Origin of the sequence: Cytobacillus sp. IB215665, from assembly GCF_033963835.1 — a bacterium.
Lineage (GTDB): Bacteria > Bacillota > Bacilli > Bacillales > SM2101 > Nanhaiella.
In genome coordinates, this window is sequence record NZ_JAXBME010000004.1 from 346,030 (window position 1) to 403,700 (window position 57,671).

The following is a 57,671-nucleotide window of genomic DNA, read 5'->3' on the forward strand; positions in this document are numbered from 1 at the left end:
GATTGGGGCGGGGACACTATTTTTGTTCAATTGTCTGCGATTACAGGTGAAGGGATAGACAATTTGTTAGAAATGATTCAGTTAGTTTCTGAAGTCGAAGAACTAAAAGCCAACCCTTCGAGAAAAGCAGTTGGAACAGTGATAGAGGCCCAATTAGATAAAGGTAGAGGATCCGTTGCTACTTTGCTCGTTCAGAATGGAACGCTAAATGTAGGAGACCCTATTGTTGTTGGTAATACGTTCGGACGTGTGAGAGCAATGGTCAATGATCTCGGTCGCCGAGTAAAACTAGCAGAGCCTTCAACCCCAATTGAACTTACAGGTTTAAATGAAGTTCCACAGGCTGGAGATCAATTCATGGTATTTAAAGATGAAAAAACTGCACGACAAGTAGGAGAAGCGCGTTTACAGAAACAAATGCTTGAGCAGAGAAGTGAAAAAACTAAAGTTACGTTGGACGACTTGTTCGAACAAATTAAACAAGGCGAAATGAAAGACCTTAATATAATTGTCAAAGCAGACGTTCAAGGCTCTGTAGAAGCATTAGCTGCAGCATTGCAAAAAATAGATGTTGAAGGCGTGAAAATTAAAATTATTCATACAGGTGTTGGGGCTATATCTGAGTCGGACATTATTCTTGCATCGGCTTCAAGTGCAATTGTTATTGGTTTTAACGTTAGACCTGATGTTAATGCGAAAAGAACTGCTGAAGCTGAAGATGTAGATATCCGTTTACACAGAATTATTTATAAAGTAATTGAAGAAATTGAAGCTGCGATGAAAGGATTACTTGACCCTGAATTTGAAGAAAAAGTGGTTGGTCAGGTCGAAGTTCGTCAAACATTTAAAGTTTCAAGAGTAGGAACAATTGCAGGTTGTTATGTAACAGACGGTAAGGTGACAAGAGATAGTGGGATTCGCCTTATTAGAGATGGCATTGTCATTTTTGAAGGTGAAATTGACACACTCAAACGATTTAAAGATGATGTGAAAGAAGTATCACAAGGTTACGAATGTGGTATTACGATTGAAAAGTTCAACGATATTAAGGATGGCGACATCATCGAAGCATATGTGATGGAAGAAGTAAGTAAATAATGATTGGTTATGTTGAATGTGAATGCATCATTTATGATGCATCTTCACTCAAAGAAAAACGATCGGTATTACAACGTATCTTAACTCGACAAAAGCAACAATTTAATGTGTCCGTATCTGAAATCGATTTTCATGACGTTTGGCAACGGACAAAGATCGCCATTGTAACTGTATCGAACAACAAAAAAACGAGTGAAATTGAACTTCAACATGCTTTAAAATTGCTTGATTCATTTCCTGAAATCGAAAGAACGATTACAACGTATGAGTGGTTTTGAAAAAGAGGTGATTATCATGAGTCATAGATCAACTAGAATAGCTGAACAAATGAAAAAAGAGCTAGGCCAGATTATCGGTCAAAAAATGAAGGACCCGCGTATTGGATTCGTAACTGTCACAGATGTACGTGTAACAGGCGATTTACAACAAGCAAAAGTTTATATATCTGTTCTTGGTAATGACGAAGAGAAACAGAATACGTTGTTGGGGTTAGAGAAAGCGAAGGGCTTCATTCGTTCAGAAATAGGTTCGCGTATTAGACTACGCAAAACACCAGAACTTTTATTCGAGTTTGACGAGTCAATTGACTATGGGTATCGAATAGAATCTATATTGCATGATATTAACAAAGACGAAAAAAATGAAAAGCAAGATAATGAATGAGGATAGGCGAACAGTCTATCCTTTTTTTAAAGTGACTATGATTTAGGCTAGTTTCGCATTAATTGTAAGAGCTAAACACGAAAATAATTATTGTTCGTGACATTTTTTCTGCTCTAATCAATAGCAAAAATATATTAAATCAAGCTACCAAGTAGACGAAAGTAGTAATAAAGAGATCGTTACCGTGTAATTTTCTTTTTGGTTGCAAGTAGGAAAGTTCTTGGACACTTTCTTCAACGCGCATCTCCTCGAGGTCACTTCACCATTATCATTTATGGCTAGCAGCGTCATCAAATCAAATGCTTCCATTGTTTGTTGTGGAAAATACCCCTGCGGTAGTAAAGCGTATGATCCCAGTCATATTTTTTCACATGAAAGTATAAGTGTAACAGCACTTACAAAAGGTGATCATTATGTTAACGCATGTCTAAGTTAAGAGGTGATAAGTTTGAATGGTATACTATTACTAAATAAACCAAAGGGATTAACATCCCATGATTGTGTATTTAAATTAAGAAAGATGTTAAAAACAAAAAAAATAGGCCATACAGGCACTTTGGACCCGGATGTAACCGGTGTTTTGCCACTATGTGTTGGTCAAGCAACTAAAGTTGTTGAGTTTCTCACAGCCGAAAATAAAGTGTATGAAGGCGAGGTTACTCTCGGCTTTTCTACAACTACTGAAGACGCTTCTGGGGAGATTGTAGCAGAAAAAAATGTAGATCGAGAGATAAGTCGTCAAGAAGTTTTGCAAGTGTTTGACCAGTTAACTGGGCAAATCGAACAGACTCCACCTATGTACTCAGCAGTAAAAGTAAATGGCAAAAGGTTATATGAGTATGCTCGTCAAGGAATTGAGGTAGAGCGGCCTACAAGGACGATAACAATCCACGAGCTGTCTTTATTAGATGACCGAGAGCTATTTACTAATGATACAGTTTCTTTTCGATTTAGAATTTCATGTAGCAAAGGTACATACGTCCGTACAGTAGCAGTCATGATTGGTGAACTGTTAGGCTTTCCGGCTCATATGTCCAACCTTATTCGAACAGAGTCGGGCAACTTTTCACTACAACAATGCTTATCTTTTGATGAAATCGAGCAGTTGGTCAATGATGGTGAAATGAAGAAGAAATTATTATCGCTAGAAAGCGCACTTACTCATTTGCCGAAATTACAAATAAATGATAAAGTAGCAGAGAAAGTGAAGAATGGTGCAGTTTTGCCTATGGCAGAAGAACTATCATATATAGATGTTAATGTGCCTTTTTGTATGATGGATCGTTTTAATCATTGTTTAGCATTATATATAAAACATCCAGAAAAAATGCATTTGATGAAGCCAAAAAAAGTTTTAGTTACGGTATAGCTTTAATGTGCGATCATATTTCCTATTTCTACAAGGCTGCCTTCGTATAGCTAGTTGTTAAGAGTACCTAGAAATAAACCACGATATAGTTAAATTTCGTGGGATCTTTTCTTCATTAAAGCGATGACTGTTGCGTAAAACGACATCTTTATCAATTTAGGAATGATAGCAACAAAGCTTTTGAAAAGAGCTTTCTACAAAAAGGTAACAAACGAGTAAGAATAAGAAAAGGTGAGCAATAAATGAAAGTTATAAATATATCTCATCCTCATCAAATGAAAAAGGAATCAATCCCAGAAACAGTTTTGGCATTAGGCTTTTTTGACGGAGTGCACTTAGGTCATCAAAAAGTGATAACAACTGCGAAAGAAATTGCTAATCGACTCGGTATGAAAAGCGCAGTTATGACTTTTTTTCCTCATCCTTCGGTTGTCTTGGCAAGTAAAGAAAAACATGTTGAATATATTACTACACAAGCAGCTAAAGAACAATATATTGCCAAATTGGGTGTAGACATGCTGTATGTTGTGAAATTTACAAGCGAGTTTGCAAATTTATTACCTCAGCAATTCGTTGACGATTATATTATTAATTTGCATGCTAAGCACGTAGTTGCTGGCTTTGATTTCACTTATGGTAAATTAGGTAAGGGTACGATGGAAACGTTGCCGTTTCATTCAAGAAATCAATTCGATCAAACGACCGTTGATAAATTGACTGAAGGGAATGAGAAGATCAGTTCTACATCTATACGTAGGATGATAAAGAACGGTAATATGAAATCACTTCCTAGCTTTTTAGGCCGCAATTATCATGTATCTGGTATCGTGATTGATGGGGATAAAAGAGGAAGAACGATTGGCTTTCCAACTGCTAATGTCAAACTAGAAGAGAATCATATATATCCAGCTGTAGGAGTTTATGCTGTTCGAATCAAAGTGAAATCAACGTGGTATCAGGGTGTATGTAATGTAGGTTTTAAACCAACATTTAATAAGAAAGAAGACCTGAACCCTTCTGTAGAAGTTCATATTTTTCATTTCGATGAAATGATATACGGTGAACAAGTCGTAATAGAATGGCATGACAGAATTCGTAACGAGCAAAAATTTTCAAGCATTGAAGACTTAGTACAGCAAATTGAAGTAGATAAACAAGAAGCAATCAAGTACTTTGAAAAAAATAAGGAACAGACTTGCTTTTTGTCATAAAAAGGTGTAACCTATTATACGTATTATGAAAAGAACCGTTGCTTGGCAATACGATTCACCAACGTTTGCTCGGTAACTGGGGATTATTTTGAGGAGGTGAAATGGATGGCTATCACACAAGAACGTAAAAATGAACTAATTGGTCAATACAAGACTCATGAAAGTGATACTGGTTCTCCAGAAGTTCAAATTGCTGTCCTAACTGAGGAAATTAATAATTTGAACGATCATTTACGTGTTCACAAAAAAGATCATCATTCACGTAGAGGTCTATTAAAAATGGTAGGTAAACGCCGTAACCTATTAAATTACTTACGTAATAAAGATGTTACACGTTACCGCGAACTAATTAATAAACTTGGCTTACGTCGATAATCAACAGAAAGCGGGAGAGGATTCCCGCTTTTTTGTTAGCAAAAAATATACATAAAACTTGTAAAATAAAGTTCATACTAAAGTAACGATATAAACAATAGAGAGGGGCATGATTATGGGACAAGATAAGCAAATCTTTTCTACGGAATGGGCCGGTAGGAAGCTAACCGTAGAAGTAGGTCAATTAGCGAAACAAGCCAATGGTGCAGTGTTGGTACGTTATGGAGATACAGTTGTTCTTAGTACTGCTACTGCTTCGAAAGAACCTAAAAAAGTTGACTTCTTTCCTCTAACAGTCAATTATGAAGAGCGATTATATGCTGTTGGGAAAATTCCAGGAGGCTTTATTAAAAGAGAAGGGAGACCAAGTGAAAAGGCGATATTAGCTAGTCGACTAATCGATAGACCAATTCGCCCATTATTCCCTGATGGATTTAGAAATGAAGTCCAAGTGGTAAGTATGGTCATGAGTGTGGATCAAGATTGTTCATCTGAGCAAGCAGCTATGTTCGGGTCTTCGTTGGCGTTATCAGTATCTGATATTCCGTTTGGCGGTCCTATCGCTGGTGTTGTTGTTGGTAGAATTGATGGTGAGTTTATCATTAATCCATCGGTTTCACAAATGGAGGAAAGCGATATTCATTTAGTAGTCGCTGGTACACAAGATGCTGTAAACATGGTTGAAGCTGGTGCAGAAGAAGTTCCAGAAGAAACGATGCTTGAAGCAATTATGTTTGGACATGAAGAGATTAAAAGGCTTATTTCATTCCAACAACAAATTGTTCAGGAAATTGGAAAAGACAAAATGGAAGTAACACTTTATGAAGTTGATGAAGTTCTTGAGAATGAAATTAGAGCATTTGCAGAGGAAGATATTAATAAGGCAGTGCAAGTCTTTGAAAAAAAAGCTAGAGAGCAAGCAATCAATCAAGTTAAAGCATCTGTAATAGAAAAATATGAAGAGCAAGATGCAAGTGAAGACACTTTAAAGCAAGTAAATGAAATTTTAGCTAAATTAGTAAAAAAAGAAGTTCGTCGCCTCATTACAGTAGAGAAGGTTAGACCTGATGGACGTAAAGGTGATGAAATACGACCTCTTTCATCAACTATTGGAATTTTACCAAGAACTCATGGATCAGGTTTATTTACACGTGGGCAAACCCAAGCATTGAGTATTTGTACATTAGGAGCTTTAGGGGATGTACAAATTTTAGATGGACTTGGCATTGAAGAGTCGAAAAGATTTATGCATCATTATAACTTTCCTTCTTTTAGTGTTGGGGAAACGGGCCCAATGCGTGGACCAGGGCGTCGTGAAATTGGTCATGGTGCCTTAGGTGAACGTGCACTTGAACAAGTCATCCCATCTGAGAAAGAGTTTCCTTATACAATTAGACTCGTATCTGAAGTGTTAGAGTCTAACGGTTCAACGTCACAAGCTAGTATATGTGCAAGTACATTAGCTATGATGGATGCTGGTGTACCAATTAAGGCACCTGTAGCGGGTATCGCAATGGGACTAGTAAAAACGGATGAGCATTATACAGTATTAACAGATATTCAAGGTATGGAAGATCATCTAGGTGACATGGACTTCAAAGTAGCTGGTACTGAAAAAGGCGTAACAGCTTTACAAATGGATATTAAGATTGAAGGTCTGTCACGTGAAATTTTAGAAGAAGCATTGCTACAGGCTAAAAAAGGTCGGATAGAAATATTAAATAGTATGCTTGCAACAATTAGCGAGCCACGCCAAATTCTGTCTGAGTATGCACCAAAAATATTAACTATGTCGATTAATCCAGATAAAATACGAGATGTGATTGGCCCAAGTGGTAAGCAAATTAATAAAATTATTGAAGAGACCGGGGTAAAAATCGATATCGAGCAAGATGGAACCGTCTTTATTTCTCATATGGATGAAGAAATGAACCAAAAGGCGAAGAAAATTATTGAAGATATCGTTCGTGAAGTTGAAGTCGGCCAACTTTATCTAGGTAAAGTGAAAAGAATTGAAAAATTTGGTGCTTTTGTTGAGTTATTTAGTGGAAAAGATGGACTTGTTCATATATCAGCACTTGCTGAAGAACGTGTTGGCAAAGTAGAGGATGTTGTCAAAATTGGCGATGAAATTTTAGTGAAAGTAATAGAAATTGATAAGCAAGGAAGAGTCAACTTATCAAGAAAAGCAGTTTTACGAGAGCAAAAGGAACAAGAACAAAAATCTTAAACTCTTTTCGAAAACTTTGCTGTACTTTTTTAAAAATGGACAGCAAGGTGAGAGTTTATTCGAGCCATCAAATTATAAAAAGTAGCAAAGGTGTCACAAACGTTAGAGTTTAGGTGTATATCTCTAGTACGAAAAGCAACATGCTGTGGGTACGCAGCAAAATTTTAGAATTTTTTCCATTATGTATAGCTTAGACAGCTCGGCAATGAAGCCGAGTTTTTCTTAAGGCTTTCTTTTAGCAACTTTTTTTACATACATGCAAAGCAAAACGAAGTTATATGTAAATCTTAATGTTTTTAAAAGAGAAAATGGCATGAAAATCTAATTGTAGTCGTATTTATTTGTTAGAATGTATGTTTAAAGAATCCTATAGAAGGAAGAAGAGTTAAGCTTGTTAACAACACATCATCTGCATTTTGAATAGCATCTTCACTGTTAGTTGTTCTACCTTGTCCTCATTATACATATTTTTTAGTATAAAGGGGGAAAACTAATGAGAAAGTTATCAGTGCAGATTCTTGCTTTTATAACAATATTAATTATTACTATTGGTGCAGTCCAAAATCCATTCACATCAAGCTACGTGAAAGGGTTAAAAAATAGTACGATGACTGTAGCAAAGCAAATGGATTCACTTTACATAGAAATAAAGGAGAAAGCTCCTCAATATAAGATTCCTGCACAAAATGCTGAGGTTCATAAAGTGTGGAAAGCAACACCTGGGTATAATGGTTTACAAGTTGATATAGAGGCTTCTTATGAGAATATGAAAAAAGAGGGTAATTTTGATGAGAAGAAGCTTGTACTTCAACAAGTTCAGCCTAACATCCACTTATCGGATTTACCTCCTTCGCCAATATATAGAGGACATCCAGATAAACCGATGGTTGCTTTCCTAATCAATGTTGCTTGGGGAACAGAGTACATCCCATCAATGTTAGAAATATTAAATAAACATAAAGTAAAAGCTACTTTTTTTCTAGAAGGTCGTTGGGTAAAAGAGAACCCTGACCTTGCAAAAATGATAGTGGACGCTGGTTTTGAGGTTGGAAATCATTCGTACTCACATCCAAATTTAAGATTGATGGGTTCGGATGAAATCCGCGATCAATTAGTTAAGACAAACGACATCATTCAGGCAACGACAAATAAATCCTCAACTTTGTTTGCCCCACCTAGTGGAAGCATTCGAGATGAAGTTGTAGAAATTGCATCAGAGCTAAATATGGGGACGATTATGTGGAGTGTTGACACAATAGATTGGCAACGCCCAGAGCCTCATGTAATAGTAGACCGCGTAATAACTAAAGTACATAAAGGTGCAATGATCTTAATGCATCCAACTTCTTCAACAACCCAAGCACTTGAAACATTAATACTTTCAATTAAGCAAAAAGAACTACAAATAGTTGATGTTACTACATTACTAAGTGAAGAACGAATCTTACGCTGAAGGTACGTTCGCTTAATGACACCTTATTGTACATTAATAGGTGAGAATTTAGTTAATAATGCAGTAACTAAGGAGGAACGAAGTTGATTAAGAAATATACATGCCAAAATGGTGCAAGAATTGTGTTAGAAAATATACCTTCTGTTCGTTCAGTTGCAATTGGTATTTGGATTAAAACTGGATCACGTAATGAAAATGAACAGAATAATGGAATTTCACATTTTTTAGAGCATATGTTCTTTAAAGGAACAACTAATCGTTCCGCTAAAGAGATTGCAGAATCATTTGATAGTATCGGTGGACAAGTAAATGCGTTCACGTCTAAAGAATATACTTGTTACTATGCAAAAGTACTTGATGAGCATGCAACATACGCTTTGGATATACTGTCGGACATGTTTTTTAATTCTGTTTTTGATGAGGAAGAGCTACAGAAGGAAAAGAATGTTGTGCTTGAAGAAATTAAAATGTACGAAGACACTCCTGACGACATTGTACACGATTTATTAAGTAAAGCTACCTTTGGTCAGCATTCATTAGGCTATCCAATTTTGGGTACAGAAGAGACGCTTGAAACATTCACTGGAGAAGCTTTACGAGATTATATGAAGAATACATATACACCTGAAAATGTCGTGATTTCAGTTGCTGGTAACATTAATGAGAGCTTTATTAAAGATGTTGAGCAACAATTTGGATCATATGAATCGGAAGTATCGGTTGATGAATTAACGACGCCATCTTTCCATACTGACAAATTAGTACGCAAAAAAGAAACAGAACAGGCTCATCTATGTATGGGATTTAATGGGTTACCTGTAGGGCATAAGGATATTTATAGCCTTATCGTGTTAAATAATATCTTAGGTGGAAGTATGAGTAGCCGCTTATTCCAAGAGGTTAGAGAGAAAAGAGGATTAGCATATTCTATATTTTCTTATCATTCCTCTTATCAAGATAATGGTATGGTAACGATTTATGGCGGAACTGGAAAACATCAACTTGAAACATTATTTGAAACAGTCCAAGAAACGTTATTAGACTTAAAAAATGACGGCATTAGTACAAAAGAGTTAAAAAATAATAAGGAACAAATGAAAGGAAATTTAACATTAAGTCTTGAAAGTACAAATAGTCGAATGAGTAGAAATGGTAAAAACGAACTGTTGTTAAAACGTCATCGGTCATTAGATGAAGTACTATTAGATATTGATTCAGTTAGTGAAGAGAGTGTCAATCGTTTAGCAAGAGAACTTTTTACAGAACAGTTCTCAACAGCTCTCATTAGTCCTGACGGTATATTGCCGGTAGGCAAATAAGCCATCTTCAACATGATCGTCCAAACGATTTTATGCCTATAGAAACTTGTAGGCATTTTTTTTATGGTTATCCCCTACAATGTAGTAGAGAGGAGGATAAAAAATGAGATTAAGTGAATTAAGTGGCAAGGAAATTGTTGATGTCAAAAGAGCAGAAAGATTAGGAGTGCTAGGCCAAACTGACTTGGAGATCAATGAGCAAACTGGACAGATAAATGCATTAATTATTCCAACATTAAAATGGTTTGGATTTCGGAAACAAGGTACTGAAGTACGTGTTCCTTGGAAGCATATTAAAAAAATTGGATCTGATATGGTGATTATAGACATACCAGAAACTGAAACAAACGAGTGAACTGTTAAAAATTAGATCTTAGAGGTTTGGATCAGGTGGAAATGATACTCCACCTGATTGAGTATCTCTATTTGTGAGAATGTGTGTCTAACAATCTTTTACCCAAGCGATCAATCGGTTGTCTTTAATGCATTATGCTATTTTACATAGATGGTTGATTTAGTACTGAAACAATAATTTGCTGCAACTTCTCTCAAGATCATCAGCTACATTTTAGGAAGGCTGTGTTCGAATTTTTTGGTGTTTTTTGTTCAAAAAAATAGGTACGTATACAATTAAAGTTTCATAGCAATTTTTTCTAAAACCAATACGGTCACTTATATTCTCGATTTACGTCTTCAATCGTAATAAAGGTTCCAAAAAGAGCCTTGTGATAATAACGTAATATCACAATAGAGGCAATAACAAAAGATTAACTGGATTTGGTTAGTCTTTTTTGTTGTAATCATTCACCTAATGAAATCCCATAACATAAAATGTGAAAGGAACGGGAATATATAGGCATTTATCCTACACATTTTGCGCGTAATTTATCATCAAAAGAAGGTGAATTTAATGCTAACAGGCATGAACATCGTTGTTATAGGTGGAGATGCACGTCAACTTGAGGTCATACGGAAGCTAACTGAGTTAGATGCAAAGTTATCATTAATAGGGTTTGATCAATTAGACCATGGTTTTACTGGGGCAACTAAAGAGCAAATTGACGAACTTAAATATGCAGATATAAGTGCCATCGTATTACCTATAGCTGGAACGAACAATGAAGGAAAAATAGAAACAATATTTTCAAATGAAAAAGTAGTACTAACAAAAGAAATGTTATTACAAACACCAGAGCATTGTGCGATTTATACGGGTATAAGTAACGAGTATTTGGATCAACTTACGACAACATCTAATAGAAAACTCGTGCAAATAATGGAAAGAGATGATGTGGCGATATATAACTCAATACCTACAGTTGAAGGTACGATCATGATGGTCATTCAAAATACCGATTTTACCATTCATAATTCTAAAGTAGCAGTATTAGGGTTTGGTAGGATTGGCATGAGTGTTGCTCGTTCTTTTCATTCATTAGGAGCTATGGTGAAGGTTGGTGCAAGGCGATCAGAACATTTAGCTAGAATTTATGAAATGGGAATAGAGCCTTTTCATTTATCGTTATTAAATAAAGAAGTTAGTGATATTGATGTGTGTATTAATACAATTCCTCACCCTATTGTGACAGCAGGCGTGATTTCTAGAATGCCAGCCCATACATTAATTGTTGATCTGGCGACAAAACCAGGTGGAACTGATTTTCGTTACGCAGAAAAACGCGGTATTAAAGCGTTTTTAGCTCCTGGCTTACCAGGTATCGTTGCACCAAAAACAGCAGGTCAAATTGTTGCCAATGTACTGTCTCAATTGTTAATTGAAGACTTACAACAAAGAAAGGTGGACGAATGATGTCTTTAGTTGGGAAAAGAATAGGTTTCGGATTAACAGGTTCACATTGTACCTATGATGCGGTAGTACCACAAATTAAGCAACTAATTAAGACAGGTGCCGAGGTATTGCCTGTTGTTTCTCACACTGTTCAAACAACCGATACACGGTTTGGAGAAGGTGAGGATTGGGTACGAAAAATTGAAGAGCTAACAGGTCAAGAAGTAATCAATACAATTGTAAAAGCAGAACCTCTTGGACCAAAAATTCCTTTAGATTGTATGGTAATTGCTCCATTAACAGGAAATTCACTGAGCAAATTTGCTAACGCAATGACTGATTCCCCAGTATTAATGGCTGCAAAGGCAACATTAAGAAACCAAAGACCGGTGGTTGTTGGTATTTCAACAAATGATGCGCTTGGCTTGAATGGTGTCAATTTAATGAGGTTAATGGCTACGAAAAATATATACTTTATTCCTTTTGGTCAAGACGCACCAGTAAAGAAACCAAACTCTATGGTTGCTAATATGGATAAGCTACAGGATACCGTATTATCAGCACTGGAAGGTCAACAATTACAACCAGTAATAATTGAGCGCTTTCAAGATAGCCAACTTTGAATAAACTTGATAAAATATAATAGAAGTGCAAAATTATGAGGGATTTTATTTAAAAACTGCTCTTCTTTAATACGTGAATATGATAAAATATTGTTTATTATAAAATAGGGGAACAGATGAACTATTCCTCATTAATGATGAATGATACCTTAGTTGGTTACTTTCGAAAGGGGCAGTAAAATGGAGCACGTTAAAGGATATCATGTAGCAGTTTTAGGAGCAACAGGAGCAGTTGGACAACAAATGATCAAAACTTTAGAAGAGCGAAAATTCCCAGTTGCAAAGCTAACCTTGCTTTCTTCAGAGCGTTCAGCAGGAAAAAAAGTGTTGTTTAATGGGAATGAAGTAGAAGTGCAAGTTGCAACACCAGAGAGTTTTCAAGGTGTAGATATAGCTCTTTTTAGTGCAGGTGGTAGTATTTCAAAACGATTTGCACCAGAAGCGGTGAAGCATGGTGCGATTGTTGTTGATAATACAAGCGCGTTCAGAATGGATGAAAATGTACCTCTCATTGTTCCTGAAGTAAATGAAGAAGATCTTAAAAACCATCAAGGCATTATTGCTAATCCGAATTGTTCGACCATTCAAATGGTCGTTGCATTAGAACCTATTCAAAAAGCATTTGGACTAACAAAAGTATTAGTTTCAACATACCAAGCAGTATCTGGTGCAGGTGCAGCTGCAATTAAAGAATTAAAAGATCAAACAAAAGCAATTATTGACAATGAAGAATTTACTCCCGCTGTACTACCGGTAAGTGGGGACGATAAGCACTATCAAATAGCATTTAATGCGGTACCGCAAATTGATAAATTCCAAGATAATGGTTTTACGTTTGAAGAGATGAAAATGATCAATGAAACAAAAAAGATTATGCATAGACCAGATTTAGAAGTTGCAGCGACATGCGTGCGTCTTCCTATAGAAACAGGGCATTCTGAATCAGTATATTTTGAGATTAAGGATCAGAATGTTGCAGCGCAAGATGTAATTAATGTACTATCGGATGCACCTGGTATAGTCGTTCAAGACAATACAGCAGAACAGGTTTATCCAATGCCTGCTCATTGTGTAGGTAAAAACGATGTTTTTGTAGGTAGAATACGTAAAGATTTAGACCGTGATCATGGGTTTCACATGTGGGTAGTATCTGATAATTTACTAAAAGGTGCAGCTTGGAATTCTGTGCAAATTGCAGAAAGTCTAATTAAATTAAATTTAGTGTAAATTCATATAAGCTGAGTTAAATCTTGTATGAAGTTGGAAAACTACAAGAGGTGTAATAATGAAAATCATCGTTCAAAAATTTGGAGGAACTTCTGTAAAAGACGAAAAGGGTCGTAACCTAGCTAGGGAGCATATTGAACATGCATTATCAGAGGGCTATAAAGTTGTTGTGGTTGTTTCTGCTATGGGTAGAAAAGGCGCCCCTTATGCAACAGATACTTTAATTGATTTGTTAGGTTCAGATAAAAGTAAGGTAAGTAAACGCGAACATGATATGTTGCTATCTTGTGGTGAAATAATTTCCAGTGTGGTTTTTTCAAATATGTTAAATTCTTTTGGAATTCAAGCAACTGCAATGTCTGGTGCACAAGCAGGTTTTCGCACGAATGATGACTTCACGAATGCGAAGATTACAGATATGAAATGTGATCGTGTCATTTCGTTACTAGCTGATTATGATGTTATCGTAGTAGCTGGATTTCAAGGAGCTACGAAGTATGGAGATGTAACTACGATTGGTCGTGGTGGCAGTGATACATCTGCAGCAGCTCTCGGTGCTGCACTTCATGCAGAATGGATAGATATTTTCACAGATGTAGAGGGTGTCATGACGGCTGACCCACGCGTCGTTTCTTCTGCAAAACCATTAGACATAGTAACATACAATGAGATATGTAATATGGCATACCAAGGAGCAAAGGTTATACACCCTCGTGCTGTTGAAATTGCTATGCAAGCTAAAGTTCCGATTAGAATCCGTTCAACATATTCCAATTCACCAGGGACACTTGTTACCACATTAGATAAAAATAATAAAGGTTGCGATGTGAAAGAACGACTTATTACAGGCATTGCTTATGTTTCTAATGTTACACAAATCAAAGTGTTTGCTAAAGAAAATGAGTTTAACCTTCAAACAGAAGTGTTTCAAGCAATGGCTAATGAAAAAATCAGTGTTGATTTTTTTAACATTACACCAAATGGAGTAGTGTACACAATTCCTGACGAATTAACAGATCATGCGATTGAAATCTTAAAACGCAAAGGTTATGATCCAATCATTACAAGACATTGTGCAAAGGTGTCTACTGTCGGTGCTGCAATAAATGGTGTTCCTGGAGTAACAGCGAAAATCGTAACAGCGTTATCAGAACTAGGAATTCAAATTTTACAATCAGCTGATAGTCATACGACCATTTGGGTGTTAGTTAAACAGGATGATATGGTGAAAGCTGTCAATGCATTGCACGATGCCTTTCAACTTTCAGGAGAAAATCACGAAGTCGGAAGTAATAATCATAAAACATCATGATAGTGTTCATTATTGAGGATAATCATAAGGGGAAGAACAGACTGCTTTGATCTAATGCATGAGTTTGTTCCGGACTTTTTGAAGTATCTTTTTACAAATATTAGTAAGGAGTGGGAAGATTGATTGATTTCGGGAATGTGGCTACTGCGATGGTTACACCATTCGATAATCGTGGCAATATTGATTTTTCGAAAACTAGCCAACTCGTAAATTACTTAATTGACAATGGTACAGACTCCCTTGTCATTTCAGGTACTACAGGTGAATCAGCAACCTTATCTACTGAAGAAAAAATCGCTTTGTTCCAACATGTGGTTTCAGAAGTAGCTGGAAGGGTTCCAGTCATTGCTGGTACTGGAAGTAATAATACGTATGCATCTATTGAATTAACAAAAAAAGCTGAAGAAACAGGAGTAGATGGGATTCTTCTTGTAGCACCTTATTACAATAAACCAAATCAAGAAGGTTTATATCAACATTTTAAAGCAATTGCCAACAGCACTAAGCTTTCTGTTATGCTTTATAATGTTCCAAGCAGAACAATCACTAATATCTCACCAGAGACGATTATTAAACTTTCAAAAATTGACAATGTCGTTGCGGTAAAAGACGCCAGTGGTGATCTAAATGCTATGACAGAAATCATCGCAAATACTGACGAAGATTTTCTTTTATATAGTGGAGATGATGGTTTAACTCTTCCTATACTTGCAATAGGGGGCAGTGGAGTCGTCTCTGTTGCATCACATGTTATTGGCAATGAGATGCAGGAAATGATCCATGCATATCGCAATAATATGTTAAGTGAATCAGCATTACTTCACCAAAAACTATTACCTGTTATGACGGGTCTTTTCATGGCACCGAGTCCGGCACCAGTAAAAACAGCTTTACAAATACGCGGGCTAGATGTTGGTTCAGTTCGATTACCGTTAGTGCCTTTAGCGGAGCATGAACGGGTGAAATTATCCAAACTACTACAACAAATTTAAAGAAGGAAAGAGCCATCACAATTGTGATGGCTCTTTTTTTTCGTAATATTTGTCGTTAAGTTACTATCAATGGACTGGTAATATGAGGTTTATGAGAGCACAATATTATAAGAGTATAAATGAAGCAACGAACGCTAGTTTACTTGCTAATAATTATGAGGAAGCAGCAATAATCAATGTGAAAAATAGTCTTTACTTATGTGCAAATCGCCCCGTTAATTAACTTGTATTCAAATTCATGCATCAGTTATAATGGACGTAAGTTATTTAGCGACGGGTAAATTGTACATAGGAGGATGTCATATTGAGTGAAAAGATAGATATAAGACTTATTGCGCTTGGAGGGCTAGGTGAAAGCGGCAAAAATATGCATGTATTGGAAATAGACAGAGATATTTTTGTTGTTGACGCTGGGCTTAAATATCCAGAGGGAGAAATGTTCGGTGTTGACGCTGTTATTCCTGATATTAGTTATTTAATTAAAAATAAGGAGAGAGTGAAAGGCATATTCTTAACCCACGGTCATGAAGACCATATAGGCGCAATACCGTATGTATTGAAAGAGCTAAAAGTGCCGATCTATGGTACGAAATTAACATTGGCCTTAGTAGGGCAATTATTAAAACAGCATGGACTAGCGGCGGATGACTTGTTGAATGAAGTAACAACAACGTCAATATTGACAGTTAACCAAGTGAAAGTATCTTTTTTCCGAACAACTCATAGTATTCCAGATTGTGTTGGCATATGTTTTCATACAGGTGAAGGTGCAATTGTTCATACAGGGGATTTCAAATTTGATCAAACACCTGTTGGAATGGAAACAGCTGATATTGATAAAATGGCATCTATAGGCAAAGAAGGGGTGCTTTTTCTTTTATCTGATAGCTCCAATGCTGACAAACCAGGATATTCTGTTTCCGAATCGGTCATTGGCCAAGAAATTTCTGAAGTAATTTATAGTGCTCCAAACCGTGTTGTAGTAGCAACCTTTGCATCTAATATTAATCGAATTCAACAAGTGTTAGATGCGGCCAAAGAGAATAATCGCAAAGTAGCCATTGTGGGAAGGCACATCTATGATATAGTTATGCTTTCAATTGACTTAGGCTATTTAAAAGTAAGTGATGATATAATTACGCCTCTAAATCAAATTGAAAAATTACCAGATCATCAAGTATTAATTTTAACATGTGGAACGAAGGGCGAGCCTATGGCTGCTTTATCAAGAATGGCAAATCAATCAAATAAACGAGTACATATTCAACCGAAAGATACGGTTTTAATTGCTTCACCAGTTATCCCTGGAAGTGAACTTATTGTATCCAAAACGATTGATCATCTTCTTCGTATTGGAGCCAATGTCGTTTATAACAAAAACCTAACTGACATTTCTAGTCACGGAAGCCAAGAAGAGCTTAAATTGATGTTAAATATGATGAAGCCTACCTATTTTATTCCAACCCACGGCGAATATCGAATGCAAAGTGCTCATGCTAAATTGGCACTTTCAGTTGGCGTAAAATCTGAAAATGTTTTAATTGTAGATAATGGTGATGTAGTTGAATTTAATAATGGTAAAGTCTCGACAGGCGAAAAAGTCCCTGCTGCCAATATCTTAATTGATGGCTTAGGCGTGGGCGATGTAGGGCACATCGTGTTACGAGATCGTAAACTACTATCGAAAGATGGTATTTTGATCGTTGTCGTAACACTTGATAAAGTAAAAAAACAAATTGCATCAGGACCCGAAATCATTACAAGAGGATTTGTTTTTGTGAGGGAATCAGAATCACTTATAGAACAGGCTTGCGAAATTGTAAATAAAATTATAGCTCAGAGTATTAAAGGGTATGTCATTGAATGGAATTCAATCAAAATAAGTATTCGGGATGCTTTAAATGAATTTTTGTTCCAACAAACAAAACGACGCCCAATGATTTTGCCAATTATAATGGAAGTGTAGGTGTATTGTTCATCGACTGTGTAATAGAGCTAAATATTATGTACATATTTAGTAAAGAATGAAATTATTTATCTCGTTCATACTAAACGTATCAAGCGTTGAAGGGAGATAAAAATGGCATTCGACCGATATGAAAGTGAACAAAACTCAGAAGAAGTTGATAAGGGTAATCAGGGTGAAAAAAAAGATGAAAGTCTAGTTAGCAAAATTCAACAGCTTGGCCAAACGAATATTCCTCAATTATCTCAGGATTCAAAAATACATTGTTTAACCATCATTGGACAAATTGAAGGACATGTTCAACTGCCGCCTCAAAACAAGACAACAAAATATGAACATGTTATCCCACAAATTGTTGCTATTGAACAGAACCCAAACATAGAAGGGCTCCTGGTCATATTGAACACTGTTGGTGGAGATGTAGAAGCGGGATTAGCTATTTCAGAAATGCTATCCTCATTATCCAAACCTACTGTATCAATTGTTTTAGGTGGTGGGCATTCTATCGGAGTACCTATTGCGGTTTCTTGTGATTATTCTTTTATAGCTGAAACGGCTACGATGACCATACATCCAGTTAGGTTAACTGGGCTAGTCATTGGAGTTCCTCAAACTTTTGAATATATGGATAAAATGCAAGAGCGTGTACTTAATTTCATTACTAAGCATTCAGCAATCTCCGAGGAGCACCTTAAAGAACTGATGTTTTCAAAAGGAAATTTAACACGTGACATTGGTACAAATGTTATTGGTTCTCACGCAGTTGAGTACGGTATTATTAACGAAGTTGGAGGAGTGGGGAATGCAATAAAAAAATTGTCTGAATTGATTGAAGGCCAACCGAAACAGAATGAAAGTGAGCAGATGCTACAATGATTCTTTACACAATGATGCCAGCAGAAATCATTTTCCAACAGGAGAGTGAAGTATATAATCAACAAAAAATGGTCGTTATTGATGGCGTAAACTTATTGGTCAATGAAACAACAACTAATAATTACCAAATCTCTAGAGTCATAAGTACAAATCCTCAAGACTTTTTACGTTCAGAAGTTGCGCCTGGTAATATACTTTCAAAAGACAGAACGAATGTACTATTTTAATTATGCTATTTATTCCATCAATATGTTATAATTTATATGCATATAATTTAGGCAGCCTAAAATGGGCTGCTTTTTATTCGATTATCATACATACATATGTTTATTTAAGGCTGTTTTCGGATGATTTGTTTACAAGAGGGTCTTATTTAACGAAGATTGGGGTGAGAATATATTGGCAAAAAGGAAAAGAAGGAGATCAAAAAAGAAAAACAAATGGCAAGCAGCCCTTACCTTTGAATTGATAGGACTTTTGCTAATTGCCATCACTAGTATTGCCATTGCTAAATTAGGTGTTGTAGGGTCTAGTCTTGTGTTGTTATTCCGTTTTTTTAGCGGTGAATGGTATATGCTCATTCTTATTGGCTTTCTTTGGCTTGCCATATATTTATTATGGAAACGAGAATGGCCATCTTTTTTTAGCAGAAGATTAATCGGCATATATTTAATCATGCTGTCACTCATGTTATTAAGCCATGTTACATTATTCCAGGCCCTAACCGAACAAGGACCATTTCAAAGCCCAAGCGTTATAAAAAATACGTGGGAGTTATATAATCTAGAAATTAATGGAGAAACTACTCAACCTGATCTTGGTGGAGGAATGATTGGTGCTTTTTTATTTGCCGCTTTTTATTATTTGTTTGATAGTTTAGGTACTAAGTGGCTCGCTCTATTATTTATCTTTATTGGCATTATATTAATTACAGGTAAAACCCTTCAAGAAACTTTGTTAAAAGTAGCAGTTCCTGTTGTTGATTTCTTCAAAAGGCAATGGGTATCATTTATCGAAGATATAAAGGAATTTTTTAGCAAAGCAAATAAAAAGAAGCACAAGGAAGAACGGAAGACAAAGCCGAAAAAAGAAAAGCTAGATACTGATACAGAACAAATAGAAGAGGACTATGTTGTTGAATCAGTTGATGTCACCCCTGTTATTTCAGACTTCACAGATAAGGTTCAAGAACCTATTGAGCAAAAAAATGAAGAACAAATTGAAAAGAAAGAGCAGATACCAATTGTTGAGGAGAATATTAATATCGATCAGAGTGGTCCATTGACCTTTAAAGAAACGGAAAATATTCATTATGAGCTACCATCTATCGACTTACTGTATGCTCCAAAACAAACTAATCAGCGTAGTGAACATAATAGCGTTTATGCAAATGCAAGAAAACTAGAAAAGACTTTCCAAAGTTTTGGTGTAAATGCTAAAGTAACTAAAGTTCATTTAGGGCCTGCTGTTACTAAATATGAAGTTTATCCAGATGTAGGTGTTAAAGTAAGTAAAATTGTCAATTTAAACGATGACCTTGCATTAGCACTTGCAGCAAAAGATATTAGAATCGAAGCACCAATACCAGGCAAATCCGCCGTAGGCATAGAAGTTCCTAACGATGAAGTTGCAACTGTACTACTTCGTGAAGTGTTGGAATCAAAAGAAAAAAATAATGTAGATGAAAAATTACTAATTGGTCTAGGACGAGATATATCTGGTGAACCGATACTTGCACAATTAAATAAAATGCCACATTTACTTGTTGCAGGAGCGACAGGTAGTGGTAAAAGTGTATGTATTAATGGAATTATAACGAGCATCTTAATGAGAGCAAAGCCGCACGAAGTAAAAATGATGATGATAGATCCGAAGATGGTAGAGTTAAATATGTATAATGGTATCCCTCATTTATTAGCGCCGGTTGTAACAGACCCTAAGAAAGCATCACAAGCTTTAAAAAAAGTTGTTAATGAAATGGAAAGACGTTATGAGTTATTTTCTCATACAGGGACACGTAATATTGAAGGTTATAATGATTACATTAAGAGGTTTAATGATGAAGGTGAAGAAAACCAGCCTACTTTGCCATACATCGTCGTTATAGTGGACGAGCTTGCAGATTTAATGATGGTAGCATCGTCTGATGTAGAGGATGCAATTACAAGACTTGCTCAAATGGCTCGTGCAGCTGGTATCCATTTAATTATTGCCACACAACGTCCGTCAGTCGATGTTATCACTGGAATAATTAAGGCAAATATCCCTTCAAGAATAGCATTTAGCGTATCATCACAAACTGATTCTAGAACGATACTCGATATGGGTGGGGCTGAAAAATTATTAGGTAGAGGTGACATGCTATTTTTACCAGTTGGAGCATCAAAACCTACCCGAGTTCAAGGGGCATTTCTTTCAGATGATGAAGTTGAAACCGTGGTAGATTATGTGATATCACAGCAAAAAGCACAATATCAAGAAGAGATGATTCCAGAAGAAGTGAATGAAGCTCAAGAAGAAGTTAGTGACGAACTTTATGAGGATGCGGTTCAATTAGTGTTAGAAATGCAAACGGCGAGCGTGTCGATGTTACAGCGCCGTTTTCGAATCGGTTATACAAGAGCAGCAAGATTAATAGATGCAATGGAGGACAGGGGAATTGTCGGCCCTTATGAAGGTAGTAAACCACGAACAGTATTAGTATCACAGCATAATGAAGATGTAGGATCATAACAAATCTTATGTTCGACTCTTAGCTGATTTTTCTAAGTCTACCCCACTGCTTTAGGTGGGGTTTTGCAATGAGATGGAGTAGATTCCTCATCTCATTCATCATTTAAAGTGAATAATGTTGCTTTTTAAGAAAGTTATTTGCCCTTTGTTATAACTTTTCATACGAAACCCAAATACTCTATTTGGAAATGCCCAGTTGGTACTTACCGAATTGTAGCTGTATGGAAATTTAATGAAGTCTTGTGTTTGGTAAATATATGGCATATATTTTTATCACTAAATCGACTGAGTTCGTTTTACAAAATATTGGAGTTTTATTTACAACCTCTCACACTCCGTCCCAGGACCGAGTATCAACCAATCAGCAGACCGTTAAAATTCGTCTTTTTATCTCATATACTTATCTCATTATCAAAAAAGATAGGAGAAAAAAATGAAAAAGACATTTGCAGTATTTAAAAATAGTAATTATACGAAATTATTTTTTGCAAACTTCACCTCTCAAATGGGTTCTGTAATTGGTTTAACAGCATTTATGTTTTACTTGTTAAACCGTTTCTCCGAACAACCTTCTTACGCTACGATAAATGAGATGATGTATTCACTTCCGACACTAGCAGTATTTTGGATTGTTGGTGTATTGGCTGATCGAATGGATCGGCAAAAAATTGCAATATACAGTGATTGGATTCGTGTAGGGTTATCAATCTGTCTCCTTGGTTCTATTTGGCTCGGATGGATGCCGTTAATTTTTGCAATTTTATTTATACGAAGTGCCGTTTCAAAGTTTTTCATCCCAGCTGAACAGGCAATCATTCAAGGTATTTTAAAAGAAGATGAATATACTACTGCAGCTGGACTTAATCAGATGGTAAGTAGCTTATTTAATCTATTTGGAGCAGGGATAGGAGCAATTATCTACTGGACGGTAGGTCTCGAAGGTGCCATTATTGTTGATGCAATTTCATTCGTAATAAGTGCCTTGCTGTTACACGCATGTGACATTCCTAAAGATGTAAGGTATCCTAATGGCAAACATTCAGTAAAAGATATCCGACTTAAATCAGTATTTAACGATTTTAAAACAGGTATGAGCTACATAACCCAAAATCGGTTATTGTTATCATTAATCATAGGTTTTATCGTGTTTGGTGTCGTTAATGGAGGATTTTCAGTTATTCCTATATTTATTTTAAAATATAAATTAGCACCTGAAACCTACGAGCAAATGTCAGTCGTTATAGGAATTGTGTTCGGTATAGGAGTATTAATTGGAAGTATTATTGCTTCAATCATGGCTCAAAAAGTAAAACTGTACCAATTAATTATTTTTGGCTTACTTACTTGTGGCTCGCTTATTATTTTCACTGCATACACAAATACATTATTCATGTTTTTCATATTAACATTTGTAGTCGCAGTCAGTTTACCATTTGTTAACGTCGCAATAGGTGGCTGGCTTCCAAAGATAGTCGATCCGAAGATGATGGGTCGTGTGCAGGGGTGGATTGACCCTTTAATGATGTTTTCTCAATCAATTACTCTTGGAGTGATTGCAGTTACATATCCTATGATTACTACAATTGAAGGGTTGTTTTGGTTAGTCGGTAGCTCTTTATTTATAGTAGGCATATTTTATGCTTTCGTCTTACCTAAATTTGATAAAGAATATGCAACTACATCTGCAAAAGAAGGAGCAAAAGAACCTAGTTTAATGTAATATTAGAATAAATCCCTTCACAAAATTAGTGAAGGGATTTGTTATGTACATCGACAGTACATGACCGATGGTTAGATTTTTTCATCGATTGTGAGTTGCGATAAGTTACAAAGATCATGTTTCTCGGAATGTAAAGAGTCTTTAGCAAAGGTGATAATAATAGACCATCTTGTGTCCAGAACCATAGGTAGTTTGTTTTACAAAAGCTGTTTCAAATTGATTGTTGTTTTTCGGGCTAAAAAATTACTACGTACACCATTAAAATTTGTGGCAGCTTTTATTCTGTAAAATTGAGTAAAAATATAACTTTATTTTCTAGTTTAGATACTTTTGCAAAAAAGTTTACGAAAAGATCCTTCCAAAAAAAAGAAGATTTGTTACAGGTTAAGTTCTTTTTTAATAAAACTGTAATGTACTATTTATTTCGCACAAAAAAAGTGATATATTATAAACGACTGAAATGGGCGTCTAACATCAGATGTCTGATCTCTTGAAGTAAAATATTGGAGGAGCAAGTATGTCAATCAAGTCAGACAATAGACAGTTATATTTACAGGTAATTGATAAAATAAAAGAAGATATTGAAAACGGTATATACAAAGAAAAAGAAAAATTACCTTCTGAGTTTGAATTGTCAAAACTACTTGGAGTAAGTAGAGCGACCCTACGCGAAGCTCTACGGGTACTTGAAGAAGAAAATGTTGTCACTAGGAGACACGGAGTAGGGACATTTGTAAACTCCAAACCACTGTTTACGTCTGGAATTGAACAACTAAATAGTGTAACAAACATGATCCTTCAAGGTGGAATGAAGCCTGGAACAATTTTTCTTTCTTCAACGAAACAAGGACCGACTGAAGATGATCAAAAAAGGTTTCATTGTGATGAAAATGAAGAAATTTTATTAGTGGAACGTGTGAGAACGGCAAATGGCGAGCCAGTCGTATATTGTATTGATAAAATCTTGACCAATATATTGCCAGACAATTATTCTCATGATGAAGAATCAATGTTTGAAGTTTTAAACCTGGAAGCCGGTGTAGAAATTTCTTATGCCGTTGCAAATATTAAGCCTTTGGGGTATCACGAGAAAATATCACCAATCTTACAATGCGATCCTGAAACCGCTTTACTTGTGCTGAAGCAATTACATTTTGATACAAATGATAGACCAATTTTATATTCATTAAACTATTTTAAAGCGGATAAGTTCAGCTTTCATGTATTGCGTAAGCGCTTATAACATGCTTAGTTGGGGGACAATCGACTATAATTCATAGATGTCGTTTTCCTCTTTTCATAAGGCTTTTTCGTAAACTTTGTTACTATTGAAGCTCTATTTTAAAAATTGATTGTATGCAATTGACATCGTGTTGAAAAAAGATGAGGTGTCAAGAACGCATCTTCCTTAGTAAGAAAATCAATGCGAAAATAGCCTTTCATAATTATTCACACCATAAAAGGTTATTTTAAGGAGGTGGATCATTACAAACTACAATTAAGCTTGATGTTCATGCATTAAATTACATTTAGGGGGCAGTAAACGATGAAGAAAAGAAAATTTGGTTTAGCAATGTCATTAGTGTTGGCTACAGGTACACTTTTAAGTGCTTGTGGTACTGCTGATGAAGACAAAGGTGGACAAGCTGATAAAGGTGAAGCACCAGCAGAAGCTGTAGATTTCAAAGTAGGTATGGTAACAGATACTGGCGGTGTTGATGACAAATCATTTAACCAATCTGCTTGGGAAGGATTGAAAGAATTCGGTAGTGAATTCAACCTAGCTGAAGGTGAAGGTTTTAAATACTTACAATCAGGTAGTGATGCAGAATATGAACCTAACTTAACTACATTTGCTGACGCTGGTTATGATTTAACATTTGGAGTTGGCTTTTTATTAGAAAAGCCAATCACTAAGATTGCTGAACAAAACCCAGAGTCACAATTTGCGCTAATTGACAGCTTACTATATGATGCAGACTTTAATGCATTTTATTTGGATAATGTAGCAAATATTACGTTTAAAGAGCATCAAGGATCATTTTTAGTTGGACTTGTAGCTGCTAAGCATACGAAAACTAATAAAGTTGGTTTTATCGGTGGGGTAGAATCAGGGTTAATTAAAAAGTTTGAAAGTGGCTTTAAAGCAGGAGTAAAAGCTGTAGATCCAAATATGGAAGTAGTTGTACAATATGCTGGTGATTTCAACGATGCAGCAAAAGGTTCTTCAATTGCAACAACGATGTATGAGCAAGGCGCAGATGTAATTTACCATGCTGCTGGTGGTACAGGTAACGGTGTATTTACTGAAGCGAAAAACCGTAAGAAAAATGGCGAAGACGTATGGGTAATCGGTGTAGACCGTGACCAACATGAGGAAGGTATGCCTGAAAATGTTACGTTAACTTCAATGGTTAAACGTGTAGACGTAGCTGTATTTGAAGTTTCTAAGCGTGCGATGGAAGGTGACTTCCCAGGTGGAGAAGAAGTTGTATTCGGTCTTGAAGAAGACGGAGTACGTATCGCTCCGACAACAGATAATGTTAGTGAAGAAGCATTAGCTTTAGTTGAAGAGTATGAAGAGAAAATTCTTAATGGTGAATTAATCGTTCCAGCTACTGATGATGAGTATGAGGAATTTTTGAATACGCTTGAATAATGTTAAGACAATAACATGAGATACAAAGCAAAGGCTAGTGTTTACTAGCCTTTGTCAACTAACGAGAGCTTAACTTATTATGTGGTTTGTAGTAAGTAGTATAAATTACATTTAACTCCAAAGCGCCTTTAGGACATAGTTTAAGCGCTTGTAGGAGATAAAAATTAGCATAATAACTACCATAGAATTAACATCAATATAAAGAAGCTTAGCTATTGTGAAAGCACTATGCTTTCTAACTATCCATGGGTCAGGAGTGATAATCGTGGAATACGTGATTGAAATGTTAAATATAAGAAAAGAGTTTCCTGGAATCGTTGCCAATGACAATATTACACTACAAGTAAAAAAAGGCGAGATCCATGCTTTGTTAGGTGAAAATGGTGCCGGGAAATCAACATTAATGAATGTGTTGTTTGGCTTGTATCAACCTGAAAAGGGGGATATAAAAGTAAAGGGAGAAAAAGTTAAAATTACTGACCCTAATGTAGCCAACCGTCTAGGAATTGGAATGGTACATCAGCATTTTATGCTAGTACAAAATTTTACAGTAACAGAAAATATAATTTTAGGTAGCGAACCGACAAAGGGTGGAAAAATTAATATTCAAGATGCCGCTAAGTCTATAAGTGAGATTTCTGAAAAATATGGCTTAGCAGTTGATCCACATGCAAAAATAGAAGATATATCTGTAGGAATGCAGCAACGGGTTGAAATTTTAAAAACTTTATATCGTGGAGCGGAAATTTTAATCTTTGATGAGCCAACTGCTGCACTTACTCCACAAGAAATTAGTGAACTTATTCAAATTATGAAAACGCTTATTAAAGAAGGAAAATCAATTATTCTTATTACTCATAAATTGAAAGAAATCATGGAAGTTAGCGATCGCTGTACGGTTATTCGTAAAGGAAAAGGGATTGGAACAGTGAATGTTGCTGAAACTAACCCGGATGAACTAGCCGCATTGATGGTCGGTCGTGAAGTGCATTTCAAAGTTGATAAAGAGGAAGCAAAACCTACAAATGAGGTTTTAACAATAGATGATTTAGTTGTGCATGATGCCAGAAATTTACCTAGTGTAAATGGACTCAACCTTGCAGTGAAAGCTGGAGAAATCCTTGGAATTGCAGGGGTCGATGGTAATGGTCAAACAGAATTAATTGAAGCAATTACTGGCTTACGTAAAGTCAAAGCTGGTTCTATTAAACTCAATAATAAAGAGATTAGTACGATGCCAACTCGAAAAATAACTGAATCTGGTGTTGGTCATATCCCTCAAGATCGACATAAGCATGGGTTAGTATTAGATTTTTCTGTTGGGGAAAATATTGTCTTACAAACGTATTATCAACAACCGTACGCAAAATCCGGTGTGTTAAATTATAAAAATATATACCAAAAGTCTGCTGAACTTATTGAAGAATATGATGTAAGAACACCAAGTGAATATACGCCAGCGAGAGCTTTATCAGGTGGGAATCAGCAAAAAGCAATCATTGCACGTGAAGTTGATCGAAGTCCAGATTTACTAATTGCGGCTCAGCCTACTCGTGGCCTTGATGTTGGAGCCATTGAATTCATACACTCGAAACTCGTTGAGGAACGTGATAAAGGGAAAGCAGTACTACTCGTTTCATTGGAACTAGATGAAGTCATGAATGTAAGTGATCGGATCGCTGTCATTTATGAAGGGGAAATTGTCGGCATCGTTGATCCTAAGGAAACAAATGAACAAGAGCTAGGCCTGTTAATGGCTGGGGGTAAGCTTGAAAAAGAAGGTGTTTCGTGATGCAAAAACTATTAAAAAATGAAAAAATAATAAGTATTTTAATCCCTGTGCTAGCAGCCTCTCTCGGTTTGTTAGCTGGCGCAATCATTATGTTATTTACAGGCTATAACCCTATTGAAGGATATAGTGCTTTGTTTGAGGGGATGTTTGGGAGACCAAAAGCAATTGGTGAAGTAGTTCGTGCGATGACTCCGCTAATTTTAGCTGGACTAGCTGTTGCCTTTGCCTTTAAGACTGGATTATTCAACATCGGTGTTGAAGGTCAGCTTTTAGTCGGTTGGCTTGCAGCTGTTTGGGTCGGTTCAGCTTTTACTTTGCCTTCAGTTATACATGTGCCATTAGCTATTTTGGCTGCAGCGGTTGCAGGAGGCTTTTGGGGACTCATTCCAGGTTATTTAAAGGCGCGGTTTAAAGTACATGAAGTAATCGTAACAATTATGATGAACTACGTAGCTTTGTATACGACTGCCGCTCTAATTAAGAATTATTTATATGCTGGTAATGAAAGATCTCAACAAATTAATGAAAGTGCGTCACTAACATCATCATTTTTAGCATCAATTACAGAAAATTCAAGACTTCATTACGGAATTATTGTTGCTTTATTAGCAGCATTTATTATGTGGTTTATCCTTGAAAAAACTTCTAAAGGCTATGAATTGAGAGCCGTAGGGCTTAACCAGCATGCATCGCAGTATGCAGGTATGAATGTTTCTCGTAATATTATTATGTCAATGACAATTTCCGGTGCCTTCGCTGGTGTCGCAGGTGCGATGGAAGGATTAGGCACTTTCCAAAGTATGACAGTTATGTCAGCGTTTACAGGTACAGGGTTTGATGGAATCGCTGTTGCGTTGCTAGGGGCAAACCATGCCATTGGTGTTATTTTTGCTGCAGCATTGTTTGGTGGGTTAAAAACAGCAGCTCCACAAATGAACTTTAATGCAAATGTACCTTCGGAGCTTGTACAAATTGTCATAGCCCTTATAATCTTTTTTGTTGCATCGAGTTATCTTATTCGTTGGATCATTACACGCTTAAGCAAGGAGGGGAAATAAATGAGTGTATTAGATGTTTTAGGAATTATTATTCCTGTTGCGTTATTATGGGCAGCTCCCCTCATTTTCACAGCCTTAGGTGGCGTATTTAGTGAACGTTCTGGTGTAGTTAATATTGGTTTAGAAGGTTTAATGATATTTGGTGCATTTACCGGTATCGTGACAACTTTATCACTCCAAGATTCAGTTGGTGCAGCAGCTCCTTGGATAGGTGTACTTGTTGCTGCAGTAGCCTCTGGACTTTTCTCGCTACTCCATGCTGTTGCGAGTATTACTCTGAAAGCTGATCAAGTTGTTAGTGGTGTTGCGATTAACTTTTTAGCTTTAGGTTTATCAGTGTTTTTAATTAAAAATATTTATGGTAAAGGTCAAACTGATTCAATAGCGGTACGTTTAGATAAGATTGATGTACCATTTTTATCAGATATTCCAATTATCGGCGATATCTTTTTCTCAAGTGTGCCATGGACATCATATATTGCTATCGCGCTAGCATTCGTCGTTTGGTTTATCGTCTATAAAACTCCATTCGGTTTAAGGTTACGTTCTGTAGGTGAGCATCCTATGGCGGCTGATACGATGGGGGTAAATGTTACAAGGATGCGATATGTCGGTGTAATGATTTCTGGCGTATTAGCAGGGGTTGGTGGTGCAGTGTATGCTGCAACAATTCAAGGGAATTTTGCCGCTGGCACGATTTCTGGTCAAGGCTTTTTAGCACTAGCAGCAATGATTTTTGGTAAATGGCATCCTATCGGAGCGATGGGTGCAGCATTGTTTTTTGGCTTAGCACAGTCTTTAAGTGTAATTGGCGCTACTATTCCAGTACTACAAGATATTCCTCCAGTATACTTGTTAATAGCACCATACGTATTAACAATATTAGCTTTAACTGGGTTTGTAGGTCGTGCAGAAGCACCGAAAGCACTTGGAACCCCATACGAAAAAGGCAAACGATAATAGCATTGACTTAACTGAAACTCCCCTTAGTGGGAGTTTTTCTTGTTTAGGTTCTTGTAGTATTGGTGATGCTCTTATTAAGAAATGACGAGAACTATCGAGATAGCTAAAATATAAGCTCTTTTCGTATTTTCAATTAGTTTCATTTCTACAAGGTTTAGATATATGTTTGTTGAAATTACAATTTATACAATTAATGTGTTATCAAGTAGCTATTTTCGCTATGACTGGTGTTTTTGTATCACTAAATAAATTCACACAACTAGAGTTCGTGCTACTACCTCTTCTTCTGTGTCATGTTGACTATCATCTAAATTCACTTCTTATAGTACCACCTTGATGATAATAGCAACGAAGTTTAGGAAAAGAGCTTTTCAAATTGTCAAATAGGTATTTACTTGAAAAATCTTCTTGTACAAAGGTATATTTAATTTAGGTTAATTCCATTGTTTTAGAAGAAAATAAAAACAGTATGTGTTGAAGATTAATCTTTGTTTATATTGATTTACCGTTCTCCAAGTTTACTTGAACGATGTCATGTTAATATTTATATAAACATGAGATTCATCTAATTGAATGGATTTATAGAAGGAGGTTTAACTATGTCATTATTCATAGAGCAAGAGCGCAAGATCAATGGATTAAGGTTACACACAATTGAAACGGAAAAATTTAAAACAAATACGATCTTAATGAAATGGAATGCACCACTACAAAAACAAGACGCAACGTTAAGAGCACTGTTACCTCATGTATTGCAAAGTGGCACGCGGTCCTTACCTTCTGTTAAACAGTTAAGATCACACTTAGATGATTTATATGGAGCAACCTTTGATGTGGATTTAGCAAAAAAAGGTGAACAACATGTCATCTCATTTAAAATGGAAGTTGCGAATGAAAAGTTTTTATCAGATCAAACACCTTTGCTACAAAAGGCTATGCAATTATTTTCTGAAGTCATTTTTGCACCATATCTAGAAGGTAATCATTTCTCAGACCAAATAGTAGAAAAAGAAAAAAGAGCCCTAAAACAGCGAATACAAGCGGTTTATGATGACAAAATGCGCTACGCTAATTATCGTTTAGTACAAGAAATGTGTAAAGATGAGCCATACAGTTTGCATGTTAATGGTGAATTAGATGAAGTAGATAACATTACTTCAGCAAGTCTTTATCAATATTATGAGCGAGTGCTGTCAGAAGATGAGATTGACTTGTACGTCATAGGAAGTGTTAATAGTTTTCAAATTGAGCAATATGTTTCTAACTTTTTTTCATTTTCCGAACGAAATGCTAAGCAGTCACCAAAGAAAAATACATTTACCGTAGAGAAGGTTAACGAAATCATCGAAAAGCAGGATGTGCGCCAAGGAAAGTTAAATATAGGCTATCGAACAAAAACGACCTATGCTGATAAGGAGTATTTTGCTTTACAAGTATTCAATGGAATATTCGGAGGTTTTTCGCATTCGAAATTATTTATAAACGTAAGGGAAAAGGCAAGCTTAGCATATTACGCTGCTTCAAGACTTGAAAGCCACAAAGGGTTGTTAATGGTTATGTCAGGTATAGATGTTCAAAATTATGACCAAGCCGTAAATATCATTAAAGAGCAAATGTCAGCGATGAAACAAGGTGACTTTACTGATCAAGAGCTAGCACAAACAAAGGCTGTTATAAAAAATCAAGTACTTGAAACAATCGATCATTCACGTGGGTTAGTTGAAGTGCTATATCATAATGTTGCTTCAAATATTAATCGTTCCATTGATGAATGGCTCGATGGAATTGATGGTGTGACGAAGGAAGAAATTATTGCTGTTGCGCAAGATGTACAATTAGATACGATTTATTTTTTAACAGGGATGGAGGCGAGCCAGGCATGAAGAAGATAAATTTTGAACAGCTAGAGGAGTCATTGTATTATGAAAAAATGAGCAATGGTCTTGACGTCTACATTTTGCCGAAACCGGGTTTTAACAAAACTTATGCTACGTTTACGACGAAATATGGTTCAATTGACAATCGTTTTACGCCTTTAAATAGTAACGATATGGTCACTGTACCTGATGGCATAGCTCATTTTTTAGAACATAAGTTGTTCGAAAAAGAAGATGGTGATGTATTCCAGGATTTTAGTAAGCAAGGGGCTTCTGCAAATGCATTTACGTCTTTTACACGAACAGCATACCTTTTTTCTAGTACTGATAATGTAAAACTAAATCTTGAAACATTAATAAATTTTGTTCAGGCGCCGTATTTTTCTGATCAATCTGTTGACAAAGAAAAAGGCATCATCGGTCAAGAAATAACAATGTATGATGATAATCCTGACTGGCGTTTATATTTTGGCTTAATCCAAAATATGTTTCAACATCACCCTGTAAAAATAGACATCGCTGGGACAATCGAATCAATTTCTCATATTACGAAAGAGTTGCTATATGAATGTTACGAAACATTTTATCATCCGAGTAATATGCTGTTATTTGTTGTTGGTCAAATTGATGCCGAACAAATTATGGATTTGATTCGAGAAAATCAATCGAGTAAAAACTATGAAAATCAACCTGACATTGCACGCTTCGAATACAATGAACCGTTGGAAGTTGCACAAAAAGAACAAGTGCTACAAATGAATGTTCAATCTTCAAAATGTATGGTAGGTGTTAAATCACCCAAAATAGGACGATCTGGTCAAGAGTTATTAAAGCATGAGCTAACGATAAATGTCATGCTAGACTTATTATTCGGTAAAAGCTCAATACATTATGAAAACCTCTATCAAGAAGGGCTAATAGATGACACATTTGCTTATGATTATACTGAGGAGTCAAGTTTTGGATTTGCAATGGTCGGTGGAGACACGAATGATCCAGATGAGCTAACGAAGCGTTTGCGTGAAATCATGCTTGATTTAAAAGAGCAAGAAATAACAGAGGAACAATTAACAAGAGTCAAAAAGAAAAAGATAGGAGCATTTTTAAGGGCAATAAATTCTCCTGAATATATTGCAAACCAATTTACTCGTTATGCATTTAATGACATGGACCTCTTTGATGTAGTACCTGTACTTGAATCGTTAACGATTGAGGATTTAACCAATGCAGCTGCAGAATTATTCAACGAACCACAAATGACAGTATGTAAAGTTGTTCCTAAACAATAAAAAGTTAAATGAACAAAAGTAGCTAGTAGCCCCAATAAATAGTAAAGTTTGGACAATAGCTTATCTAAGTTCAACAAATTCGTTACTTCCAAGTTAACGAGGACATATCGAGACGCATGCAAATAAAATGAATGATTTGATTTGCTGATTTTCGTACTAAAGACAAATAAATCCGGTATATATCGTATTGGTGGCATCCTGTCATCTTCAACAAAGATGACAGTCCTAGCTATGCTAATGAACAAAGTATGCGAAAAGGGTCTGTGAATTAAAGGGAGTGGAGAGTTGAAGTACGCGTTAATCACTGGTGCGAGTGGTGGCATCGGTATGGAAATAGCTAAGAAATTAGCAGAGGAAGGTTATTCATTATATGTACATTATCATCAACGCAAACTAGAAATTGACAAGTTGATTAATGGAATAGAACAGCTAGGCGTACATGCTATTGGCATTCAAGCGGATTTGTCATTATCAACTGGTCCAAATCAGCTACTTGAACAAATAAAACATGATATAGAAATCGTCATACATAATAGTGGAAATAGTTATTTTGGACTCATCACTGATATGGATGAACGAGATATTTCAGCAATGGTCCAACTGCATGTTACTAGCCCATTTACTATTACGAAAGCGTTATTACCAACTATGATTTCAAACAAAAGAGGTAATATTGTTTTTATTACATCTATATGGGGAATAACAGGGGCTTCATGTGAAGTACTCTATTCTATGGTTAAAGGTGGACAAAACACATTTGTGAAAGCATTGGCAAAAGAAGTTGCTCCAAGTGGAATTAGAGTGAATGGGATTGCACCTGGCGCAATTAATACTGCCATGCTAGACATTTTTTCGAATGAAGAAATTGAAGGTATAGAGGAAGAGATACCTTTAGGACGGGTTGGAACGCCACAGGAAATTGCGGATACCGCATTATTTCTAATTTCAAAGAAAGCTTCGTATATCACTGGTCAAATTTTGTCTGTAAATGGTGGGTGGCATTGTTAATATCATTGCTACACATATAGTAATCTATATGTGTAGCTTTTTTTGTACAGCTTTTTTCATAGCTGCTTTATTGGCTAAAAAGTTGCAACAAAGCTATGGAGAAGAGACCTTGCATAAAGTTCACTTAAATGTCATAGCGAGTTTGTATAAATTTTTCCCATTGAAACAAACTATACATGACTAAACATGAAGGAGGCTTTTGTATGTCTGTGCTAGATAATTTTGAACAATGGAAGGACTTTTTAGCAGATCGACTTCATCAAGCACAAGAAAGTGGCATGAATCAAAACACGGTATCGGATATTGCTTATCAAATTGGCGATTATTTATCCAACCAAGTAGAACCGAAAAATGCTCAAGAAAAAGTACTAGCTGATTTATGGCACGTAGCATCGAATGAGGAACAGCATGCGATTGCGAATATGATGGTCAAGTTAGTTGAAGATGATGGGGGTAATCATTAAAGAGGGGGAACTCCTCTCTTTTTTGATTTGATTGTAACATTGGAAGGGTAAAACCGCTTCTTAGCTATTCTAGATGATGGTTCTGATTTTGTAAAAGAGGTTGACAATGATATATACTTTTCACTAATGAGTAACCTGCTACATATATCCTCAACAAAATTGTAAACAGGACCATTTATTAATAAATGGCTGTTTTATCAGAGAATGTTGTTTGTTAAAGAAATAAACATTCCCCAATAAACATACATGGAATTATTTATTCTGTAAAATTATGGAAAGCATATAAAACAAGTTCTTGCGCTTATTATATGATATCAACCGTTACAAAGTTTTAAAAAGGAAAAGAGCCTGAATGATACAATAATTAGTATAAAAAGTAATTAATTATCATTGGGTATAGAATGCCCCTTTTATATTACATATAAATCATTTATTATAGTCTTATAGACTTATGTGTGATACGTAACTTAATATTTTTTTATAGTGCTGCATAGGGGGATTTGCATGCAAAAAAAAGAATGGTATTTAGAATACGAAATTCATAAAAATAGACCTGGCTTACTCGGGGATGTGTCATCTTTATTAGGGATGTTATCTATTAACATCGTTACAATCAATGGTGTTAAGGACCATCGACGTGGGTTATTATTGAGATGTGATCGGAATGAACAAATAGAGCGTCTTGCATCAATTTTACAAACTATGGATAATATAACAGTGACAAAAATACGTGAACCGAAGCTAAGAGATCGTTTAGCTGTTAGACATGGACGTTATATTCAAAGGGATGAGGACGATAAAAAAACATTTCGATTTGTCAGAGATGAGCTCGGCGTATTAGTTGATTTTATGGCAGAATTGTATAAACAAGAAGGTCATAAATTAATCGGTATACGTGGTATGCCAAGGGTTGGCAAAACTGAATCGGTCGTAGCAGCGAGCGTATGTGCAAATAAGCGATGGTTATTTGTCTCTTCAACATTGCTTAAGCAAACGGTCAGAAGTCAGCTCATTGAGGACGAATATAACGAAAATAATCTATTTATCATTGACGGTATTGTATCAACGAAAAGAGCTTCAGAACGCCATTGGCAGCTAGTTCGTGAAATTATGAGGCTTCCAGCTGTCAAGGTAGTTGAGCATCCGGATATTTTTGTTCGAAATACTGAATATACGATGGACGATTTCGATTATATTATTGAACTACGGAATAATCCTGAAGAGGAAATAACGTATGATCTCGTTGAACAACCACAAATGTTACAAGAATCTAGCTTATCTACATTTGATTTTTAGCAAATTGGAAGGTGTTTTCATTGACAGAACTAGGTAAAAGATTGAAAGAAGCAAGAGAAGAAAAAAATATTAGCATAGACGATTTACAAAAGTTAACGAAGATACAAAAACGTTATCTAATCGGAATTGAAGACGGTAATTATGATCGAATGCCTGGACAATTTTACGTGCGTGCGTTTATCAAATCGTATTGTGAAGCAGTTGAGTTAGATGCTGATGTTATTTTTGAACAATATGAAAATGAACTCCCGAGCTTATCTAATTCAGATTTACCTGGTCAGCTGTCGAGAGTACAGAGTCGTAAACAGATTTCCCCAACAACAACTTCAAAAGTGGCAGATTTGCTACCAAAAGTATTAACAGGAGTTTTTGTTTTCGGTCTTCTTATAGGGATTTACTTCATCGCACTGAATTTTTTAGGTAATTCAGATGGTACTCCAGCGCAGGAAAGTGGAGAAGACCGTGAAATTGTCGTTGAAGATAATTCAGAAGAAAATGATCCAGTTGAAGAGGTGGGCAGCGAGCCTGCAGCAGAAGACACTGATCAAGAAACTGATGTACAGGATGAAGAAGAGGACGAGCCTGAGCAAGCAGTAGAACAGGTGCTAGAATTAGTAAGTGTGCAAGGCGCTAATTCTTCCATGAAGTTATCTAATACAGAAGAATTTAATTTAGAGATTAAATCAACTGGAAATACTTGGATTACTCTTAGGAATGACCAAGGCGAACAGTTTTATTATGACTTCTTAAATGAGGATGACCAACCATTGTCCTTCGATATGAGCAAAGAAAATAAAATATCACTAAAGTCAGGCTATACACCAGTAACAGAAATATATATAAATGGAGAACTGGTAGAGTTTCCAAATGAGGGAGGAACAACCCAAACTATGGAAATCCTCTTCAATAATTAATAAAGTCATCATTTTGATGGCTTTTTTGACTTTTTCTGATATATTATTGTACATGTAAGTTATGAAGGAGGAAGAATTTGTGAATATACCAAATAAGATTACCGTTTCACGTATTTTGTTAATTCCAGTGTTTTTGGTGATTATGCTTGCACCGCTATCCTGGGGACAATTACAAATAGGCGGAGGAGAGATACCTGTTACTCATTTCATTGGTGCTATCATTTTTATTATTGCTTCCACGACTGATTGGATTGACGGATATTATGCAAGGAAATTTAATCTCGTCACCAACTTAGGAAAATTTTTAGACCCTCTAGCTGATAAGCTATTAGTGTCAGCGGCGCTTATAACACTCGTTCAGTTTGAATTGGCACCTGCATGGATGGTCATAGTCATTATAAGTAGAGAATTTGCCGTAACAGGTTTACGACTTGTTCTAGCAGGTGGTGGTGAAGTTGTTGCTGCAAACATGCTTGGCAAGATTAAAACATGGACGCAAATTGTAGCCGTTTCTGCATTGCTATTACATAATATTCCTTTTGAAGCATTGTCGATTCCATTTGCTGATATAGCACTATGGATCGCAGTATTTTTCACAATTTGGTCTGGGTGGGACTATTTTGCGAAAAATAAACATGTATTTGCTAACTCAAAGTAAACCAGCATATTGAGATGATAAGCCGAAGTAGTAAATTTTATGAGGATGAGACGGGTTTCCTTCTCATCCTCATAAAGTTAAAGGAACATAATGTAGCAGTCTTCAACCTGCTATAACACATGCTATTTTTACGGGGGGATGACATGAACGCTGAGATTATAGCAGTTGGATCAGAGTTATTATTAGGACAAATTGCGAATACAAATGCACAATTCCTATCGAAACAATTAGCAGAGCTAGGAATTAATGTTTATTTTCATACTGTAGTTGGTGATAATCAAGATCGGTTAAAAAGGGTCGTTGAAACAGCAAAGCAGCGATCAAAATTGATTATCTTCACTGGAGGGTTAGGCCCAACAAAAGACGATCTAACTAAGGAAACGATGGCATCTATGCTAAAGCAACAGCTAGTCACACATGAACAATCACTTAAAAGAATTGAAGCGTACTATGAAAAAGTAAATCGTAAAATGACAGACAATAACAAAAAGCAAGCTGTTATTCTAGAAAATGCAACGGTATTGCTTAATGACCATGGGATGGCACCGGGAATGGCTATAACGAAGGATCAAGTTACATATATGCTATTGCCAGGCCCTCCAAAGGAAATGCAACCAATGTTTTTGAAATACGGGACAGAATATCTCAATAACCTCTTAGGTGTTCGTGAGAGAATCATATCTCGCGTATTAAGATTCTTTGGAATTGGTGAGTCAAAGTTGGAAACTGAGATTGAAGATTTGATTGATAAGCAAGTGAATCCAACGATTGCTCCGTTAGCATCTGACTTTGAAGTAAAACTTCGATTGACAGCTAAACATTCCTCAGTAGACATAGCTAATGAGCTTCTTAATGATACAGAACAAGAAATACTAAGTCGTGTTGGTCAATATTTTTATGGTTATGAAAACACCTCACTATTAGAACATGCGGTAGCTGTTTTACAAGAAAAAAAAATGACGATATCTAGCGCTGAAAGTTTAACTGGAGGCATGTTCATGAGTGAGTTAATAGCTGTTCCTGGTTCTTCATCTGTAGCTAAAGGTGGAATTGTAGCTTATACGAATGATATGAAGGAAACATTACTCAATGTTAACCGAACGACACTTGTACAGGAAGGTGCCGTCAGTAAAAAATGTGCACAACAAATGGCTGAGCATGTGAGGAAATCATGTAACTCTGACTGTGGAATTAGCTTTACTGGAGTTGCTGGACCACAAAGCGTGGAAGGTAAAGATGTAGGAACGGTCTTTATTGGGCTTTCGATCAATGATCATCCTACAGAAGTCTATTCATTGAAATTGGCTGGTTCTAGACAAATGATTAGAGAAAGAGCTATTAAATATGGATACTATTATTTACTCAAACAATTGAAAAAATAATAAGCTATGGGCTACCCAACTTTTGTAGTTTCTTTGAATTAAAATATACACACGAATATAATTAGTACGATGTGCATCTTTGCTACTATAAACCGATGACTGTTTAGTAAAACGATATCTATACCTGCTATTTAAGTAACTATAAGCAACAAAGTATACGAAAAGAGCCTAAGTTTTAGATCCCCAAATCTACTTTACCCAACAATGTTCTAGTTTGCTGATTGAATTCACTTTTGAATAAAAAAACGAATAGATGTTCGTTTTTTGCTTGGCAAATGTCCAAAAACAAGGTATAGTATAAGTAGTAATGGAGATGAGGAGGAATAAATGTGAGTGATCGTCAAGCTGCATTAGATATGGCGTTAAAGCAAATAGAAAAACAATTTGGTAAAGGATCAATAATGAAGTTAGGTGAGCAGTCGGAACGTCAAATCTCTACCGTTCCTAGTGGTTCATTAGCATTGGATGTTGCACTTGGAGCAGGTGGTTATCCACGTGGTCGTATCATTGAAATATACGGACCTGAAAGCTCTGGTAAAACAACAGTTGCACTTCATGCGATTGCTGAAGTGCAAGAACAAGGCGGTCAAGCTGCATTTATCGATGCTGAGCATGCGTTAGACCCTATTTATGCACAAAAGCTAGGTGTTAACATAGAAGAACTATTGCTATCTCAACCTGATACAGGTGAACAGGCGTTAGAGATTGCTGAAGCACTTGTAAGAAGTGGTGCTGTTGATATTTTAGTCATCGATTCAGTTGCAGCGCTCGTTCCAAAGGCTGAAATTGAAGGGGAGATGGGAGACTCTCATGTTGGCTTACAAGCACGTCTTATGTCTCAAGCCTTACGTAAGCTCTCAGGAGCAATAAATAAATCTAAAACGATTGCTATTTTCATTAACCAAATTCGTGAGAAGGTTGGTGTTATGTTTGGGAATCCGGAAACTACACCTGGTGGTCGTGCGTTAAAGTTTTATTCTTCAGTACGTTTAGAGGTTCGTCGAGCTGAACAACTGAAGCAAGGAAATGATATCGTAGGTAATAAAACGAAATTAAAAGTAGTAAAGAATAAAATAGCACCTCCGTTTAAAATAGCCGAGGTTGATATTATGTACGGTGAAGGAATTTCCAAAGAGGGAGAAATTCTTGATATGGGCTCTGAGCTCGATATTGTCCAGAAGAGCGGATCTTGGTACTCGTTTGAAGGTGAACGTCTAGGGCAAGGGCGAGAAAACGCTAAACAATTCTTAACGGAGAATGCGGACATATCAAAACAAATACACGAACAAATTCGAGAACACTACGGCCTTAACAATACAACAGAGCCGGTGGGCGACGATTCTCAAAGTGAACTCGAATTAAAAGAGTAAACAACATAAGCTCTAAAAGAAGGATACTACATGAAGTATCCTTCTTTTTCATTTACGCTGTTTTCGTATTAATAAAAAAAGCTAAACACAAATATAGCTATCGATCGGCGCATCATTTCTTATCAAAGATTATGAAAGTCATATAAAACTCATCAGTTATTTAAATGTAAGTGAAAAAATACAACAAAGTTTACGAAAAGTGCCTACATTTATCATTAGTTCTATTCAATAGCTTTCAACAACAGGACATAGTATGGTAAATCATCTACCAGTTTATAAGGTGGTAGGACTAAGGTTTGCAGAAAGTCTGTCGCTGTTCAAGTCAAGGTTTGTGCGCTCTCTTCCAATATTAAGGAAAGATGGCAGTGGCAGGCCTTGACAATAAAATTACCCACCTTTACAATTAGTATGTATATTATACATGCTTGTTAATATTACAATTGTTACTATTAAGAATTTTTTCAAACAAAATTGGAGGACAGATAGGAAGAAGGAGCGATCGGTTGGTGTCAGGTGCAAGTGCAATGAAATAGTTGCCACGTACTTATGAAGCACACGATGAAATTACTTGTGTAGGTATTTAACAATAAATTACCAACGATATTGAGTAAATTCACAGTCTTTTTCCAGGCTTATAACAGCCTCTAGTATTGGAACTTGAAAAGCCATTGTGCATGTTGGAATTTATTAAGGGAAAAATTACATGCCGACAGTTTGAATCTAGCAAGAAACAAGTATATAGCAAGAGGAGGTGAAATGATGGACAATCTCAATCCCATTATAATCATCGCCATTTTGCTTGCCATAGTCGGTGCAGTTGTTGTTCTTTATATCTCACTTGTTCGTAAATCTAATGAGGCGAAAATCACAAGCGCAAAAAGCGCTGCTGAACAAATTATTAACGATGCAAATCGAGAGGCTGACGCGCTTAAAAAAGAAGCGCTTCTTGAGGCAAAGGATGAAATCCACAAACTTCGAACAGAAGCAGAAAAAGAAATTCGTGATCGAAGAAGCGAACTAAAAAAACAAGAAAATCGGTTAATGCATAAGGAAGAGAATCTTGATCGTAAGGATGAATCTTTATCTAAGCGAGAGAGTGTGTTAGAAAAAAAGGAGGATTCTCTAGGTCAAAGACAACAGCATATTGAAGAGATGGAAAGCAAAGTGGAAATGATGTTTAACAAACAACGTACAGAGCTTGAACGTATTTCTAGTTTGACACGTGAGGAAGCGAAACAAATCATTCTTAGCAATGTTGAAAAAGAGCTTGCACACGATGTTGCGATTACGATCAAAGAAGCAGAAAGTCGCGCTAAAGAAGAAGCTGATAAAAAGGCAAAAAACATTTTATCATTAGCCATTCAACGTTGTGCGGCTGATCATGTAGCGGAATCTACAGTTTCTGTCGTAAATCTGCCTAATGATGAAATGAAAGGACGTATCATTGGTCGGGAAGGTAGAAATATTCGAACTCTAGAAACGTTAACAGGTATTGATTTGATCATCGATGATACACCTGAAGCAGTGATTTTATCTGGCTTCGATCCGATTCGACGTGAAACGGCTCGCATTGCTTTAGATAAGCTTGTTCAAGATGGACGTATTCATCCTGCTCGTATTGAAGAAATGGTTGAAAAATCGAGAAGAGAAGTGGATGAATATATTCGCGAAATTGGTGAACAAACGACATTTGAAGTAGGTGTACATGGACTCCATCCAGATTTAATCAAAATATTAGGTCGACTTAAGTACCGAACGAGTTATGGTCAAAACGTGTTGAAGCATTCAATGGAAGTCGCATACTTGTCAGGGTTGTTGGCAGCTGAGTTAGGTGAGGATGAGTTACTAGCTCGTCGAGCAGGCTTACTTCATGATATTGGTAAGGCTATAGATCATGAGGTTGAAGGTAGTCATGTTGAAATTGGTGTAGAATTAGCTATGAAATACAAAGAGCATCCAATTGTTATTAATAGTATAGCTTCACACCATGGTGATACAGAGCCTACTTCTATTATTGCAGTATTAGTAGCTGCTGCCGATGCATTATCTGCAGCAAGACCTGGAGCAAGAAGTGAAACACTTGAAAACTATATAAGACGTCTCGAAAAGCTTGAAGAGATTTCTGAATCATTTGATGGTGTTGAGAAATCATTTGCAATTCAGGCTGGGCGTGAAGTTCGAATTATGGTTAAACCAGATTCGATTGATGATCTGGAAGCTCATCGATTAGCTCGTGAGATTAGAAAGAAAATCGAAGATGAGCTCGATTACCCAGGTCACATAAAAGTGACAGTGATTCGGGAAACACGAGCTGTCGAATATGCAAAATAAAGTGGTTTTTACCACTTTATTTTTTTTGTTTTGGCAAAACTGATAATAAATTGTACAAATATAAAGGGGTCGAAAAAATGAAAATTTTATTTATTGGAGATGTAGTTGGCTCACCAGGAAGAGATATGGTTAATGAATATGTTCCTAAATTAAAAAAGAAATACTTTCCTTCAGTTACTATTATTAATGGTGAAAATGCAGCAGGGGGTAAAGGGATAACTGAAAAAATATACCACGGTTTTATTAAGGCTGGAGCACAAGCGGTTACACTTGGTAATCATACGTGGGATAACAGAGATATATTTGAGTTTATTGACTCTGCGAAATACATGATACGCCCTGCAAACTTTCCAGAAGGTGTACCAGGTAAAGGCATCGTTTATATCCCTTGTGAAGGTCGTGAGGTTGCCATTATTAATATACAAGGAAGGACATTTTTAAATCCAAATGACTGCCCATTTACAAAAGCTGATGAATTAATTGAAGAAGCAAGAAAGCGAACTAAAATCATTTTTGTAGATTTTCACGCGGAAGCCACGAGTGAAAAACAAGCAATGGGTTGGTATTTAGATGGAAGGGTATCTGCTGTTGTAGGAACGCATACACATGTGCAAACGGCCGATCATCGCATACTACCTCAAGGTTCTGCATATATAACTGACGTAGGTATGACAGGTCCATATGATGGAATATTAGGTGTTGACAGAGAAGCAGTTTTGAAGCGTTTTTTGACTAATCTCCCTGTTCGGTTCGAAGTAACCGATGGAAGAGCTCAACTTAATGCTGTAGTCATTGATATTGACAACAAAACTGGTAGAGCTAAAGGGATTAACCGTATTATTATTAATGATGATCATCCATACTTTGATTAAATTTTTATCATTAATTGTATAAACTTTGATGTGTATATGTGATTGGAACAGTCTTTAGAGAAGAAAAGATACCCCGTTTGCTAGATCTACATGTGTTTATAACTTGGTACGTAAGCTAAGGCTCTTTTCGTCAACTCTGTCGCTGTTGTTATCAAATTAGTACCATTAAAAGTGGTTATATATGTTAGTCATTGTTGTACAGAAGAAAAGGTGCCACGAAGGCAAGATGTATTCGTACTTATATCTTAGAACGAAAAGCAACAATCAATGCGAAGTCATCCTTTCGTCAATTTTGTTGATTTTTCAAATAGGTAATATGTGATTGTTCGTTCTTACATAAAACAACTGTAATGAAAACGTATTTATTTCTTAAACCGTATATTGATTTTGAATTCGAAAAGGGATTTATCCAGAGTTGTTGATTTGCTAGTCATTTGGCTGTAATAAAAACCTATTTTCCTAACCTTGTTTCTCCAGAAATTAAGATTTTTGTGAATTTTTTGATAAAAGATTAAAAACTTGCAGGAATACTATATGTGACTACTGAATATAGTATCAATGGGCTTATATATATACAAAATGTTCTACTGAACACTTATCATTCACAGTAAAAAACAAGGAGGAACTAGGAATGGAAATATTAAAGGTTTCAGCAAAGTCTAACCCTAATTCTGTGGCTGGTGCACTTGCAGGAGTACTACGAGAAAGAGGGGCAGCAGAGATTCAAGCGATTGGGGCAGGTGCATTAAACCAAGCAGTGAAAGCGGTAGCGATAGCAAGAGGTTTTGTAGCTCCAAGTGGTGTTGATCTCATTTGTATCCCAGCGTTCACGGACATCCAAATTGATGGAGAAGAACGGACGGCAATCAAATTGATTATTGAACCTCGCTAGGTTCATTGTTAGAATTTTACTCTAGAAGTTAGCATAAACCTGTTTGCGAATACTGCAAACAGGTTGTTTTTATACTGTGAAGAAAATACAGTTAGCCACGCTGCTATTCATTGTACAGGTGATACGATCGTAAAGATGGACACATGAGTCCCCATCCTCAGTTGATATGATATACGCAAAGAAGAAAAGATGCCAAGTGGGATTAGTTTATATACATGTAAGATGTTCTTACGAAAACCGTCGATAATGCCGAGAAAACTCTTATGATAAAAGAGGAGGATTAAGAATGAACATTTTTGATGCACATTGCGATGTTTTATTAAAGATGTGGCTCAATCCATCTATTTCATTCGAAAATGACAAGTCATTACATATAACTTACGAGCAAATGGTTGCGACAAAAAGTAAAATACAATGCTTTGCGATTTACATTCCTGAATCTGTCAGTAATATAGATAAATTTGACGTCGCATTAGAAATGATAGATATATTTTATAATCAAATCATCGCTAAATATGATCATATTAAACTAGTTAAAACAAAACAAGATATTAATACCTTAAATAGTAATGAAATTGGTGCTATGTTAACGCTTGAAGGGTGCGATTGTATAGGGTGGAGTATTACTAGGTTAAAAACTCTCCTCCAGCTAGGTGTTTCTTCTGTTGGTTTAACATGGAATTATGGCAATACTGTAGCTGACGGTATTTTAGAAGAGCGAGGAGCTGGTCTTTCATCATTTGGAAAAGAGGTTGTTCAAACATTCAATGACCAAAAAGTATGGACAGATGTCTCTCATTTATCAGAGCAAGGATTTTGGGACGTAATGGCATTAGCGGACTATCCAATTGCATCACATTCGAATTGTTATAAGCTTTGTGACCATCCGCGCAATTTACATAACGATCAAATTACAGCTATGATCGAGAAAGATGGCATGATAGGTGTTACCTTCGTTCCACAGTTTTTATCCGTACACGGTCATGCAGGCATAACAGATATATTGTTACATGTAGAACATTTATGTTCTTTAGGCGGAGCTAAGAACATAGGGTTTGGTTCTGATTTCGATGGCATTTCTACAACAGTAAGAGGTATGGGAAACTTTAAGTGCTATATGCATTTAATTGAAGAATTACATAAATATTATAGCGATGAGTTAGTAAGAAGTTTTTTATATCAAAATTTTGTAGAACATTTACCTGAATAATAAATGATTTTTTAGAAAACAAAAAAATTATTCATATAATCGACAAATTTTATGTTGAAACACTTGCAATTTTTTGATTATAGGTCTAGAATTGTAAGCGTTTAGTACATCCAAACATTTCATAATTGTTATTCATCAAAAACATTTTAGATTGCCATGTAAGTGTCTTGGTTGGAACGTGCTATAACAAATTGTACATGTTCAAAAGGGAAAGAAAATGATGAAGGTACCAATAATTTACTTGTATGCGCTTTAAATGTGTAAATACAAAATGAGCGGGTATGAGGAGAATATCAAACCATTGTATGACTGATACTTTTTGAACATTCTCAAACAAATGCTGTTAAATATATAATATTGAACGTATTCCAAAGGGGTGTAAGACATGATCAATCAACTTTCATGGAAAGTTGGCGGACAACAAGGGGAAGGTATTGAAAGTACAGGAGAAATTTTCTCAGTAGCGTTAAACCGATTAGGGTATTATTTATATGGGTATCGCCATTTTTCCTCACGTATTAAAGGTGGTCATACGAATAACAAAATTCGCGTTAGTACAACTCAGGTTCGTGCTATTTCTGATGATTTAGATATACTAGTAGCATTTGACCAAGAAACAATTGATGTTAACTTTAGTGAGTTACGTGATGGTGGGATTGTAATTGCTGATGCAAAGTTTAACCCGACCATTCCAGATGATTCAAAAGTAGCATTGTATGCGGTTCCATTCACGGAGATTGCAACTGATTTAGGCACTTCGTTAATGAAAAATATGGTTGCTGTAGGTGCTTCTAGTGAGCTACTTGATATTGACACGAAGGTGTTCTTTGAAGTAATTGACGAAAAGTTTGGCCGAAAAGGTCAACAAATTGTCGATAAAAACATGGAAGCAATTCAAGCAGGCGCTGATTTTATGAAGCAACAGCTCGGTAACAGTAATAAAGAGATGAAAATTGAAAAAGCAGATGGTAAAAAGCGTCTGTTTATGATAGGTAACGATGCGATTGCATTAGGTTCATTAGCTGGAGGGGCTAGATTTATGCCTGCATATCCTATTACACCAGCTTCTGAAATAATGGAGTATTTAATTAAAACGCTACCTAAATTTGGTGGAACAGTTATACAAACTGAAGACGAAATTGCTGCTTGTACAATGGCAATTGGTGCTAATTATGCGGGAGTAAGAACTCTAACTGCGTCAGCTGGACCTGGTCTATCGTTAATGATGGAGGCAATTGGACTATCTGGTATAACTGAAACTCCACTTGTTATTGTTGATACACAGCGCGGAGGGCCAAGTACTGGATTACCGACTAAACAAGAACAGTCAGACTTAATGGCAATGATTTATGGAACACATGGTGAAATTCCAAAAATCGTTATGGCCCCAAGTACAGTGCAGGAAGCATTCTACGATTCAATAGAAGCATTTAACTTAGCAGAAGAGTATCAATGTCCAGTTATTCTTTTAACAGATCTGCAACTGTCTCTTGGAAAACAAACAGTAGAGCCACTTGATTATGATAAAATTGAAATTCGTCGTGGTAAACTTCAACTTAATGAAGAATTACCTGAATTAGAAAATAAAGCTTACTTTAAGCGTTATGAAGTAACTGAAGATGGTATTTCACCACGTGTTGTACCAGGAACGAAACATGGTATACATCATGTAACGGGTGTTGAACATGCTGAAACTGGAAAACCATCTGAAGATGCAGAAAATCGTCAATTACAAATGGATAAAAGATTCCGTAAACTTGATAAGTTGAAATTTGATACACCCGTCTATAAAAACGTTCAACACGAAGATGCTGACTTGTTAATCGTTGGTTTTAATTCCACACGTGGAGCGATTGAAGAAGCGATGACACGTTTAGAAGAAGACGGTATCAAGGTGAATCATGCACACGTTCGTTTAGTGCATCCATTCCCAACTGATGAGATTCAACCGCTTATTCAAAAGGCGAAAAAGGTCGTTGTCGTTGAAAATAACGCTACAGGTCAACTTGCAAGTATTATGAAAATGAACGTAGGATTCGGAGAGAAAATAACATCAGTCTTAAAATATGATGGAAATCCATTCCTGCCACATGAAATACACACAAAATGCAAGGAGATGTTCTAAATGGCGACGTTTAAAGATTTTCGAAATAATGTCAAACCAAATTGGTGTCCTGGGTGCGGTGATTTCTCAGTTCAAGCTGCCATTCAAAGAGCAGCTGCGAATGTTGGCTTACAACCTGAGGAATTAGCAGTAGTATCAGGTATTGGATGTTCAGGGCGTATTTCTGGATATATTAATTCATACGGGTTCCATGGTATCCACGGTCGTTCTTTACCTATAGCTCAAGGCGTGAAGATGGCTAACCGTGATTTAACTGTCATCGCTTCAGGTGGAGATGGAGATGGCTTTGCCATTGGTATGGGGCATACAGTACATGCGATTCGTAGAAATATCGATGTAACATACATTGTCATGGACAATCAAATTTATGGTTTAACAAAAGGTCAAACATCACCACGTAGTGAAGTAGGGTTTAAAACAAAAAGTACACCGAAAGGTTCAATTGAATCTTCCTTATCGGTAATGGAGATGGCATTAACTGCAGGAGCTACATTTGTTGCACAAAGTTTTTCTACCGATTTAAAAGAGTTAACTTCATTAATTGAAGCTGGAATTAATCATAAAGGATTCTCGTTAATTAATGTATTTAGCCCATGTGTTACGTACAATAAAACGAATACGTATGATTGGTTTAAAGAAAATCTAACAAGTCTAAAAACGATTGAAGAATATGATCCTAACAATCGTATGACAGCGATGCAAACATTGATGGAGCATAACGGTTTAGTGACTGGATTAATCTATCAGAACAACGAGCAACCATCATACCAAGAGTTGGTTTATGGCTATAGTGAAGATCCGTTAACAAATGCTGATTTAAGTATTAGCAAAGATAAATTCGATGAACTCGTAGCAGAATTTATGTAATTTGACCATTAAGAAAAGCAACAAAACACTAGCGGTTTTGTTGCTTTTTCTCTACCTATAAATATGTGGTTAATTTGTAACAAAGCTTTGTTTTTATTGTTTATTATTTGTATTACCATTATACTATGATAATGTGTGTAAGTATTTTTAGATTTGCAGTGATATGTACGAAAGGAGATATATAATGAACGAAAAGCAACGCTTAGAATCACAGCAAGTAAAGCAACCTAATCCTTCGGACAAAAAATCCGCCAAGGATTATAGTCAGTATTTTGATAGTGTTTATCAGGCCCCGTCTTTATCAGATGCTAAAAAACGTGGTAAGGAAGATGTTCTTATCCAGCGTGATTTTGAACTGCCAGAGGACATGATCGGAATAGGTACTGGGCGTAAGTTTTATATCCGAACTTATGGCTGTCAAATGAATGAACATGATACAGAAGTCATGGCAGGTATTTTACTAGGATTAGGCTATGAATCAACAGATACAGTTGATGATGCTGATATTATTCTATTAAATACATGTGCGATACGAGAAAATGCTGAGAATAAAGTATTTGGTGAACTTGGTCATCTTAAGCATTTAAAAAAGAACAATCCTAACGTATTATTAGGTGTTTGCGGATGTATGTCGCAAGAAGAATCGGTTGTCAATAAAATATTACAAAAACACCATCATGTTGATATGATATTTGGAACTCATAATATTCACCGATTACCACAGATTGTTAAAGAAGCTATGCTTAGCAAAGAGATGGTTGTTGAAGTATGGTCAAAAGAAGGGGATGTTATCGAAAATCTCCCGAAAGTGCGTAAAGGGGATATTAAAGCTTGGGTCAATATTATGTATGGCTGTGACAAGTTCTGTACTTACTGTATCGTGCCATATACTCGTGGAAAAGAGCGCAGTAGACGACCTGAAGACATTATTGAAGAAGTTCGTCACTTAGCTAGGAATGGTTACAAGGAAATTACACTCTTAGGCCAAAATGTGAATGCATATGGTAAAGATTTGGAAGATATGGACTATGGGTTAGGAGAATTAATGGACGAACTAAGAAAAATTGATGTTGCTCGTATCCGTTTTACTACTAGCCATCCTCGTGACTTTGATGATCGCCTGATAGAAGTATTAGCTAAAGGCGGAAATTTAGTCGACCATATTCATTTACCTGTTCAATCTGGGAGTACTGATGTGTTGAAAATTATGGCACGTAAATATTCTCGTGAACATTATTTAGAATTAGTAAGAAAAATAAAAGAAGCTATTCCATCAGTATCATTAACGACTGATATCATAGTAGGATTCCCGAATGAAACAGACGAACAATTTGAGGAAACCCTATCATTGTATCGTGAAGTTGGATTTGATTCTGCGTATACATTTATTTATTCACCTAGAGAGGGTACTCCAGCAGCTAAGATGCAAGATAATATTCCGATGGAAGTGAAGAAAGATCGTTTGCAGAGACTAAATGCACTCGTAAATGAATTTTCTGCTATAAAAATGAAAGAACATGAAGGTAAAATCGTTGAAGTACTTGTAGAGGGTGAAAGTAAAAATAATCCAGAAGTGCTTGCGGGTTACACAGAAAAGAATAAGCTTGTTAATTTTAGAGCTCCTAAATCAGTTATTGGTCAAATTGTAAAAGTGAAGATCACACAAGCAAAAACATGGACATTAGATGGAGAATTGATAGAAGAAGTAGCAGGGGTGAATTAAGATGACTAAGTATACTAAAGACGATCTTGTTGCACGTGCTCGTGATTTAGCGAAGATGATCGCGGATACTGAAGAAGTAGAACTGTTTAAACAAACGGAAGAAAAAATTAACGAAAATCAAAAAGTAAGAGAAACAATTGCTTTGATTAAGAGCTTGCAAAAACAAGCAGTTAATTTTCAACATTATGGTAAGCATGAGGCATTAAAACAAGTGGAAGAAAAAATTGATAAACTTCATGCTGAAATAGATGAATTGCCAATCGTTCAGGAATTTAAATCATCGCAAATTCATGTGAATGATTTACTTCAACTTGTTGCATCAACAATTACGAATACAGTTACTGATGAAATAATTATCTCTACCGGTGGAGATGTACTCCGTGGAGAGACAGGCTCAAAAGTTAAAGCAAGTAGTGGAAGCAGTTGTCACTAAGCTTTTAAGCAATCTATTATTTAAGGTAAGAGAGCATTGGATATATTTCAATGCTCTTTTTCGTTGATAATTGAATAGATTAGCTAGCAGGTGGCTTTCTTTGTATGGATTGTTGAATGTCACAAAAAGTTAAATACGAATATATATATCATTCCTGGTATCTTTTTTTCTGAAGACGGTAACAATTAATTAGGCAGTTTTTACATGGATTGTTCTTTTTGGCATCATTTTTCTGTACAACGATGACTAACAATGTAAACCACTTTTTTGGAATTAAAAGATAACAATAGCAACAAAGACGAAAAGAGCCATTAATTAATAGCTACTAACTGATCAAATTTAGTAAAAAATGCAACAAAGTCTACGAAGCTAATTATTGTAGATCAAACTCAAGTCTCTTCACGAACACTATAACACTCACACTTAAAGTTAAAATCCTACATATTATATAACTCCAAAGATTACGAAGCTTCCGTGTTCTCTATATTCAAGAGTCAATCACACCTATTGAACTTATGTCAAAAGATAACTTCGGGTAAATGAACAAATCCGTCTACGCTTTTTTTCTAAATAAATTTTAAAAATAGGTACATATCTAGATTTTGCGACATACAATGAACTATACGGCTATATTTAATACATCACATAATTGTTTTTGTAATAGGCACAATAGTCATTTGCCCTGCATAGGATGGAAAGAAGATTGATTGAGGAGGGTATACTTGTATGTCACAACATAGAGAAATTATTACTAAAGCTGTAATAGGAAGAGGGCGTAAGTTCACCCAAGCTACACACACATTTTCTCCGTCCCATAAACCTACTAGTATTTTAGGTTGTTGGATTATAAACCACCAATATGAGGCAAAAAAACGAGATTCAACTGTTGAATTAGATGGTACTTATGACATTAATGTATGGTATTCATTCAGTGATAATACGAAAACAGAAGTCGTAACAGAAAAAGTTGCATATACAGATGTGATCAAATTAAAATACAAAGATGAAAATTATTTAGACGGTGGTCAAGAAGTTGTAGCAAAAGTTCTGCAGCAGCCTAATACTTTGGAAGCGACTATTTCTCCAAATGGTAATAAAGTAATCGTTCAAGTGGAGCGGGAATTTCTAGCGGAAGTAATTGGAGAAACGAAAGTCTGGGTTGTCATTGATCCTGATGGAGAGTTCGAAGAAGAAGAATGGGATGATGAAGAGTTAGACGATGAGGAATTGGATGATGAAGAGTTTGAAGATTTAAATCCTGATTTTCTTATAGAAGACGTAGAAGAATAATAAAAAACTAGGGAGCCAGACTTCCTAGTTTTTTGTTTGTCAAAAGGGAATTCAACATTTTGAATTTATTTAAAATAAACTCCTTTGTCATTAATACGTTTTATGATCACTTAGACAGGCTTCAGAAGGTTGTTTAAGGCGGTTAGTTTGTTAAGTTAATGGATGCTTTTCGTACTATACATAATACATGTTATCTTAGGATCTTTTCCTCTCTAAAGGCTGTTCTAATCCCATATACACATCAGAGTTTATACTATTAGTGAAAAAGAACAAAGTTAACGAAAAGAGCCTTAGCTAAAGGGGTTTTCGCAATGCTAGTACTTTACGTAAGAAGTTAAAAACACGTATAGATCTAGCGATCGAGGCATCTTTTCTTCTCTAAGGGCTTTTTTAATCCCATATACATATCGGAGTTTATACTATTAGTGAAAAAGAACAAAGTTAACGAAAAGTGCCTTAGCTTTTTATGTTGAAACAACCAATGTAATAAAGAAATGCTCCTATATATGTTATAATAAATAGTGCTTAATAATAGGAATATTTGGGGGATAACAATGGCAAGCTATACGCCGATGATACAACAATATTTAAAGATAAAGGCAGATTATCAAGATGCCTTTTTATTTTTTCGTCTTGGGGATTTTTATGAAATGTTTTTCGATGATGCAGTCAATGCATCTAAGGTGTTAGAGATCGCATTAACGAGTAGAGATGGTGGAGACCAACAGCGCATTCCGATGTGTGGAGTTCCACATCATGCTGCAAGCGGATATATTGAACAATTAATAACAAAAGGGTATAAAGTAGCAATTTGTGAGCAAGTTGAAGATCCAAAACAAGCAAAAGGTGTTGTTAAGCGTGAAGTAGTTCAGCTCATTACACCAGGTACAGTGATGGAAGGCAAGGGAGTTATGGAAAAAGATAATAATTTCCTTTCATCAATATCGATGTTTGATGATAATAGTTTCGGTCTTTCTCACATCGATTTAACAACTGGTGAGAGCAAAGTTACCATTATATCGCAGCAATTCAATGATGTTATTAACGAAATTTATTCAATAAATGCAAAAGAGGTTGTTGTTGACTCACAATTTCCAGAAGAGCTAAAAATAAAATTATTAGAACGATGCCAATTAACATTTTCATTCGAAGATAATATCTTCCTTGATAATGAATTTTTAAACATAGTAAACAAATTACATGATGACAAGCTAATACGTACAGTTAGCCGCTTAATAAACTATTTAAAGAAAACACAAAAACGTAGTTTAGAACACTTGCAAGAAGTCCAAGTCTATGAAACAAATCAATTTATGAAAATAGATTACTTTTCAAAACGGAATCTAGAGCTAACCGAAACAATTCGAGGTAAAGGGAAAAAGGGTTCTTTATTGTGGTTGCTTGATGACACGATGACAGCGATGGGAGGACGACGCCTTAAACAATGGTTAGACAAACCCCTCATCAATAAAGAAGCGATAGATGATCGCTTAAATATGGTGGAAACTTTTATAAATTCATATTTTGAGCGAATTGAGCTTCGGGATATGTTGAAGGAAATTTATGATTTAGAGCGCTTAGCAGGTCGAGTAGCCTTTGGTAATGTAAATGCAAGAGATTTAGTCCAACTAAAAAAGTCATTACAACAAATACCAGCAATAAAGCAATTATTAACAACACTTGATCATGCATATTGTGGTGAACTTGCTGAAAAAATTGATCCGTGTGAACAAGTGACTGAGTTATTAGAAGCTTCTTTGCGTGAAAACCCTCCACTTACGATTAAGGAAGGTGACATTATTGCAGATGGGTATGATCCGACTCTTGATAAACTAAGAGATGCTAGTAAGAATGGCAAGTCATGGTTAGCGGCTTTAGAAAAACAGGAACGTGAGCTAACAGGCATAAAATCGTTGAAAGTTGGTTACAACCGGGTATTTGGTTACTATATTGAAGTTACTAAGGCAAATCTTCATTTATTAGCAGAAGGAAGATATGAGCGTAAACAAACATTAACAAACGCAGAGAGGTTTATTACGCCAGAGTTAAAAGAAAAAGAAGCATTAATACTTGAAGCAGAAGAAAAAATTGTTGAAGTAGAGTACGAGCTATTCCTTCACATTCGTGAACAAGTAAAAAATAATATTATTCGCATTCAGCAATTGGCTCAAATTATTAGTGAGCTCGATGTATTGCAATGCTTTGCGACAGTTAGTGAGGAAAGGCATTATTGTAAGCCATCTTTCTCTCATAATGGGGAGGTCTTTCTCAAAGATGGGCGTCACCCCGTCGTAGAGAAAGTTCTACAACTTCAGCAGTACGTACCGAATGATTGTGTAATGAATGATGATAGAGAGATTCTGTTAATTACTGGTCCAAATATGTCAGGGAAAAGCACGTATATGAGACAAGTTGCTTTAACGTCTATTCTTGCTCAAATTGGTTGTTACGTTCCAGCCCAAGAAGCTGTCCTGCCAATCTTTGATCAGGTTTTCACTCGTATTGGTGCAGCTGATGATCTAATTTCTGGTCAAAGTACGTTTATGGTAGAAATGCTGGAAGCAAATAATGCCATAATGAATGCCTCTAAAAATAGTTTAATCTTATTTGATGAAATTGGAAGAGGTACATCTACTTATGATGGCATGGCACTTGCACAAGCTATTATTGAATACATTCATAACAACATTGGTGCAAAGATGTTATTCTCAACTCATTATCATGAATTGACAGTACTAGAGAATGATTTAGCAAAATTACAAAATATCCATGTGAGTGCAATAGAGGAACATGGGAAAGTCGTATTCCTCCATAAAATAAAAGAGGGTGCAGCTGATAGAAGCTATGGTATACATGTTGCACAATTAGCAGAGCTTCCTGACGCTTTAATCGATCGTGCAAAATCGGTACTAGCCATACTCGAAAAAGCTAGTCAATCAGAACCTAATATTAAAGTGGATCATGCGCCTAAAGAACAATTATCATTATTTGTTCAAGAAGAAAGGACAAATAAGCATATTGAAGAAAAGCTATCTACGAAAGAGAAGCGGATGTTAAAAGATATAAAATCACTTGATTTATTAGACATGACACCTATGGATGCAATAAATAAACTATATGAATTTCAAAAGAAATTGAAGTGATTTTTATAAGTGGACAAAACGAAAAAAGGAAGCTAACCTCGTTAATATCGTTCATATAAAATATTTAAATAGTCTAGATAGCATTTTTTCGTATTGATTGTTGCTTTTCGCTTAAGGTATAAACGCGTAGCTATCTAGCGTGCATCTTTTCAATTTTTACAACAATTGAGCTTTCATAAAACTCATCATGCTGACCATGGTTTTCAACAATAGCTACTTAGTTTACGAAGAGAGCTTTTATAAATGATAAGATTGGAGGTGATACAGTGGGGAAAATTATTGAATTAGATGATCAGCTTGCTAATAAAATTGCAGCTGGGGAAGTAGTTGAGAGGCCAGCCTCAGTTGTAAAAGAATTAGTTGAAAATGCAATAGATGCGCATAGCACTGTTATCGAAATTGAACTAGAAGAGGCAGGATTAGCAAAAATTCGAGTGATTGATAATGGAGATGGCATCGAACCAGATGATTGCCTTGTGGCTTTTTCACGTCATGCTACGAGTAAAATTATAGATGAAAACGACCTGTTTAGAATACGGACGCTAGGATTTAGAGGTGAAGCATTACCTAGTATTGCATCAGTATCCGAACTAGAGATGAAGACGAGTACGGGTGAAGAAGCGGGTACGTATATTTCTATTAAAGGTGGCGAGCTCGCTAGTCATCATCGTACTGATAGTCGTAAAGGCACCGATATAACAGTGTCCAATTTGTTTTATAATACACCAGCTAGATTAAAATATATGAAAACGATTAATACCGAGCTAGGAAATATTACTGATATCGTTAATCGATTAGCTTTAGCGTACCCATCGATTTCATTTAAATTAATTCATAATGGAAAAAAACTACTTTTAACAAATGGCAATGGTAATTTGAAACAAGTAATAGCAGCGATATATGGTGTATCTATAGCAAAGAAAATGATTCCAATATCGATTAAATCTTTAGATTTTGAGATGAAGGGATTCATTTCATTACCAGAACTTACGAGAGCATCAAGGAATTACATTTCAACGATGATAAATGGGAGATATATAAAAAACTACTCTATTGTGAAGGCAATTCAAAAAGGTTATCATACATTACTACCAATCGGTAGATATCCAATCATCGTATTGGAAATTAACATGGACCCTTTATTAATAGATGTAAATGTCCATCCTTCGAAACTTGAGGTGCGACTTAGTAAGGAATCTGAGCTGAACGACTTAATAGGGTCACAGATTGAAAAAGAATTTAAAACTAAGCAGCTCATTCCTGAAGTAAACCAATTTACACAGAGAAAAGAACGGACAGTTCAACAAGATTTTACGTTGGAACATCATGAATTAAGGAACGATGTCCACGTTGAACCTGTTTTACATGTAGAAAAGAAAACAGGTATTCATTCACAAAGTGAAAACGTTGTTGATGTCATTAAGGAAAATGAAGATGAGTTTATGCATGATGAAAATAATGTTTATAATGCATCACTTGAACCGAAAAGAGTACAAATAGATAATGGCCACAATGTTATTGAGGTCGAGGAAGAAGAATTAAAGGGTTTTGATGATTTTGTTGCGGATCATACGCAACGTGTTCCGCCACTATACCCTATTGGCCAAATGCATGGAACTTACATTTTGGCTCAAAATGAACAAGGTCTTTATATTATCGACCAACATGCTGCTCAAGAAAGAATTAAATATGAATACTTTCGTGAAAAAGTCGGTCAAGTTACTTCGGAGGTTCAAGAGCTGTTGTTGCCACTAACTTTAGAATATTCACAAGATGAATATGTACTAATAAATGAGTATAAAGAAGAGTTAGCCCAATGTGGGGTGTTGTTAGAGCCTTTTGGACACCATTGTTTCATCGTTCGATCTCACCCAACTTGGTTCCCAGTAGGAGATGAGACAACGATCATTGAAGATATGATTGAACAAGTACTACACATGCAAAAAGTTGATGTGAAAAAACTTCGTGAAGAAGCTGCGATTATGATGAGCTGTAAAGCTTCGATTAAAGCTAATCAACATCTAAAGGAGGAAGAAATTTTTTCTTTACTTGAACAGCTTCGACATTCGAGTGACCCATTTACATGTCCACACGGTAGGCCGATCATCATTCATTATACTACCTATGAAATGGAAAAAATGTTTAAACGAGTTATGTAAATTTAAACAATGAGTAATAAGAATTAACAATGCTAATATAATAGAGCTATGTTGACTCAACAATAGTCAACATAGACTTCTCTTTACCTTCTAGAACGCTGATAGTTATCTTGCGACTTTGTCGTAAACTTGTTGACCCATAAAAAATTAAATATTCAATGAGCTGTTTAAATAAGTAATAACCTGCGAGCATTATAATTGCGTCTATCGTTCTTATTCGATAAACAACAGTCATTGTAAAAACAGCTTATTTAAACTCATGTTCTTAGCTTAATGGGAGCAAATTATTTACCTGAAAAAATAATATAAACATAACAGAGAGATTCACACCGTCCTTTTGCAACTATTATGTAAAATGGTCTTATGCTACTTTTACATTCACGTTTCTTTAAATGAATTTTGATGATTTGATTAGTGATTTATAACGAAAGCATTATCATGTCTGAATCTTATAAAATTATTGTGAAGACTTGTTAAAAATGATTCATTTTTGGTTATACTATATGAATGTTTAATTTACAAAACTGGATATGTTATGATTTGACTGCAATAGATATAGAAAGTAGTGATCATTAGTTGAATGAAACAGAACAAAAAGTTGTTGTGATCGTAGGTCCGACAGCTGTTGGGAAAACAAAATTAAGCATAGAGCTAGCGAAAAAGTTAAATGGGGAGATTATTAGTGGTGACTCTATGCAAATATATCGGGGAATGGACATTGGTACCGCAAAAATAAAACAAGAAGAGATGGAAGGGATCGAGCATCATTTAATTGATATTAAAGATCCTCATGAATCATTTTCTGTAGCAGAATTTCAAATGATCGTTCGAAGTTTAATTAACGATATCCAGTCTCGTGGGAAGCTTCCGATGATTGTAGGAGGTACAGGTTTATACATTCAAGCTGTTTTGTATGATTATCAATTCTCCAGTCAACCGA

At 35.8% G+C, this 57,671-nt stretch carries 46 protein-coding genes (2 of these 46 only partly in view); all 46 read left to right on the plus strand.

The features are described from left to right. A protein-coding gene (infB, locus tag SLH52_RS07970; protein WP_320208730.1) for a translation initiation factor IF-2 crosses the window boundary here: on the plus strand, positions 1-1,098 show its 3' portion. Its footprint begins 1,068 nt before the window's first position; 1,098 of the gene's 2,166 nt are visible here — the last part of the coding sequence; the start codon falls outside the window, past its left edge; the stop codon is at positions 1,096-1,098. Further along, complete coding sequence (locus tag SLH52_RS07975) at positions 1,098-1,376, plus strand: DUF503 domain-containing protein (RefSeq protein WP_214482723.1); 279 nt, start codon at positions 1,098-1,100, stop codon at positions 1,374-1,376. Before infB ends, SLH52_RS07975 begins: the two co-directional genes overlap by 1 nt. Positions 1,377-1,392: 16 nt before the next feature. Then, positions 1,393-1,761 (plus strand): 30S ribosome-binding factor RbfA, encoded by a 369-nt coding sequence (rbfA, locus tag SLH52_RS07980; RefSeq protein WP_320208731.1) that lies wholly within the window; start codon positions 1,393-1,395, stop codon positions 1,759-1,761. A 448-nt stretch (positions 1,762-2,209) separates the two neighbouring features. Next, the gene (gene truB / locus SLH52_RS07985; protein ID WP_320208732.1) at positions 2,210-3,130 is read left to right on the plus strand and encodes a tRNA pseudouridine(55) synthase TruB; all 921 of its coding nucleotides are present in this window, start codon (positions 2,210-2,212) and stop codon (positions 3,128-3,130) included. A 242-nt stretch (positions 3,131-3,372) separates the two neighbouring features. Further along, positions 3,373-4,341, plus strand: a complete 969-nt coding sequence (gene ribF / locus SLH52_RS07990) for a bifunctional riboflavin kinase/FAD synthetase (RefSeq protein WP_320208733.1) — start codon at positions 3,373-3,375, stop codon at positions 4,339-4,341. Between the two features lie 105 nt (positions 4,342-4,446). Continuing rightward, complete coding sequence (rpsO, locus tag SLH52_RS07995) at positions 4,447-4,716, plus strand: 30S ribosomal protein S15 (protein WP_214482727.1); 270 nt, start codon at positions 4,447-4,449, stop codon at positions 4,714-4,716. 115 nt (positions 4,717-4,831) lie between these two features. Then, on the plus strand, positions 4,832-6,946 hold the full coding sequence (gene pnp, locus SLH52_RS08000; RefSeq protein ID WP_320208734.1) for a polyribonucleotide nucleotidyltransferase: 2,115 nt from the start codon (positions 4,832-4,834) through the stop codon (positions 6,944-6,946). A gap of 493 nt (positions 6,947-7,439) precedes the next feature. Beyond that, positions 7,440-8,399, plus strand: coding sequence for a polysaccharide deacetylase family protein (locus tag SLH52_RS08005; protein WP_320208735.1), 960 nt, complete (start codon positions 7,440-7,442; stop codon positions 8,397-8,399). Positions 8,400-8,482: 83 nt separating this feature from the next. After that, complete coding sequence (locus tag SLH52_RS08010; RefSeq protein WP_320208736.1) at positions 8,483-9,718, plus strand: pitrilysin family protein; 1,236 nt, start codon at positions 8,483-8,485, stop codon at positions 9,716-9,718. Between the two features lie 103 nt (positions 9,719-9,821). After that, positions 9,822-10,073, plus strand: coding sequence for a YlmC/YmxH family sporulation protein (locus SLH52_RS08015; RefSeq protein ID WP_214482731.1), 252 nt, complete (start codon positions 9,822-9,824; stop codon positions 10,071-10,073). A gap of 555 nt (positions 10,074-10,628) precedes the next feature. Further along, the gene (gene dpaA, locus SLH52_RS08020; protein WP_320208737.1) at positions 10,629-11,528 is read left to right on the plus strand and encodes a dipicolinic acid synthetase subunit A; all 900 of its coding nucleotides are present in this window, start codon (positions 10,629-10,631) and stop codon (positions 11,526-11,528) included. Then, entirely contained in the window at positions 11,528-12,130 is a 603-nt protein-coding gene (locus SLH52_RS08025; RefSeq protein ID WP_320208738.1) for a dipicolinate synthase subunit B, read from the plus strand. Before dpaA ends, SLH52_RS08025 begins: the two co-directional genes overlap by 1 nt. Positions 12,131-12,310: 180 nt before the next feature. Then, on the plus strand, positions 12,311-13,357 hold the full coding sequence (gene asd / locus SLH52_RS08030) for an aspartate-semialdehyde dehydrogenase (protein WP_320208739.1): 1,047 nt from the start codon (positions 12,311-12,313) through the stop codon (positions 13,355-13,357). 58 nt (positions 13,358-13,415) lie between these two features. Continuing rightward, positions 13,416-14,669 (plus strand): aspartate kinase, encoded by a 1,254-nt coding sequence (gene dapG / locus SLH52_RS08035; protein ID WP_320208740.1) that lies wholly within the window; start codon positions 13,416-13,418, stop codon positions 14,667-14,669. 119 nt (positions 14,670-14,788) lie between these two features. Next, positions 14,789-15,661, plus strand: a complete 873-nt coding sequence (dapA, locus tag SLH52_RS08040) for a 4-hydroxy-tetrahydrodipicolinate synthase (RefSeq protein WP_320208741.1) — start codon at positions 14,789-14,791, stop codon at positions 15,659-15,661. Between the two features lie 301 nt (positions 15,662-15,962). Beyond that, positions 15,963-17,627 (plus strand): ribonuclease J, encoded by a 1,665-nt coding sequence (locus SLH52_RS08045; protein ID WP_320208800.1) that lies wholly within the window; start codon positions 15,963-15,965, stop codon positions 17,625-17,627. A 114-nt stretch (positions 17,628-17,741) separates the two neighbouring features. Continuing rightward, positions 17,742-18,503, plus strand: coding sequence for a ClpP family protease (locus SLH52_RS08050; protein WP_320208742.1), 762 nt, complete (start codon positions 17,742-17,744; stop codon positions 18,501-18,503). Further along, positions 18,500-18,730, plus strand: a complete 231-nt coding sequence (locus SLH52_RS08055; RefSeq protein WP_320208743.1) for a YlzJ-like family protein — start codon at positions 18,500-18,502, stop codon at positions 18,728-18,730. The genes SLH52_RS08050 and SLH52_RS08055 overlap by 4 nt, the downstream gene beginning before the upstream one ends. A 172-nt stretch (positions 18,731-18,902) precedes the next feature. Continuing rightward, positions 18,903-21,236, plus strand: coding sequence for a DNA translocase FtsK (locus SLH52_RS08060; protein WP_320208744.1), 2,334 nt, complete (start codon positions 18,903-18,905; stop codon positions 21,234-21,236). 433 nt (positions 21,237-21,669) lie between these two features. Then, on the plus strand, positions 21,670-22,956 hold the full coding sequence (locus SLH52_RS08065; RefSeq protein ID WP_320208745.1) for an MFS transporter: 1,287 nt from the start codon (positions 21,670-21,672) through the stop codon (positions 22,954-22,956). Positions 22,957-23,473: 517 nt separating this feature from the next. After that, on the plus strand, positions 23,474-24,199 hold the full coding sequence (locus tag SLH52_RS08070; RefSeq protein ID WP_320208746.1) for a GntR family transcriptional regulator: 726 nt from the start codon (positions 23,474-23,476) through the stop codon (positions 24,197-24,199). A gap of 303 nt (positions 24,200-24,502) precedes the next feature. After that, on the plus strand, positions 24,503-25,615 hold the full coding sequence (locus SLH52_RS08075; RefSeq protein ID WP_320208747.1) for a BMP family protein: 1,113 nt from the start codon (positions 24,503-24,505) through the stop codon (positions 25,613-25,615). Positions 25,616-25,880: 265 nt separating this feature from the next. Continuing rightward, positions 25,881-27,407, plus strand: a complete 1,527-nt coding sequence (locus tag SLH52_RS08080; protein ID WP_320208748.1) for an ABC transporter ATP-binding protein — start codon at positions 25,881-25,883, stop codon at positions 27,405-27,407. Further along, positions 27,407-28,465: an ABC transporter permease gene (locus SLH52_RS08085; protein WP_320208749.1), complete on the plus strand. Its 1,059-nt coding sequence runs from the start codon at positions 27,407-27,409 to the stop codon at positions 28,463-28,465. Before SLH52_RS08080 ends, SLH52_RS08085 begins: the two co-directional genes overlap by 1 nt. Further along, complete coding sequence (locus SLH52_RS08090) at positions 28,466-29,425, plus strand: ABC transporter permease (protein WP_320208750.1); 960 nt, start codon at positions 28,466-28,468, stop codon at positions 29,423-29,425. A gap of 602 nt (positions 29,426-30,027) precedes the next feature. Beyond that, on the plus strand, positions 30,028-31,311 hold the full coding sequence (gene yfmF, locus SLH52_RS08095) for an EF-P 5-aminopentanol modification-associated protein YfmF (RefSeq protein ID WP_320208751.1): 1,284 nt from the start codon (positions 30,028-30,030) through the stop codon (positions 31,309-31,311). Next, positions 31,308-32,594: an EF-P 5-aminopentanol modification-associated protein YfmH gene (gene yfmH / locus SLH52_RS08100; protein ID WP_320208752.1), complete on the plus strand. Its 1,287-nt coding sequence runs from the start codon at positions 31,308-31,310 to the stop codon at positions 32,592-32,594. Before yfmF ends, yfmH begins: the two co-directional genes overlap by 4 nt. A gap of 285 nt (positions 32,595-32,879) precedes the next feature. Next, a complete protein-coding gene (gene ymfI, locus SLH52_RS08105) occupies positions 32,880-33,602 on the plus strand; it encodes an elongation factor P 5-aminopentanone reductase (RefSeq protein WP_320208753.1) in 723 nt (240 codons plus the stop codon). Positions 33,603-33,805: 203 nt separating this feature from the next. After that, complete coding sequence (locus SLH52_RS08110) at positions 33,806-34,066, plus strand: DUF3243 domain-containing protein (RefSeq protein WP_320208754.1); 261 nt, start codon at positions 33,806-33,808, stop codon at positions 34,064-34,066. Positions 34,067-34,570: 504 nt separating this feature from the next. After that, complete coding sequence (locus SLH52_RS08115) at positions 34,571-35,362, plus strand: DUF3388 domain-containing protein (RefSeq protein ID WP_320208755.1); 792 nt, start codon at positions 34,571-34,573, stop codon at positions 35,360-35,362. A 20-nt stretch (positions 35,363-35,382) separates the two neighbouring features. Beyond that, positions 35,383-36,276 (plus strand): helix-turn-helix domain-containing protein, encoded by an 894-nt coding sequence (locus SLH52_RS08120; RefSeq protein WP_320208756.1) that lies wholly within the window; start codon positions 35,383-35,385, stop codon positions 36,274-36,276. 79 nt (positions 36,277-36,355) lie between these two features. Then, the gene (gene pgsA, locus SLH52_RS08125) at positions 36,356-36,934 is read left to right on the plus strand and encodes a CDP-diacylglycerol--glycerol-3-phosphate 3-phosphatidyltransferase (protein WP_320208757.1); all 579 of its coding nucleotides are present in this window, start codon (positions 36,356-36,358) and stop codon (positions 36,932-36,934) included. A gap of 143 nt (positions 36,935-37,077) precedes the next feature. Further along, the gene (locus tag SLH52_RS08130) at positions 37,078-38,316 is read left to right on the plus strand and encodes a competence/damage-inducible protein A (protein ID WP_320208758.1); all 1,239 of its coding nucleotides are present in this window, start codon (positions 37,078-37,080) and stop codon (positions 38,314-38,316) included. A gap of 329 nt (positions 38,317-38,645) precedes the next feature. Further along, entirely contained in the window at positions 38,646-39,686 is a 1,041-nt protein-coding gene (gene recA / locus SLH52_RS08135; RefSeq protein ID WP_320208759.1) for a recombinase RecA, read from the plus strand. Positions 39,687-40,445: 759 nt separating this feature from the next. Continuing rightward, positions 40,446-42,017: a ribonuclease Y gene (rny, locus tag SLH52_RS08140; protein WP_413785498.1), complete on the plus strand. Its 1,572-nt coding sequence runs from the start codon at positions 40,446-40,448 to the stop codon at positions 42,015-42,017. 77 nt (positions 42,018-42,094) lie between these two features. After that, a complete protein-coding gene (locus SLH52_RS08145) occupies positions 42,095-42,889 on the plus strand; it encodes a TIGR00282 family metallophosphoesterase (RefSeq protein WP_320208761.1) in 795 nt (264 codons plus the stop codon). Positions 42,890-43,520: 631 nt separating this feature from the next. Continuing rightward, entirely contained in the window at positions 43,521-43,781 is a 261-nt protein-coding gene (spoVS, locus tag SLH52_RS08150; RefSeq protein ID WP_119116493.1) for a stage V sporulation protein SpoVS, read from the plus strand. Between the two features lie 286 nt (positions 43,782-44,067). Then, positions 44,068-44,991 carry a dipeptidase gene (locus tag SLH52_RS08155; RefSeq protein WP_320208762.1) on the plus strand — a complete coding sequence of 308 codons (924 nt, stop codon included), beginning with the start codon at positions 44,068-44,070 and terminating at the stop codon, positions 44,989-44,991. Between the two features lie 385 nt (positions 44,992-45,376). Next, complete coding sequence (locus SLH52_RS08160; protein WP_320208763.1) at positions 45,377-47,116, plus strand: 2-oxoacid:acceptor oxidoreductase subunit alpha; 1,740 nt, start codon at positions 45,377-45,379, stop codon at positions 47,114-47,116. Continuing rightward, positions 47,117-47,983, plus strand: coding sequence for a 2-oxoacid:ferredoxin oxidoreductase subunit beta (locus SLH52_RS08165; protein WP_320208764.1), 867 nt, complete (start codon positions 47,117-47,119; stop codon positions 47,981-47,983). A 184-nt stretch (positions 47,984-48,167) separates the two neighbouring features. After that, positions 48,168-49,706: a tRNA (N6-isopentenyl adenosine(37)-C2)-methylthiotransferase MiaB gene (gene miaB, locus SLH52_RS08170; protein WP_320208765.1), complete on the plus strand. Its 1,539-nt coding sequence runs from the start codon at positions 48,168-48,170 to the stop codon at positions 49,704-49,706. Position 49,707: 1 nt separating this feature from the next. Further along, positions 49,708-50,139, plus strand: a complete 432-nt coding sequence (locus SLH52_RS08175; protein ID WP_320208766.1) for a RicAFT regulatory complex protein RicA family protein — start codon at positions 49,708-49,710, stop codon at positions 50,137-50,139. Positions 50,140-50,865: 726 nt separating this feature from the next. Next, positions 50,866-51,429: an outer spore coat protein CotE gene (locus SLH52_RS08180; protein WP_320208767.1), complete on the plus strand. Its 564-nt coding sequence runs from the start codon at positions 50,866-50,868 to the stop codon at positions 51,427-51,429. 554 nt (positions 51,430-51,983) lie between these two features. Beyond that, complete coding sequence (gene mutS, locus SLH52_RS08185; protein ID WP_320208768.1) at positions 51,984-54,572, plus strand: DNA mismatch repair protein MutS; 2,589 nt, start codon at positions 51,984-51,986, stop codon at positions 54,570-54,572. Between the two features lie 266 nt (positions 54,573-54,838). After that, positions 54,839-56,731 (plus strand): DNA mismatch repair endonuclease MutL, encoded by a 1,893-nt coding sequence (mutL, locus tag SLH52_RS08190; RefSeq protein WP_320208769.1) that lies wholly within the window; start codon positions 54,839-54,841, stop codon positions 56,729-56,731. 576 nt (positions 56,732-57,307) lie between these two features. Then, positions 57,308-57,671: the beginning of a tRNA (adenosine(37)-N6)-dimethylallyltransferase MiaA gene (miaA, locus tag SLH52_RS08195; RefSeq protein WP_320208770.1), read on the plus strand. Its footprint extends 581 nt past the window's final position; only the first 364 of its 945 coding nucleotides appear in the window; its start codon is at positions 57,308-57,310; its stop codon lies off the right edge, out of view.

Excerpts from the sequence above, each read along its gene's own strand:
- spoVS (WP_119116493.1), top strand. The coding sequence starts at position 43,521 with ATGGAAATATTAAAGGTTTCAGCAAAGTCTAACCCTAATTCTGTGGCT.
- SLH52_RS08085 (WP_320208749.1), top strand. The coding sequence starts at position 27,407 with ATGCAAAAACTATTAAAAAATGAAAAAATAATAAGTATTTTAATCCCT.
- SLH52_RS07975 (WP_214482723.1), top strand. The coding sequence starts at position 1,098 with ATGATTGGTTATGTTGAATGTGAATGCATCATTTATGATGCATCTTCA.
- SLH52_RS08160 (WP_320208763.1), top strand. The coding sequence starts at position 45,377 with ATGATCAATCAACTTTCATGGAAAGTTGGCGGACAACAAGGGGAAGGT.
- SLH52_RS08025 (WP_320208738.1), top strand. The coding sequence starts at position 11,528 with ATGTCTTTAGTTGGGAAAAGAATAGGTTTCGGATTAACAGGTTCACAT.
- ribF (WP_320208733.1), top strand. The coding sequence starts at position 3,373 with ATGAAAGTTATAAATATATCTCATCCTCATCAAATGAAAAAGGAATCA.
- asd (WP_320208739.1), top strand. The coding sequence starts at position 12,311 with ATGGAGCACGTTAAAGGATATCATGTAGCAGTTTTAGGAGCAACAGGA.
- SLH52_RS08155 (WP_320208762.1), top strand. The coding sequence starts at position 44,068 with ATGAACATTTTTGATGCACATTGCGATGTTTTATTAAAGATGTGGCTC.
- SLH52_RS08180 (WP_320208767.1), top strand. The coding sequence starts at position 50,866 with ATGTCACAACATAGAGAAATTATTACTAAAGCTGTAATAGGAAGAGGG.
- SLH52_RS08070 (WP_320208746.1), top strand. The coding sequence starts at position 23,474 with ATGTCAATCAAGTCAGACAATAGACAGTTATATTTACAGGTAATTGAT.
- SLH52_RS08115 (WP_320208755.1), top strand. The coding sequence starts at position 34,571 with ATGCAAAAAAAAGAATGGTATTTAGAATACGAAATTCATAAAAATAGA.
- yfmF (WP_320208751.1), top strand. The coding sequence starts at position 30,028 with ATGTCATTATTCATAGAGCAAGAGCGCAAGATCAATGGATTAAGGTTA.
- SLH52_RS08065 (WP_320208745.1), top strand. The coding sequence starts at position 21,670 with ATGAAAAAGACATTTGCAGTATTTAAAAATAGTAATTATACGAAATTA.
- SLH52_RS08165 (WP_320208764.1), top strand. The coding sequence starts at position 47,117 with ATGGCGACGTTTAAAGATTTTCGAAATAATGTCAAACCAAATTGGTGT.
- SLH52_RS08145 (WP_320208761.1), top strand. The coding sequence starts at position 42,095 with ATGAAAATTTTATTTATTGGAGATGTAGTTGGCTCACCAGGAAGAGAT.
- SLH52_RS08110 (WP_320208754.1), top strand. The coding sequence starts at position 33,806 with ATGTCTGTGCTAGATAATTTTGAACAATGGAAGGACTTTTTAGCAGAT.
- SLH52_RS08015 (WP_214482731.1), top strand. The coding sequence starts at position 9,822 with ATGAGATTAAGTGAATTAAGTGGCAAGGAAATTGTTGATGTCAAAAGA.
- rny (WP_413785498.1), top strand. The coding sequence starts at position 40,446 with ATGGACAATCTCAATCCCATTATAATCATCGCCATTTTGCTTGCCATA.
- SLH52_RS08055 (WP_320208743.1), top strand. The coding sequence starts at position 18,500 with ATGATTCTTTACACAATGATGCCAGCAGAAATCATTTTCCAACAGGAG.
- miaB (WP_320208765.1), top strand. The coding sequence starts at position 48,168 with ATGAACGAAAAGCAACGCTTAGAATCACAGCAAGTAAAGCAACCTAAT.
- SLH52_RS08050 (WP_320208742.1), top strand. The coding sequence starts at position 17,742 with ATGGCATTCGACCGATATGAAAGTGAACAAAACTCAGAAGAAGTTGAT.
- mutS (WP_320208768.1), top strand. The coding sequence starts at position 51,984 with ATGGCAAGCTATACGCCGATGATACAACAATATTTAAAGATAAAGGCA.
- SLH52_RS08005 (WP_320208735.1), top strand. The coding sequence starts at position 7,440 with ATGAGAAAGTTATCAGTGCAGATTCTTGCTTTTATAACAATATTAATT.
- dpaA (WP_320208737.1), top strand. The coding sequence starts at position 10,629 with ATGCTAACAGGCATGAACATCGTTGTTATAGGTGGAGATGCACGTCAA.
- SLH52_RS08130 (WP_320208758.1), top strand. The coding sequence starts at position 37,078 with ATGAACGCTGAGATTATAGCAGTTGGATCAGAGTTATTATTAGGACAA.
- SLH52_RS08090 (WP_320208750.1), top strand. The coding sequence starts at position 28,466 with ATGAGTGTATTAGATGTTTTAGGAATTATTATTCCTGTTGCGTTATTA.
- pnp (WP_320208734.1), top strand. The coding sequence starts at position 4,832 with ATGGGACAAGATAAGCAAATCTTTTCTACGGAATGGGCCGGTAGGAAG.
- SLH52_RS08175 (WP_320208766.1), top strand. The coding sequence starts at position 49,708 with ATGACTAAGTATACTAAAGACGATCTTGTTGCACGTGCTCGTGATTTA.
- rbfA (WP_320208731.1), top strand. The coding sequence starts at position 1,393 with ATGAGTCATAGATCAACTAGAATAGCTGAACAAATGAAAAAAGAGCTA.
- yfmH (WP_320208752.1), top strand. The coding sequence starts at position 31,308 with ATGAAGAAGATAAATTTTGAACAGCTAGAGGAGTCATTGTATTATGAA.
- rpsO (WP_214482727.1), top strand. The coding sequence starts at position 4,447 with ATGGCTATCACACAAGAACGTAAAAATGAACTAATTGGTCAATACAAG.
- SLH52_RS08075 (WP_320208747.1), top strand. The coding sequence starts at position 24,503 with ATGAAGAAAAGAAAATTTGGTTTAGCAATGTCATTAGTGTTGGCTACA.
- dapG (WP_320208740.1), top strand. The coding sequence starts at position 13,416 with ATGAAAATCATCGTTCAAAAATTTGGAGGAACTTCTGTAAAAGACGAA.